The sequence below is a fragment of the Desulfuribacillus alkaliarsenatis genome, from assembly GCF_001730225.1.
Taxonomy (GTDB): domain Bacteria; phylum Bacillota; class Bacilli; order Desulfuribacillales; family Desulfuribacillaceae; genus Desulfuribacillus; species Desulfuribacillus alkaliarsenatis.
On sequence record NZ_MIJE01000002.1, the window covers coordinates 1 to 56,952 of the forward strand.

At 39.9% G+C, this 56,952-nt stretch carries 74 protein-coding genes, 1 rRNA gene and 2 other annotated features (1 of these 77 only partly in view); of the genes, 5 read left to right on the plus strand and 70 right to left on the minus strand.

Annotated features, from left to right (window positions below; all coding sequences use genetic code 11):
* The 3 genes from BHF68_RS03550 to BHF68_RS03560 form a co-directional block, all read right to left on the minus strand.
* A 16S ribosomal RNA gene (locus BHF68_RS03550) occupies positions 1-176 on the minus strand; the annotation flags it as partial.
* Between the two features lie 430 nt (positions 177-606).
* The gene (locus BHF68_RS03555; RefSeq protein WP_069642292.1) at positions 607-1,026 is read right to left on the minus strand and encodes an OsmC family protein; all 420 of its coding nucleotides are present in this window, start codon (positions 1,024-1,026) and stop codon (positions 607-609) included.
* 46 nt (positions 1,027-1,072) lie between these two features.
* Positions 1,073-1,681, minus strand: coding sequence for a stage II sporulation protein M (locus BHF68_RS03560; protein ID WP_069642293.1), 609 nt, complete (start codon positions 1,679-1,681; stop codon positions 1,073-1,075).
* 163 nt (positions 1,682-1,844) lie between these two features.
* On the opposite strand from BHF68_RS03560, the gene pdaB reads away from it, so the two are divergent.
* Positions 1,845-2,600 carry a polysaccharide deacetylase family sporulation protein PdaB gene (pdaB, locus tag BHF68_RS03565; protein ID WP_069642294.1) on the plus strand — a complete coding sequence of 252 codons (756 nt, stop codon included), beginning with the start codon at positions 1,845-1,847 and terminating at the stop codon, positions 2,598-2,600.
* Between the two features lie 4 nt (positions 2,601-2,604).
* Here the strand turns inward: pdaB and BHF68_RS03570 are convergent, their stop codons facing one another.
* A complete protein-coding gene (locus tag BHF68_RS03570) occupies positions 2,605-2,967 on the minus strand; it encodes a DUF1694 domain-containing protein (RefSeq protein ID WP_069642295.1) in 363 nt (120 codons plus the stop codon).
* A gap of 211 nt (positions 2,968-3,178) precedes the next feature.
* Between BHF68_RS03570 and gerD the strand changes: the two genes are divergently transcribed.
* The gene (gerD, locus tag BHF68_RS03575; protein WP_069642296.1) at positions 3,179-3,883 is read left to right on the plus strand and encodes a spore germination lipoprotein GerD; all 705 of its coding nucleotides are present in this window, start codon (positions 3,179-3,181) and stop codon (positions 3,881-3,883) included.
* An 86-nt stretch (positions 3,884-3,969) separates the two neighbouring features.
* Here the strand turns inward: gerD and BHF68_RS03580 are convergent, their stop codons facing one another.
* A complete protein-coding gene (locus tag BHF68_RS03580; RefSeq protein ID WP_069642297.1) occupies positions 3,970-4,404 on the minus strand; it encodes a DUF2889 domain-containing protein in 435 nt (144 codons plus the stop codon).
* Between the two features lie 86 nt (positions 4,405-4,490).
* Positions 4,491-5,210, minus strand: a complete 720-nt coding sequence (gene cwlD, locus BHF68_RS03585) for an N-acetylmuramoyl-L-alanine amidase CwlD (RefSeq protein WP_069642298.1) — start codon at positions 5,208-5,210, stop codon at positions 4,491-4,493.
* Between the two features lie 132 nt (positions 5,211-5,342).
* Here cwlD and BHF68_RS03590 point away from each other — a divergent pair, with 132 nt between their 5' ends.
* The 3 genes from BHF68_RS03590 (at position 5,343) to BHF68_RS03600 (ending at position 8,819) form a co-directional block, all read left to right on the plus strand.
* Complete coding sequence (locus tag BHF68_RS03590; protein ID WP_069642299.1) at positions 5,343-6,935, plus strand: ATP-binding protein; 1,593 nt, start codon at positions 5,343-5,345, stop codon at positions 6,933-6,935.
* A 35-nt stretch (positions 6,936-6,970) separates the two neighbouring features.
* Entirely contained in the window at positions 6,971-7,672 is a 702-nt protein-coding gene (locus BHF68_RS03595; RefSeq protein ID WP_245669627.1) for a response regulator, read from the plus strand.
* Positions 7,673-7,754: 82 nt separating this feature from the next.
* Positions 7,755-8,819, plus strand: a complete 1,065-nt coding sequence (locus BHF68_RS03600) for a DctP family TRAP transporter solute-binding subunit (RefSeq protein WP_245669628.1) — start codon at positions 7,755-7,757, stop codon at positions 8,817-8,819.
* Between the two features lie 117 nt (positions 8,820-8,936).
* Here BHF68_RS03600 and BHF68_RS03605 read toward each other — a convergent pair whose 3' ends face one another.
* The 64 genes from BHF68_RS03605 to ispF all read right to left on the minus strand — a co-directional run.
* A complete protein-coding gene (locus tag BHF68_RS03605; protein ID WP_069642300.1) occupies positions 8,937-9,968 on the minus strand; it encodes an ammonia-forming cytochrome c nitrite reductase subunit c552 in 1,032 nt (343 codons plus the stop codon).
* A gap of 239 nt (positions 9,969-10,207) precedes the next feature.
* Entirely contained in the window at positions 10,208-10,600 is a 393-nt protein-coding gene (rpsI, locus tag BHF68_RS03610) for a 30S ribosomal protein S9 (protein ID WP_069642301.1), read from the minus strand.
* Between the two features lie 15 nt (positions 10,601-10,615).
* Positions 10,616-11,053 (minus strand): 50S ribosomal protein L13, encoded by a 438-nt coding sequence (gene rplM / locus BHF68_RS03615; RefSeq protein ID WP_069642302.1) that lies wholly within the window; start codon positions 11,051-11,053, stop codon positions 10,616-10,618.
* A gap of 228 nt (positions 11,054-11,281) precedes the next feature.
* Positions 11,282-12,016, minus strand: coding sequence for a tRNA pseudouridine(38-40) synthase TruA (truA, locus tag BHF68_RS03620; protein WP_069642303.1), 735 nt, complete (start codon positions 12,014-12,016; stop codon positions 11,282-11,284).
* Between the two features lie 26 nt (positions 12,017-12,042).
* Positions 12,043-12,837 carry an energy-coupling factor transporter transmembrane component T family protein gene (locus BHF68_RS03625; protein ID WP_069642304.1) on the minus strand — a complete coding sequence of 265 codons (795 nt, stop codon included), beginning with the start codon at positions 12,835-12,837 and terminating at the stop codon, positions 12,043-12,045.
* The gene (locus tag BHF68_RS03630; RefSeq protein ID WP_069642305.1) at positions 12,831-13,766 is read right to left on the minus strand and encodes an ATP-binding cassette domain-containing protein; all 936 of its coding nucleotides are present in this window, start codon (positions 13,764-13,766) and stop codon (positions 12,831-12,833) included. Before BHF68_RS03630 ends, BHF68_RS03625 begins: the two co-directional genes overlap by 7 nt.
* Positions 13,742-14,599, minus strand: coding sequence for an energy-coupling factor transporter ATPase (locus BHF68_RS03635; RefSeq protein ID WP_069642306.1), 858 nt, complete (start codon positions 14,597-14,599; stop codon positions 13,742-13,744). The genes BHF68_RS03630 and BHF68_RS03635 overlap by 25 nt, the downstream gene beginning before the upstream one ends.
* Before the next feature lie 187 nt (positions 14,600-14,786).
* Positions 14,787-15,161: a 50S ribosomal protein L17 gene (gene rplQ, locus BHF68_RS03640; RefSeq protein ID WP_069642307.1), complete on the minus strand. Its 375-nt coding sequence runs from the start codon at positions 15,159-15,161 to the stop codon at positions 14,787-14,789.
* 35 nt (positions 15,162-15,196) lie between these two features.
* Positions 15,197-16,141 (minus strand): DNA-directed RNA polymerase subunit alpha, encoded by a 945-nt coding sequence (locus tag BHF68_RS03645; protein WP_069642308.1) that lies wholly within the window; start codon positions 16,139-16,141, stop codon positions 15,197-15,199.
* 63 nt (positions 16,142-16,204) lie between these two features.
* Positions 16,205-16,831, minus strand: coding sequence for a 30S ribosomal protein S4 (gene rpsD / locus BHF68_RS03650; RefSeq protein ID WP_069642309.1), 627 nt, complete (start codon positions 16,829-16,831; stop codon positions 16,205-16,207).
* Positions 16,832-16,912: 81 nt separating this feature from the next.
* Complete coding sequence (gene rpsK / locus BHF68_RS03655) at positions 16,913-17,311, minus strand: 30S ribosomal protein S11 (protein WP_069642310.1); 399 nt, start codon at positions 17,309-17,311, stop codon at positions 16,913-16,915.
* A gap of 19 nt (positions 17,312-17,330) precedes the next feature.
* Positions 17,331-17,696 (minus strand): 30S ribosomal protein S13, encoded by a 366-nt coding sequence (gene rpsM, locus BHF68_RS03660; RefSeq protein WP_069642311.1) that lies wholly within the window; start codon positions 17,694-17,696, stop codon positions 17,331-17,333.
* Positions 17,697-17,749: 53 nt separating this feature from the next.
* Positions 17,750-17,863 (minus strand): 50S ribosomal protein L36, encoded by a 114-nt coding sequence (rpmJ, locus tag BHF68_RS03665; RefSeq protein ID WP_069642312.1) that lies wholly within the window; start codon positions 17,861-17,863, stop codon positions 17,750-17,752.
* A 28-nt stretch (positions 17,864-17,891) separates the two neighbouring features.
* A complete protein-coding gene (infA, locus tag BHF68_RS03670) occupies positions 17,892-18,110 on the minus strand; it encodes a translation initiation factor IF-1 (protein WP_003322635.1) in 219 nt (72 codons plus the stop codon).
* A 5-nt stretch (positions 18,111-18,115) separates the two neighbouring features.
* Positions 18,116-18,445 (minus strand): KOW domain-containing RNA-binding protein, encoded by a 330-nt coding sequence (locus tag BHF68_RS03675; RefSeq protein ID WP_069642313.1) that lies wholly within the window; start codon positions 18,443-18,445, stop codon positions 18,116-18,118.
* A gap of 8 nt (positions 18,446-18,453) precedes the next feature.
* On the minus strand, positions 18,454-19,200 hold the full coding sequence (gene map / locus BHF68_RS03680; protein ID WP_069642314.1) for a type I methionyl aminopeptidase: 747 nt from the start codon (positions 19,198-19,200) through the stop codon (positions 18,454-18,456).
* The gene (locus BHF68_RS03685) at positions 19,197-19,850 is read right to left on the minus strand and encodes an adenylate kinase (protein WP_069642315.1); all 654 of its coding nucleotides are present in this window, start codon (positions 19,848-19,850) and stop codon (positions 19,197-19,199) included. Before BHF68_RS03685 ends, map begins: the two co-directional genes overlap by 4 nt.
* A 37-nt stretch (positions 19,851-19,887) precedes the next feature.
* Positions 19,888-21,180 (minus strand): preprotein translocase subunit SecY, encoded by a 1,293-nt coding sequence (gene secY / locus BHF68_RS03690; protein ID WP_069642316.1) that lies wholly within the window; start codon positions 21,178-21,180, stop codon positions 19,888-19,890.
* Positions 21,181-21,621: a 50S ribosomal protein L15 gene (gene rplO, locus BHF68_RS03695; RefSeq protein ID WP_069642317.1), complete on the minus strand. Its 441-nt coding sequence runs from the start codon at positions 21,619-21,621 to the stop codon at positions 21,181-21,183. It lies immediately after the preceding gene.
* A gap of 26 nt (positions 21,622-21,647) precedes the next feature.
* A complete protein-coding gene (rpmD, locus tag BHF68_RS03700; RefSeq protein WP_069642318.1) occupies positions 21,648-21,836 on the minus strand; it encodes a 50S ribosomal protein L30 in 189 nt (62 codons plus the stop codon).
* An 11-nt stretch (positions 21,837-21,847) separates the two neighbouring features.
* A complete protein-coding gene (rpsE, locus tag BHF68_RS03705) occupies positions 21,848-22,345 on the minus strand; it encodes a 30S ribosomal protein S5 (protein ID WP_069642319.1) in 498 nt (165 codons plus the stop codon).
* A gap of 33 nt (positions 22,346-22,378) precedes the next feature.
* Positions 22,379-22,741 carry a 50S ribosomal protein L18 gene (rplR, locus tag BHF68_RS03710; protein WP_069642320.1) on the minus strand — a complete coding sequence of 121 codons (363 nt, stop codon included), beginning with the start codon at positions 22,739-22,741 and terminating at the stop codon, positions 22,379-22,381.
* 60 nt (positions 22,742-22,801) lie between these two features.
* On the minus strand, positions 22,802-23,341 hold the full coding sequence (gene rplF, locus BHF68_RS03715) for a 50S ribosomal protein L6 (protein ID WP_069642321.1): 540 nt from the start codon (positions 23,339-23,341) through the stop codon (positions 22,802-22,804).
* Positions 23,342-23,365: 24 nt separating this feature from the next.
* A complete protein-coding gene (gene rpsH / locus BHF68_RS03720) occupies positions 23,366-23,764 on the minus strand; it encodes a 30S ribosomal protein S8 (RefSeq protein WP_069642322.1) in 399 nt (132 codons plus the stop codon).
* A 30-nt stretch (positions 23,765-23,794) separates the two neighbouring features.
* Complete coding sequence (locus BHF68_RS03725) at positions 23,795-23,980, minus strand: type Z 30S ribosomal protein S14 (RefSeq protein ID WP_069642323.1); 186 nt, start codon at positions 23,978-23,980, stop codon at positions 23,795-23,797.
* 41 nt (positions 23,981-24,021) lie between these two features.
* Positions 24,022-24,561 carry a 50S ribosomal protein L5 gene (gene rplE / locus BHF68_RS03730; protein ID WP_069642324.1) on the minus strand — a complete coding sequence of 180 codons (540 nt, stop codon included), beginning with the start codon at positions 24,559-24,561 and terminating at the stop codon, positions 24,022-24,024.
* A 33-nt stretch (positions 24,562-24,594) separates the two neighbouring features.
* Complete coding sequence (rplX, locus tag BHF68_RS03735; RefSeq protein ID WP_069642414.1) at positions 24,595-24,909, minus strand: 50S ribosomal protein L24; 315 nt, start codon at positions 24,907-24,909, stop codon at positions 24,595-24,597.
* A 43-nt stretch (positions 24,910-24,952) separates the two neighbouring features.
* Entirely contained in the window at positions 24,953-25,321 is a 369-nt protein-coding gene (rplN, locus tag BHF68_RS03740; protein WP_069642325.1) for a 50S ribosomal protein L14, read from the minus strand.
* 32 nt (positions 25,322-25,353) lie between these two features.
* Entirely contained in the window at positions 25,354-25,620 is a 267-nt protein-coding gene (rpsQ, locus tag BHF68_RS03745) for a 30S ribosomal protein S17 (protein ID WP_069642326.1), read from the minus strand.
* Between the two features lie 31 nt (positions 25,621-25,651).
* Positions 25,652-25,852 carry a 50S ribosomal protein L29 gene (gene rpmC / locus BHF68_RS03750; RefSeq protein WP_069642327.1) on the minus strand — a complete coding sequence of 67 codons (201 nt, stop codon included), beginning with the start codon at positions 25,850-25,852 and terminating at the stop codon, positions 25,652-25,654.
* On the minus strand, positions 25,842-26,276 hold the full coding sequence (rplP, locus tag BHF68_RS03755; protein WP_069642328.1) for a 50S ribosomal protein L16: 435 nt from the start codon (positions 26,274-26,276) through the stop codon (positions 25,842-25,844). The genes rpmC and rplP overlap by 11 nt, the downstream gene beginning before the upstream one ends.
* A 2-nt stretch (positions 26,277-26,278) precedes the next feature.
* Positions 26,279-26,938 carry a 30S ribosomal protein S3 gene (gene rpsC / locus BHF68_RS03760; RefSeq protein WP_069642329.1) on the minus strand — a complete coding sequence of 220 codons (660 nt, stop codon included), beginning with the start codon at positions 26,936-26,938 and terminating at the stop codon, positions 26,279-26,281.
* 3 nt (positions 26,939-26,941) lie between these two features.
* Positions 26,942-27,283, minus strand: coding sequence for a 50S ribosomal protein L22 (gene rplV / locus BHF68_RS03765; protein ID WP_069642330.1), 342 nt, complete (start codon positions 27,281-27,283; stop codon positions 26,942-26,944).
* Between the two features lie 24 nt (positions 27,284-27,307).
* Positions 27,308-27,586: a 30S ribosomal protein S19 gene (gene rpsS, locus BHF68_RS03770; protein ID WP_069642331.1), complete on the minus strand. Its 279-nt coding sequence runs from the start codon at positions 27,584-27,586 to the stop codon at positions 27,308-27,310.
* Between the two features lie 66 nt (positions 27,587-27,652).
* Complete coding sequence (gene rplB, locus BHF68_RS03775) at positions 27,653-28,483, minus strand: 50S ribosomal protein L2 (RefSeq protein ID WP_069642332.1); 831 nt, start codon at positions 28,481-28,483, stop codon at positions 27,653-27,655.
* A gap of 43 nt (positions 28,484-28,526) precedes the next feature.
* Positions 28,527-28,817 carry a 50S ribosomal protein L23 gene (gene rplW / locus BHF68_RS03780; RefSeq protein WP_069642333.1) on the minus strand — a complete coding sequence of 97 codons (291 nt, stop codon included), beginning with the start codon at positions 28,815-28,817 and terminating at the stop codon, positions 28,527-28,529.
* Complete coding sequence (gene rplD / locus BHF68_RS03785) at positions 28,817-29,440, minus strand: 50S ribosomal protein L4 (RefSeq protein ID WP_069642334.1); 624 nt, start codon at positions 29,438-29,440, stop codon at positions 28,817-28,819. The genes rplW and rplD overlap by 1 nt, the downstream gene beginning before the upstream one ends.
* Positions 29,441-29,472: 32 nt before the next feature.
* Positions 29,473-30,102 carry a 50S ribosomal protein L3 gene (rplC, locus tag BHF68_RS03790; protein ID WP_069642335.1) on the minus strand — a complete coding sequence of 210 codons (630 nt, stop codon included), beginning with the start codon at positions 30,100-30,102 and terminating at the stop codon, positions 29,473-29,475.
* Positions 30,103-30,187: 85 nt separating this feature from the next.
* On the minus strand, positions 30,188-30,496 hold the full coding sequence (rpsJ, locus tag BHF68_RS03795; RefSeq protein ID WP_069642336.1) for a 30S ribosomal protein S10: 309 nt from the start codon (positions 30,494-30,496) through the stop codon (positions 30,188-30,190).
* 410 nt (positions 30,497-30,906) lie between these two features.
* A complete protein-coding gene (locus BHF68_RS03800; protein WP_069642337.1) occupies positions 30,907-32,229 on the minus strand; it encodes a methyl-accepting chemotaxis protein in 1,323 nt (440 codons plus the stop codon).
* Between the two features lie 246 nt (positions 32,230-32,475).
* Positions 32,476-33,666, minus strand: coding sequence for an elongation factor Tu (gene tuf / locus BHF68_RS03805; protein ID WP_069642338.1), 1,191 nt, complete (start codon positions 33,664-33,666; stop codon positions 32,476-32,478).
* Positions 33,667-33,721: 55 nt separating this feature from the next.
* Positions 33,722-35,791: an elongation factor G gene (gene fusA / locus BHF68_RS03810; protein WP_069642339.1), complete on the minus strand. Its 2,070-nt coding sequence runs from the start codon at positions 35,789-35,791 to the stop codon at positions 33,722-33,724.
* 35 nt (positions 35,792-35,826) lie between these two features.
* Positions 35,827-36,297, minus strand: a complete 471-nt coding sequence (gene rpsG / locus BHF68_RS03815) for a 30S ribosomal protein S7 (RefSeq protein ID WP_069642340.1) — start codon at positions 36,295-36,297, stop codon at positions 35,827-35,829.
* A 74-nt stretch (positions 36,298-36,371) separates the two neighbouring features.
* Complete coding sequence (gene rpsL, locus BHF68_RS03820; RefSeq protein ID WP_069642341.1) at positions 36,372-36,788, minus strand: 30S ribosomal protein S12; 417 nt, start codon at positions 36,786-36,788, stop codon at positions 36,372-36,374.
* A gap of 152 nt (positions 36,789-36,940) precedes the next feature.
* On the minus strand, positions 36,941-37,189 hold the full coding sequence (locus BHF68_RS03825) for a ribosomal L7Ae/L30e/S12e/Gadd45 family protein (RefSeq protein ID WP_069642342.1): 249 nt from the start codon (positions 37,187-37,189) through the stop codon (positions 36,941-36,943).
* 100 nt (positions 37,190-37,289) lie between these two features.
* Positions 37,290-40,934, minus strand: a complete 3,645-nt coding sequence (rpoC, locus tag BHF68_RS03830; RefSeq protein ID WP_084019184.1) for a DNA-directed RNA polymerase subunit beta' — start codon at positions 40,932-40,934, stop codon at positions 37,290-37,292.
* Between the two features lie 17 nt (positions 40,935-40,951).
* A complete protein-coding gene (gene rpoB / locus BHF68_RS03835) occupies positions 40,952-44,494 on the minus strand; it encodes a DNA-directed RNA polymerase subunit beta (protein ID WP_069642343.1) in 3,543 nt (1,180 codons plus the stop codon).
* Positions 44,495-44,638: 144 nt separating this feature from the next.
* Positions 44,639-45,235 (minus strand): class I SAM-dependent methyltransferase, encoded by a 597-nt coding sequence (locus BHF68_RS03840; protein WP_069642344.1) that lies wholly within the window; start codon positions 45,233-45,235, stop codon positions 44,639-44,641.
* Between the two features lie 128 nt (positions 45,236-45,363).
* Positions 45,364-45,726 (minus strand): 50S ribosomal protein L7/L12, encoded by a 363-nt coding sequence (gene rplL / locus BHF68_RS03845; RefSeq protein WP_069642345.1) that lies wholly within the window; start codon positions 45,724-45,726, stop codon positions 45,364-45,366.
* A gap of 46 nt (positions 45,727-45,772) precedes the next feature.
* A complete protein-coding gene (rplJ, locus tag BHF68_RS03850; protein WP_069642346.1) occupies positions 45,773-46,276 on the minus strand; it encodes a 50S ribosomal protein L10 in 504 nt (167 codons plus the stop codon).
* A gap of 18 nt (positions 46,277-46,294) precedes the next feature.
* Positions 46,295-46,456 (minus strand) — a sequence feature (ribosomal protein L10 leader region).
* 70 nt (positions 46,457-46,526) lie between these two features.
* Positions 46,527-47,216, minus strand: a complete 690-nt coding sequence (gene rplA, locus BHF68_RS03855; protein ID WP_069642347.1) for a 50S ribosomal protein L1 — start codon at positions 47,214-47,216, stop codon at positions 46,527-46,529.
* A gap of 79 nt (positions 47,217-47,295) precedes the next feature.
* Complete coding sequence (gene rplK, locus BHF68_RS03860; protein WP_069642348.1) at positions 47,296-47,721, minus strand: 50S ribosomal protein L11; 426 nt, start codon at positions 47,719-47,721, stop codon at positions 47,296-47,298.
* 99 nt (positions 47,722-47,820) lie between these two features.
* A complete protein-coding gene (gene nusG, locus BHF68_RS03865) occupies positions 47,821-48,354 on the minus strand; it encodes a transcription termination/antitermination protein NusG (RefSeq protein ID WP_069642349.1) in 534 nt (177 codons plus the stop codon).
* 34 nt (positions 48,355-48,388) lie between these two features.
* Positions 48,389-48,598 carry a preprotein translocase subunit SecE gene (gene secE, locus BHF68_RS03870; protein ID WP_069642350.1) on the minus strand — a complete coding sequence of 70 codons (210 nt, stop codon included), beginning with the start codon at positions 48,596-48,598 and terminating at the stop codon, positions 48,389-48,391.
* Positions 48,599-48,638: 40 nt separating this feature from the next.
* Positions 48,639-48,788 (minus strand): 50S ribosomal protein L33, encoded by a 150-nt coding sequence (rpmG, locus tag BHF68_RS15045; protein ID WP_084019186.1) that lies wholly within the window; start codon positions 48,786-48,788, stop codon positions 48,639-48,641.
* Between the two features lie 311 nt (positions 48,789-49,099).
* A complete protein-coding gene (gene sigH / locus BHF68_RS03875) occupies positions 49,100-49,750 on the minus strand; it encodes an RNA polymerase sporulation sigma factor SigH (RefSeq protein WP_141706224.1) in 651 nt (216 codons plus the stop codon).
* Positions 49,751-49,867: 117 nt separating this feature from the next.
* Positions 49,868-50,371 (minus strand): NYN domain-containing protein, encoded by a 504-nt coding sequence (locus tag BHF68_RS03880; RefSeq protein ID WP_069642352.1) that lies wholly within the window; start codon positions 50,369-50,371, stop codon positions 49,868-49,870.
* A 49-nt stretch (positions 50,372-50,420) separates the two neighbouring features.
* Entirely contained in the window at positions 50,421-51,209 is a 789-nt protein-coding gene (gene rlmB / locus BHF68_RS03885; protein WP_084019188.1) for a 23S rRNA (guanosine(2251)-2'-O)-methyltransferase RlmB, read from the minus strand.
* A 27-nt stretch (positions 51,210-51,236) separates the two neighbouring features.
* Positions 51,237-52,574: an FAD-dependent thymidylate synthase gene (locus tag BHF68_RS03890; protein ID WP_069642354.1), complete on the minus strand. Its 1,338-nt coding sequence runs from the start codon at positions 52,572-52,574 to the stop codon at positions 51,237-51,239.
* Positions 52,555-52,986: a Mini-ribonuclease 3 gene (locus tag BHF68_RS03895; protein WP_069642355.1), complete on the minus strand. Its 432-nt coding sequence runs from the start codon at positions 52,984-52,986 to the stop codon at positions 52,555-52,557. Before BHF68_RS03895 ends, BHF68_RS03890 begins: the two co-directional genes overlap by 20 nt.
* A complete protein-coding gene (gene cysS / locus BHF68_RS03900; protein WP_069642356.1) occupies positions 52,968-54,368 on the minus strand; it encodes a cysteine--tRNA ligase in 1,401 nt (466 codons plus the stop codon). The genes BHF68_RS03895 and cysS overlap by 19 nt, the downstream gene beginning before the upstream one ends.
* Positions 54,358-55,011 carry a serine O-acetyltransferase gene (cysE, locus tag BHF68_RS03905; protein ID WP_069642357.1) on the minus strand — a complete coding sequence of 218 codons (654 nt, stop codon included), beginning with the start codon at positions 55,009-55,011 and terminating at the stop codon, positions 54,358-54,360. Before cysE ends, cysS begins: the two co-directional genes overlap by 11 nt.
* A 39-nt stretch (positions 55,012-55,050) precedes the next feature.
* Positions 55,051-55,268 (minus strand) — a binding site (T-box leader).
* 17 nt (positions 55,269-55,285) lie between these two features.
* Complete coding sequence (gene gltX / locus BHF68_RS03910) at positions 55,286-56,755, minus strand: glutamate--tRNA ligase (protein ID WP_069642358.1); 1,470 nt, start codon at positions 56,753-56,755, stop codon at positions 55,286-55,288.
* Between the two features lie 21 nt (positions 56,756-56,776).
* Positions 56,777-56,952, minus strand: partial view of a 2-C-methyl-D-erythritol 2,4-cyclodiphosphate synthase gene (gene ispF / locus BHF68_RS03915; RefSeq protein WP_069642359.1) — the final stretch only. It continues 301 nt past the right edge of the window; the window shows 176 of its 477 coding nt (coding positions 302-477); its start codon lies beyond the right edge, outside the window; the stop codon is at positions 56,777-56,779.

Sequence of the window (56,952 nt, forward strand, 5' to 3'; positions counted from 1 at the left end):
GTATTAGCTTCGGTTTCCCGAAGTTATCCCAGTCTTACAGGCAGGTTGCCCACGTGTTACTCACCCGTCCGCCGCTAACTTTGATAAGAGCAAGCTCTCATCTCTGTCCGCTCGACTTGCATGTATTAGGCACGCCGCCAGCGTTCGTCCTGAGCCAGGATCAAACTCTCCAATAAATGTTTGTTTATATCCTTAACGACTTATCGGCTAAGATAAAGTCGATTTTAAGCTCAAAAGTCACTGACTTTTTTTGTTGGATTCTTTCGAATCCGAATTGACGTTGTTTTGATTGCATTATACAGTTTTCAAGGAACTTTAGTGCTACGATTTACTCGATCGTAGCTCGTCAGCCGTTTTTATCGGCGACTTTTATATCATATCACAGGTTGTCACTCAATGTCAAGCTGTTATTTGTTTCCATTTTGTGTGGTGGCCGACGATATGACTTATTCTTTTATAATGACTAAAACGCCGCTTGTTTCAGCGGCAAAATATATCTTACCACATTCGCAACGGCGCTTCAATAATCGTTTTGAAACAAATTTATCGATTTAAAATCATTAAATCGGCTTGTCTCTTTAAAGCTCGAATTTTGTCGATTTTTTGTTATTTAATGATTTCTCCATTAATAGTATAATCGTACCTTATATCTGCATTAAGCGACTTAGAAACCGAGCAATACTTGTCCATGCTTAAGTCAATTGCGCGTTTTAGCTTTTTAGGATCTAGGCTCTCCCCTTCGAAGTTATAAACTATCGTTATATCAGTAAATCTTCTAGGATGCTCTTCTGCTCTAGTTCCCATTACTTTTATTTCAAATTTAGCAATATCCATACGCATTTTCTTGATAGTCTGTACAATATCTATACCCGTACAACCTGCCACTGCTTGAAGTATTAGCTCCATAGGAGATGGACCTTGCCCATCTCCGCCCGCATATACTCCTGCATCCATAAGTGTTGTATGGCCATTTGCGCTCGTACCTAAGAATTGCATGTTTTCTTTCCACACTACGTTAACTTCCATCTTATCAGCCCCAATATTAAATTATAGTTTAGAAAATATTATATAGTTAGATTCCGACGTCACCGATAAATAAATGAATTAAAAGTGGTGTAACAAATCCTTCTACAAATGCAGCAACTAGTAGAAGTACAAACAATAGCACTGCCAACTTACCCACTTCGCCCCATACATGCTTATAGCTTTCCCATCTAGTTAGATTCGGCAGTGGCTTAAGCCATACAAAACCCAGCTTGATTCCCATACCCCCTGCAATTAATATTGCTGGTATTTCTAATATTCCGTGTGGCAACAGACCTACGATTGATAGTAAAATTGGCGAGACACCAGCTTCTCCTACTAAACTAAGGACAACTCCAATTAACACTCCATTTATGGCTAAACCCATTATTGGTACGATACCAAATAGGCTACCTATTGCAATGAACATAATCGCCGCACGAAGGTTGTTCCAGAATATCACCCAGGAAGCGTATAGAGGGCTACCTTTTTCCGCGATTTGCTGCCCTAGGTCTTGTATTTTGCCCAACTCCTGCTCAATATGCGCAAACATCTGCTCTGCAAATATCACACCAACAGCCGTTCCTAAAAAAAACAAAATCCCCGCTAGGATTATATATGACTTATTTTCTTTAATTACCGCTAGTGAATTACCCATCTATTCCTCCTGTAATAAACTAATTTGATTTTATTGCTATTGTAACTTTATTCATCATAACAAAGGAAAATGTATATGACTAGTTATTAGACCTAGATAAATTGCATAAAAATTAAGTATGTCTATTATATTAGTTCTACCATATATGTAGGGAGGGATAGCTATGCGCTTTGTATGGGTTTTGAATGGGAAGGTGATTCTTAAATACATTTCCTTTGTAATGTTATTTTTATTTGCTGTAGGAGTCCTTTATGTCGAACGAAATTATATCTCTGTATTGTCTACTGAAAATCCAGCAGCAATTTATAAGGTGAATACAGACAAGAAGGTTGTTGCACTTACCTTCGATATCAGTTGGGGACGTCAAGCACCCGAACCAATTATAGACATCCTCGAAGAGAAGAATGTCCGTAATGTAACGTTTTTTATTTCTGGGCCATGGGCTCGGGATAATCCCGATATCGTTCGGCGTATCGACAAGCTAGGAATGGAGATTGGAAGTCATGGGTGGAAGCATGTAAACTATAGTGAACATAAGGATGAATTTGTAATTGAGCAAATCCTTACAGCCCACGAAACTTTGCTCGAAATCACAGGAAAAGAGCCTAACTTAATTAGAACTCCAAATGGAGACTTTAATAAGCGAACATTAAAGGTTGCAGCAGAACTAGGATACTCTGTAATTCAGTGGGATACCGATTCTAAGGATTGGATGCGCCCAGGACCAGATAAGATTGTTGATAATGTACTCTCAAAAGCATTCCCAGGAGATATTATCCTATTACACGCAAGCGACTCAGCACTACAAACCATAGATGCCCTTCCTAGAATTATTGATGGACTTCGTGAAATGGGGTATGAAATTGTATCCGTAACCCAGCTTATCGAAAACGCTAACATCAAAAAAAAGATAGAGTAATCTTCTATCCCTTAACAATTACTAAACCTGTATCGCCAGTAAATTGCTCATCTGCAACCACCTTGAAGGCGTGGCCAAATTTACTGGCGATTTTCATGTACTTAAAATTAGCGTTACTTTTGTTGTCTGCACTTATTATTATATTAAGTTTGTTCGATCTCCTTAACAGCGCCTCTACCTGTAGATATGTGTCTTGCGAATTTAAGCTTTGCTTGCTATAATATGCAATCACATCCTCTGCTTCGTATCCTAACATTTTTCGCCTCTCTGGGTTTAATTGCAGGTTATCTGCTGCCATTATTCTTTGGATAATATCTTTTTCCGAGCTATAGTTTGGTTTCTTTTCTCCCCGCTGTTGTTCATCCATTGTTCATTAACCCCTTCAGTACAATATTCATTGACTTAAATAATACAAAAATAGTCTAACTATACATTTACATATAAATCATAGATATATTCTTAGTTAATTGAATAAGCACTATGCATCACCCAAATAATTATCTACTAACTTTACCAGTATAATTGTTATTTCTGAACTTCATACTAATTATAGGATTATTTTCAGGAGGACAAAACACATGAATCATTACAAAGCATACGACAACTATATACGACTTTACATACGTCTGGGGATTTTGTTAGCTATATGCGCTCTTACTTTTCTAGCTTTAGCTGCTTGTGCTCCCGCTCAGCGGCCTGAAGGCGGAAATGTTGATTATCAAGAGATTAAGGAAATGATTGTTGATGCCATAAGTTCAAAAGAAGGTCGCGAAGCGATAATGGAATTAATGCGTGACCCAGAGGTGAAGAAAGAAATCATCGTAGAGGATACAGACGTTAAACGTGCCGTTGCCGAGTCTTTACTTGACCCGAAAAACCGCAAAATTCTAGAGGATGCTATGAAGGATCCAAAGTTTGCTGCCGAATTCGCTAAGACCGTCGAGGAAGAGCATAAAGATATTTTAACTTCCTTATTACTAGATCCTGATTATCGAGAAATGTTAATCGAAGTATTTGGAGAGCCTGATTTTGAAGACATATTATTAGATACCTTAAAGGGTTCAGAGATGCGAGTTCACATGCAGGAAATAGCTAAACAAGCCTTTCTGACTCCAGCTATGAGGTTAGAGTTATTAGAACTATTAAGAATCATTCAACAAGAGGAACTGGAAATGGATATTCAAGCTGACGAGGAAGAAAACGGCGAAGAGGATGAGGAAGACGACGATGAAGCTGAGCAAGAAGATGAAGAGGGAGTCTTACCATCAGCTTTAATACTATAGTACGTGTTTATTTAATTATATTAATTCTAAATGTGCTAAATTAAATATGACCTGCAAAATATGTAGTGCTTTGCAGGTCATTAGCTTTATGTTCTCTCTGCAAACAATACACAGTTATCCTTTAAATCTTGTTTAATTGCCTTTTTCCGCTCTTGATGTTCCAGATTTTGATATTTGAGTGTATATTGTGATTGGATTGCCGCTTTAGCTGATTCAACCACCATGTCCGTTAGATGGGTACAGCCGTGTTCATCTCCAATACGCTCCATAACACTCCTCGTAAGTCCAGTGCCAATCTCTAAACCAATTATTTTTTTAATATTTTCTTGGGCTGGGGCACACTCACCATCAGGCATCCGAAGCATCTGTGCCTCTATATCTTCTATTACAAGCCCAGGGTACGATATATACACATGCATAATCATCTCGTGCTTTGTATCATTTAAGGACGTAATCACTTTAAGTGTTTTTGCGTCAATTAACTCAACCATACTTGATTTGTGCCGCGAAAAAACAAACAATATAATAGCCTCCTACCATCAATGTCATTATATTGTTCAATTATATCGTGTTATTTTAGCAATTGTAAAGCTGGTACGCTGAGTAGTTAATCTATATTGTACCTCTTTTCAGCCATATATTCGGCTATCCCTAAGTATATAGCATGGGCTAACTTATTCTGATACTCTTCTGTTTGTAGCAACTTCGTTTCTTCAGGATTAGATAAAAATCCTGTTTCCACAATAACTGCAGGTGCATTCACTTCTTTCAATAAAAACACTCGCTTGTCAGGTAATGGTGTCCTATCCGTGTTACCCGTTATTACTATAAGCTGCTCTTGTATTTTTGTAGCTAGGAGCTTTCCTTCTTCACTTCCATAGGTATAAAAGCATTGTGATCCAGACCAACGACTGGATGCTATAGAGTTTAGATGGATACTGACTAGTATCTCGGCATTCGATTCATTAATCAGCTTAGCCCTATTTCTTAAGTCTTCAACCTTCCTCCGACTATATCCCCTAGTATCTTCACTCGCTAAATCATAGTCACCTTCCCTAGTCATAATTACGCTAGCCCCAGCTTGTTGTAAATAGTCACGCACCTTTATGGCAATCGGCAAGGTAATGTCTTTTTCAATCACACCATCCTCCGAAACTGCCCCTCCGTCCACTCCTCCATGTCCCGCATCGATTGCAATGATTGCCCCTGTTAATGGTAAGCCTATCGTCTCTTGAGTCTCTCTAAAATCTGGTAGCATCATATAAACAAATATAAATACTAGCGAATACAAGAGGACACCCTTTGCTTTTTTCCGTAATCTATCCATTACATCAACTCCATTTTCTTAAGCTTCCATATCCAAATAGTTTCTAAGAGGTTATAATAGGATTGTACTGTCGCATTTTTCTTACATTTTATGTGGCAATTACGATCAGTATGCTAGAAAGAACGTGAAAACATGGAATATTATAATAAGCCAATTACATTACGCACGAAGATAACAATATTGGTATTCGGTTTGGTATTTGTATCAAGCTTGCTTGGCGCGCTGTTGTTAGTTGAAAATGTACAGCGATCCGTAGAAGTGGAGCTTGGTGAACGCGTCATGGCAATAGCTAAGACCGTTGCACAAATGGATGAGCTAAAAGAAAATATCTCGGATCCCGAAGGATGGAAAAAAATACAACCAATTGCAGAGCGTGTCCGCCTTGCTACAAATATCGAATACATTGTAGTGCTTAACATGGATAGAATTCGCTATTCCAGTCCCTTAGAGGATCGGATTGGGACAAGATTTTCTGGTGGGGATGAAGGTCCAGCTTTTGCAGAACATGAATATATTTCACCTGCAAAAGGTGTGTTAGGTCCTTCCGTTAGAGCTTTCGTGCCAATTATGGATGAATCACAGCAGCTAGGGGTTGTGGTTGCGGGTGTATTAACCCCTACCTATACTTCATTAATCCAGAAATATCGGATAGATATTTATTTATCCCTAATAGGAGCCCTTGTGCTTGGATTCATTGGTTCTTGGCTACTAGCGAGCAACGTCAAACGCCAGCTATTTAATATGGAGCCCATTGAAATTGCGCGCCAGCTCAAAGAACGTAGCGCTGTTTTCCATACTATTAAAGAAGGTATAATCGCCGTTGATAGGGATGGTAAAGTATCTTTAGCAAACGAACAGGCAAAAAACATCTTTAATTTTTCGACTAATATTATCGGCGAGTGCTTTCAGCATCTACTTCCAGATAGTCCAGTATATAACGTTATGGACACAGGCTCCATTGAACTGAACAAAAATATGCTTATAAACAACAAGGTCTATATAACATCTTTTATGCCTATTAAGGTGAATGAACAAATCTTAGGTGCTGTAATTACGCTTCAGGAGCAATCAGAGGCCTACCTTATAGCTGAAGAACTAACGGGAGTAAAGAAATTCATTGAAGCGTTAAGGGTGCAAAACCATGAACATATGAACAAACTGCATACAATCGCCGGGTTACTACAGCTCCAACAATACGATAAAGCCCTTGATTATGTTTTCACTATTACAGAAGAGCACCAAGCATTAACAGGTTTCTTAACTAAAAACTTCACAGATTATAGCATTTCTGGACTTCTGCTTGGCAAATATAGCAGAGGCAAAGAGCTTGGTATCGAGATTATGATTGACCCTAAAAGCACGCTTAAAAGTCTGCCTGAGGGTATTGGTGCTAGCACGTTTGTAATCATTATTGGCAACTTACTTGAGAACGCCATGGATGCTGTAACGTGTAATCCAATAGGCCAACGGAGTATTTATATTCATATATATGAAACTAAAGAAGATATCAATATAGTTGTTAGAGATAACGGCTCAGGTATTAAGGACTCAATAAAATCTCGTATTTTCGAGCAGGGTTTTACAACTAAGACCACAAGCAATCATGGCATAGGTCTAGCATTAGTAAAAGAATATATTGAAGCAGCTAATGGAACAATCCATTTCGAAACTGAGATATCTGAAGGCTCAACTTTTTTTGTTGTCATACCTAAACATAGATTTTAAATTTATAAATTATTGAAAAGAAGGGATTGACTCAATTGAAACATAGGTTACTAATTGTAGAAGATGATCCGATGGTAATGGAGATACACAAACAATTTATACAAAAGTCCAATAATTTTGAGATTATTGCTACAGCAGGTAGTGGTACAGAAGCAGTAGAGCTTGCAAGCGCTACTCAGCCTGATGTAATGCTGTTAGATATATATTTGCCTGATATGGATGGTCTCTCTGTACTCAAAAAATTGCGTGCCCTAAATGTTCCCACTGATATCATTTTAATTACCGCCGCAAGGGACGCAGCATCTATTCAAGAAGCTTTTCGTTATGGAGCTGTAGATTATATAATTAAACCTTTTAAATACGATCGACTAAAAAAAGCCCTAGATACTTATTCCAAGATGATTGATTCATTAGGAGCTAACGACCAGTTCTCACAGGAGCAAATAGACTTATTAAGTACAGTCTACCCTCCTAAGGAAACAGCCGCTTCTTCAAGCTTTGATGACATAACAGATTTGCCAAAAGGGTTGAACAAGCTAACTCTACGACAAATTGTTGTCTATTTACTAAAACAAACGGATGCTAAGTCCGCTGAAGAAGTAGCTGAAGGAATAGGTTTGGCTCGAGTTACTGCAAGAAGGTACTTAGAGTTTTTAGAAAACATTGATAAGGTAAAGCTGGAAGTTCAGTACGGCAGTGTTGGCCGCCCAGTAAATCGCTACCGACCAATACAGTAAATACAATGAATACAATATATCAATGAATACAATGATGATAATAATATATCAATGCATACAATGATTTTAGGAAGTGACTTATATGTATAAAAAACATCGTGCAGGTATTTTGTTCGCAATAGCTTGTATATTCTTATTAGCAAGCTGCTCATTGCTCGATGCACCAGAAATTCCCGGGCTTATTTCAACGCCTATTGCTATTGATTTCGAGCAGGTTAGTCCTGAGGATAAAATCATTATTAAGTTTTCTCACGTGGTTGCAGAGAACACTCCTAAAGGTTTAGCTGCTCAGAAATTTAAACGTCTAGCAGAGGAGAGGACTAATGGGCGGGTAGAGGTTCAGGTGTTTGCAAATGCACAATTGTACGATGACGATGCTGCGGTTTCTGCCTTACAACAAAATCATGTACAATTGATTGCTCCAGCTACTTCGAAAATGACTGCATTATTTCCTGAATGGCAGGTATTTGATTTGCCTTTTGCCTTTGCAGATGAAGAAAGCGTACGTATTGCTATGGAAGGCGAGCTCGGAGAGCTGATGTTTTCATTACTAGAGTCAGAGTATATGTATGGGCTGGCAATGTGGGATAATGGCTTTAAACAACTTACCAACCGCTCTAGAGTTATTAGACAACCAACCGACGTTTCTGGTCTGAGATTTCGTGTTATGGATAGCCGTATTCTCGAAAAACAATACGCACAATTAGGTGCAATACCGTATATTTCCCGTTTTTCTGATGTATACAGCTTGTTAGAGCAACAGTTAGTTGACGGTCAAGAAAACACTTTGTCTAACATTTATACTAAGCGCTTTTATGAAGTGCAAAATTATATGACCATTAGCAATCATGGATACTTAGGTTATGCCGTTATAACTAATGCAGAGTTCTGGAGCTCATTACCTGACGACATTAGAGATGTATTAGACCAAGCAATAGCAGAGACTACACTGTGGATTCGACAAAATGCTAGAACAATAAATGACGAACAATTAGAAAACTTAATTCGTACACAGCGCTTACGAGTCCATTACCTAACTGAATCTGAATTAATTCAATGGCATAACGCCTTACAGCCTATTTACGATTTGCTTGAGCAGGAAATCGGCAAAGAATATATTGAAGCATTACAAACATCAAGAAAATAACTATTATACAAAAAGTAGATATAATAAAATAAAAAAGTGCTCCCTTTATAGTTAGACAGTTAAAAATACGATAACTGTTATCATAAAGGGATCACTTTTTTTATTATAAAGGATTATTTATTGTAATTCATCACCAGTAAGTGCTCTATAAGATTCTTGTAGCAAAGATCTTGTATATGCAGGATTATGCACTCCCCAACTTCCTTCTGTTCGAATTAAGTACACATTGTATGCTGCTATAAACGCTTCCAATGATACTTGGTCTGGAGTTAATGTTTCAGTGCGTGCCTCATCAGCATAAAATATTAATTGCCCACCACCTGAGGAAATATATACAGATCCAGTTTCTTCAAAAATAGCTTCTTCTAGCTGAGACACCCATTCTTGCACCTGATCTTGGAAACCATTTAAATTCCAGTCAGTAATACCAGAGTGGCATCCACCACACGTTTGTCCAGCATACTGTTCGTCCATTTGGAAAGTATGATCACGATATCCATCAGCAGTTTGTGGCATATGGCATGTTAAGCATGTGTTCTCAAGTTCACCATGGGCTGGCGTATGTCCATATTCCACGTCAGGATATTCAACTCCACCCATACCAGTCGTTAATGCAGCTGGACCATAGTGTGGATAGGAGAATCTTGTCGCTCCTCCTCCCTCATACTCTTCATAAATCGCTCTTGTATCACGGCGTCCATGGTGACATGTAATACACAGCGCACCAGTTCCTGCTTGAATTTCTTCATCAGCAAACGGTACACTCACTAGACCCGTATCCATTAACTCTTGACCTGTACCTGAGTGGCAAGATTGACAATCGATTCCTACGAAATGCATGCCTTCTTCATCAAATTGCTCTGGATCAGTAAATTCACCCGTAGAAAACGCGTATCCGTCATGACAAGCTACCGCACACGCCTCTCTGGCAGCGACACTCGGAACAGCAAACATTTTACCAGATTGCTTCCACTCTTCACTAATTCGATTAGTCATTGCTAAGCCAGCTATTCCATCTGCAGGCTGTTGTGCATTATTATCCCCTGGAGCTGGTTCTTGTGGAGCTGGCTCGTCAGCAGGAGCACATGCTACCAATACAAATGAAAGAATAATTAACACTCCAATTAACTTATACATACTGTTTCTCATTTCTAATCACCTTTCTTCTTTTGTGTATTTTTTATAATAGAAATAACTAATATATAGAGTTTCCAATTTATCATTAAATTACTTATAAAAAGGCAATTTTTTTACATCATCATTGAAAGTGAATAAAAATCAGCATAACAAAGTCCAAATAACGTTGCCTAGTAGGCAACAAAAAAACCCCCAACCACTGAGGGTTGAGAGTCTTGCACTTGATAGTATGCAGTAAATACCTTTCGATATTAACGCTTTGAGAATTGTGGTGCACGACGAGCTTTTTTAAGACCGTATTTCTTACGCTCAGTCATACGAGGGTCACGCGTTAAGAATCCTGCACGCTTTAATGGCGAACGGAATTCTGTATCTGCTTGTAAAAGAGCTCTTGCAATACCATGACGGATTGCACCCGCTTGACCTGAGAATCCACCACCATGAACGTTTACTAACACGTTATAGCTTCCTAAAGTCTCAGTAAGGACTAACGGTTGTTTTACAATCAGTTTTAAAGTTTCTAAGTCGAAGTACTCGTTGATATCACGCTTGTTAATGATAATTTGTCCATCACCAGGCACTAAGCGTACACGAGCAACAGAGTTTTTACGTCTTCCAGTTCCATAATATTGTACTGTAGCCAAGAGAGCTAGCCTCCTTTACGATTTAAGTTCCCAATTTTTTGGTTGTTGTGCTTGATGCTCATGCTCTGGTCCAGCATAAACACGTAATTTCTTGATTTGTGCATCGCCAAGCTTTGTGTGTGGCACCATGCCTTTAATTGCTTTGAATACCATTTCCTCTGGCTTGTTCTTAATCATGTCAGATGCTTTTGTAACTTTTAAGCCACCTGTGTAACCTGAGTGACGGTAGTATTTTTTCTGCTCTAATTTCTTACCTGTTAATACCACTTTACTGCAGTTGATAACTATTACGAAGTCTCCAGTATCTACATGAGGGGTAAATTCAGGCTTATGTTTTCCTCTTAATAAAGTAGCAGCTTCAGTTGCAAGACGACCTAGTGTCTTACCTTCCGCATCAATTACATACCAATCGCGTTGAACTTCGTTGGTCTTTGCCATATAGGTAGTACGCATCGGAAAGATTCCCTCCTAACGAAAATGTTTATCTAATCCAGATTGTATCTGGTGTTTGGTGTTTTTTTCATAAGACATATTGCAACATTGTGACGTGGCATTGTCCAAAAATCCGGGGCTCTGGAATTTAGAATACCGTTGAATATTATACATCTGTAGTAACTGTGTGTCAAGTCTTTGCAACGCTTCCTAGCGTTTTTTTTTTGATAATTTTACAATGTTCTACAGTTAGTATTTCACATTCCATAGAGTTAGCCCGTGTGCTGGCGCCGTGATGGGGCATCTTGTGCGATCCTTGGCTGATAGCATATCCTTTAGATCATCAGGTGCTAAGCGTCCCTTGCCAACTTCTATTAGCGCTCCTGCTATTATACGCACCATATTGTACAGAAAGCCGTTACCTGTTACAAAGATTTTAATAAGACCCTTAGTGCTTCGAATATCTATTGTGTAAATTGTGCGTACTTTATCTTCAACGTCTGACTTATGGGAGCAAAAAGATGTGAAATCATGGGTGCCTACTAAATACTCTGCTGCCTCACGCATGCGTCTAGTGTTTAATTTTTTTTCGACATGGTTACTAAAGCGTTTATTAAAAATATTTGCTGTTTGGTGGTTATCAATCATATAACAGTAGGTCTTTTCTTTGACGTTATAGCGGGCGTGAAAATCGCTTGCTACAGTCTCAACCAGATGTGCTACGATATCATTAGGTAGTTTTGAATTGATAACCTTCACCATTTTTTCGAGGGGGACTGTGGTTTGTACGTCAAAGTGCGCCACCTGATGAATCGCATGGACTCCACGGTCTGTCCTTCCAGATGCCGTTGTGCGAACTTCTGTGTTGAATACTGCCGTCAATGCTTTATCTAATTCTGCTTGTACTGTACGTCCGTTTGGTTGTATTTGATATCCATAGAAATCAGTTCCTTCATAGCTGAAAATGAGCCTAATGCGTTGCACTTTTATCCCCCTTCTAATCTGATAGTCTAAAACCTGCCCCATAAGACAATAGTTATTACGATAAATAGAATAATTGCTACAATGGTGTCCCGCCAGCTGTATTTAAGTTTCTTAAATTTTGTTCTGCCGATACTTCCTCGATAACACCTTGCTTCCATTGCTGTTGCCAGTTCGTCTGCCCGCTTAAAGCTCATGATTAAGAGCGGCACAACCAAGGGAATTATATGCTTCATTTTCTCTGACAGCTTGCCCCTAACTATTGATCCACCCCTGGCCATTTGCGCTTTAATAAGCTTGTCTGTTTCACGGACAATAGTCGGTATAAAGCGAATAGAAATTGTCAGCATTAAGGCAATCTCGTGAACTGGGATTAGTTTTTTAAAGGGACTAAGGATTGTTTCAATGCCTTCTGTCATGGAAATCGGCGGAGTCGTGATTGTAAGAATCGTAGAAAAATATATTAGTGTAAATAACCGAAAGCTTATTAATGCACCCTGATAAAGGCCTTCTGTATAAATGCTTAGAAAACCAATATTCCATAATAATTGTCCGTCTTTATTGATAAATATATGTAATAGGAAGGTCAAGTAAACAAACCATAGAATCGGTCGCATTCCCCTATATAAATGGCTCGCTTTAATGTTTGCTAGCCCATAAATAGTTACTACTAAAGCTGCCAAAATAAATAATTGATATAACTCACGAATACTAAACACAACAAAAACGAGAGCGAACATCCCTAGCAGCTTTGTTCGAGGGTCTAATCTATGAATAAAGGAGTCCACAGCTATATATTGCCCAATTAGTACTTGGTTTAACATATGATCCCCCTTAAATATGCTGCAAAGCTATCCTCTGTTTTCAGTTCTTCTTCTAGCTCGATAAGAGACTTTTGAATAATCCCTTTGGCTTGAAGGGACAGTGCTAGCTTTACCAATGATGGCGGTTCGACTTCAATTGAGCGTTCCTGCCATCTATCGAGTAGTTGGCTACTAGTGCCTGCAAAATTGACTTTTTTGTCTGCAAATACAAGATAGTAGTCAGTATACTTCCAAAGCTCGTCAATATGATGAGATACACAGAGCGTTGTCCATCGGAGCTCTTTATGAAGATTATATATCATGTTCGTTAGTCGCACCTTACTGACAGAATCAAGGCCTGCCATCGGCTCGTCAAGAATCATCATTTTCGGTTCCATTGCTAGTATTCCCGCTAGAGCTACCCTACGCATCTGGCCACCACTCAATTGAAAAGGAGCACGTTTAGCAAATTCTGAGTATTCTAATCCCGTTAGCTCCATTGCACTAGCAACTAGTTTGTGTACTTTATCATCTGTGTACTTTAAATTTTTCGGTCCGTAAGCAATGTCTGCCTCGACGGTTTCCTCAAATAATTGGTGCTCTGGATATTGGAATAGGTAACCTATAGAGTTCCAGAGGGCTTCAAGCCTGTTTCGTTCATTTCTTGGTTGTTTGGTTGCTGAGAATACGTACAACTTATTATCTGAGTGATTAGTAGAATTATCTGCAGGATTCTCGTGATTTTCACCTTGATATATGATTTCACCTGTTGATGGTTTTATCAGCCCTTTTATTAGCTGTAATGCCGTCGTTTTGCCAGAGCCTGTTCTGCCTAAGACCGAAACAAAGCTACGACTTGGAATCGTAAAGCTGATATCGTCTATGGCTAGTTCCTCAAACGGTGTACCCTGTTGGTATATATAGCTTAAGTTTTTACATTGTATCTGCATAATTGATTCACCAATTCTTCCATACACATAGGGATATGTTCAGTTTCTATTATTTCTGATTGAAGAGTCGCAAACTTTTGATAAAAACGCATGCTAAAAGGCAGTTGTAGGCCTAAGCTTGGCAGGCCATTGTCGTAGGTAAATATGGTCTTTGGCACGCCTTTCATGACGATTTGACCTTCTGCAAGGACGTACACTTCATCTGCTAAGATAGCTTCTTCAATATCATGGGTAATCTGAATAATCGTTTTCGTAGAATCCTCTAATATTGTCTTAAGGGCTGTTAAGACCTCTTGACGACCATCTGGGTCAAGCATAGACGTAGCTTCGTCAAGGACTATTACGTCAGGCTCCATAGCAAGTACTCCAGCTATGGCCACGCGTTGCTTTTGACCTCCTGATAGTTGGTGCGGCTCTTTATACCGTATTGCTCCGAGCTGTAGTTTATTAACTACTCTTTCTAGCCTTATGGCTATATCTTCTGATTCTAGACCGAGATTTTCCAGACCAAAGACGATATCATCCTCCACGGTAGCCCCGACAATTTGATTTTCTGAATTTTGAAATACCATACCGACGGTATTTCTTATTTTCCATATCTGCTCCTGATCTTGTGTATCCATGCCTTTAACTTTAACCGTACCTTCTACCGGTACCAGTATTGCATTAAAATGCCTTGCTAATGTAGATTTGCCTGAGCCATTAGCACCAAGTACTGCTATATGTTTACCTTGGGGAATTAAAATTGATATAGTTTGTAGTGCTCGTATATGTCCATAGGAATAAGTTATATTATGCCCTTGGATAATCCCATAGCTTCTTTGATCTGTCATATTCTCATCTCTCTCAGCGCAACTTTATTATTATAAACTGTTAATTACATAATAGTGCTATATGTATGTTACTACATGATGATAGCTCATTCAACATTGAAAAGCGGTTGGTATATAAAAAAAGGCTGTTCAGAATCTAATACTGATTCTAAACGCCTTTTTTATCTTTGCACTATATCTTGCTTTATTATTCTTGTTCTTCTACAAGCTCTAAAAAAGCCATAGGAGCCGCATCACCGCGACGAGGTCCTATTTTAAGTATGCGAGTATATCCGCCTTGTCGATTCTCAAAGCGCGGAGCTATATCAGAGAAAAGCTTCTGAATTGCGTCTTGACCTGACTCTGCATCCGCTTCTCTAGGACGCACGAATTGAGCTACTTGACGTCTAGCATGAAGGTCTCCACGCTTTGCTAATGTGATCATCTTCTCAGCAATGGAGCGAACTTCCTTTGCCTTAGCTTCTGTCGTTTCAATTCGTTCATGTATAATTAAGTTAGTAACAAGGTCTCTAAATAATGCTTTACGCTGGGAACTTGTTCTACCTAATTTAGCATAAGCCATTCCTTTCCCCTCCTTTGTACGCAAGTTGCTCGGGGTTATTCTTCTCTACGAAGCCCTAACGTTAATTCCTGTAGTTTTTCTTGTACTTCTTCAAGAGACTTACGACCTAAGTTGCGTACTTTCATCATATCTTCTTCAGTTTTATTGATTAATTCCTGTACCGTATTAATGCCGGCGCGCTTAAGACAATTATAGGAACGCACGGATAGGTCTAGCTCTTCAATTGTCATCTCTAGAACCTTCTCTTTTTTGTCTTCTTCTTTCTCGACCATGATTTCAGCGTCCTTCGCTTCATCAGTTAGCCCAACAAATAGAGATACGTGTTCGTTAAGAATCTTGGCACCGATACTAACTGCTTCATCAGGGCGAATGCTACCATCAGTCCAAACTTCAAGAATCAGCTTGTCATAGTTCGTCATCTGTCCAACCCTGGTGTTATCTACAGTGTAGTTCACACGTTGGATTGGTGAGTATAACGAGTCAACTGGAATTACACCAATTGATTGATCATCGTTCTTGTTTAGTTCTGCTGGTACATACCCTCTGCCGCGGTTAGCGGTAATTTCCATAAAGAAACTATGTCCTTCAGATAGAGTTGCAATGTGTAAATCTGGATTTAAGATTTCTACATCACTATCAACACGGATATCGCTTGCCTTAATTTCTTTACCTTCCGTTACGTCTATTACTAGAGTTTTTTCTTCATCTGAGTGAATTTTAATTGCTAGCTTTTTTAGGTTTAGGATAATCTCAGTTGTGTCTTCCAAAACACCTGGAATCGTAGAAAACTCATGTAATACATTGTTGATTTTGATAGCTGTTACAGCTGCACCAGGCAATGATGACAATAGTATTCTACGAAGTGAGTTCCCTAGGGTTGTGCCATAACCGCGTTCTAATGGTTCGACGACGAATGCGCCGTACTTACCATCTTCACTACTTTCTTTAATCTCTATCTTTGGCTTTTCAATTTCTATCATTCACTCAAACCCTCCCTAATCTTTAACAATTTCGGGCGTCCAGTTAATCGAGGGCTGTTACAATTAGCGTGAATACAACTCAACGATCATTTGCTCTGCAACTGGAATATCGATTTCTTCACGAGATGGTACTCGAACTACGCGACCAGACAAATTGTCAGAATCTACTTCAATCCATTCCTTACTACCCTTAGTTGCTGCAGCTTCTTTAATCTCTTTGAACTTCTCAGAGCCTTTAGATTTCTCTGCAACTTCTATTGTGCTACCAGGTACTACTTGGTATGATGGAATATCAACTTTCTTTCCATTTACTAAGAAATGTCCGTGTCTCACAAGTTGTCTTGCTTCTCTACGAGAACCTGCAAATCCTAAACGATAAATTATGTTATCTAGACGAGTCTCTAAAAGTTGTAATAGGATTTCACCTGTTACTCCCTTACGACGAGTTGCCTCTTTGTAGTATTTGCGGAATTGTCCTTCTAGTACACCGTAGATACGACGAGCTTTCTGCTTCTCACGAAGCTGAAGTCCATACTCGGATACCTTTTTACGTCCTTGCCCATGTTGACCCGGCGCATAAGTACGACGATCAATCGCACATTTATCTGTATAGCATCTATCGCTTTTAAGGAATAATTTTACTCCTTCACGACGACACTGACGACATGATGGACCAGTATATTTTGCCATTCTAGTATTGACACCTCCCAATAGATTTATACACTATTGTTATTTTTTCCTAATTTATATTGTTCAGCTTAATTTTAAAAATTATACACGACGACGCTTAGGTGGGCGACATCCGTTGTGTGGAATTGGAGTAGAGTCTTTAATTAGACTTACTTCAAGTCCTGCTGCTTGTAGTGAGCGAATTGCTGCCTCACGACCAGCTCCTGGTCCTTTAACATACACTTCAACATTTTTCATTCCATGCTCCATAGAAGCCTTCGCTGCTGTATCGGCAGCCATTTGCGCAGCAAATGGAGTGCTTTTACGAGATCCTTTGAACCCTAGTCCTCCAGCGCTTGCCCATGAAATAACATTCCCTTGAAGGTCAGAAATGGTAACGATCGTGTTGTTAAAAGTAGAGCGGATGTGTGCTTGGCCACTTTCTACATTCTTGCGGTCACGACGTTTTGTACGTGTCGTTTTACGCTTTACCTTTGCCATTTACGCTTTCCCTCCTTTATTATTTCTTCTTACCTGCTACTGTTTTACGAGGACCTTTACGTGTTCTTGCGTTTGTCTTACTCTTTTGTCCACGTACTGGTAAGCCTCTACGGTGACGAAGACCACGATAGCAACCAATTTCCATTAAACGCTTAATGTTACGAGAAATCTCACTGCGAAGATCCCCTTCTACTTTCATAGCTGAAATAACTTCACGAAGTCTATTAACTTCATCATCTGTTAAATCACGTACACGTGTATCAGGATTGATATTTGTGTCTGCTAAAATCTTGTTAGATACTGCTCTACCAATACCAAAGATATAAGTTAAAGCTACTTCTACCCTTTTGTCACGTGGTAAGTCTACTCCGGCGATACGAGCCATTCGATTCAACACCTCCTAGTGTTTCACTGTTTCTTGCTTAATACTTTTATTGTCTAGCCTTGTTTTTGTTTATGCTTTGGATTTTCACAAATTACCATAACCGTCCCTTTGCGACGAATAATCTTACACTTCTCACAAATTGGCTTGACAGATGGTCTTACCTTCATGTGTATAGCCTCCTTATTTGTAAGCCCGTTATTTATAGCGGTACGTTATACGCCCACGGGTTAAATCATATGGCGAAAGTTCGACTGTCACTTTATCTCCAGGTAAGATTCGAATGAAATGCATACGAATCTTTCCGGATACGTGAGCTAATACTTTATGACCATTTTCCAGTTCTACTCTAAACATGGCATTTGGTAAAGGTTCAATAACTGTTCCTTCTACCTCGATCACATCTTCCTTGGCCATAAGCATCACACTCCCTTCTCTGGGGCTTCTATTATACTTTCAACGGTAGCTTGTTCTTCTATATACCTATTTAATACGTAGCGAAGCTTTGAATTACTTACTCGACCTGTATCATTGATAGATTCAATGACTTCTTTACATACTTTGTCATCTGCAAGTTCGATGTGACGGATGTTCTTCTTCTTAGGTGAGTCAAATTTACGTTTGTCTCCATCTACTAATTGTACAAAGTTCTTATCAAGCACGTCAATAATCACAGCAAATTGTCCTATTTCTCTTCCTTGGGTAATCTTAACGATTTGCCCGACTTTATAATCCGTGTCTAGGTTTCTCATATTATCACCTATAGCTTCGTTAAAATTTCTGGGCCGTTATCTGTTATGACGACAGTGTGCTCAAAATGGGCACAAAGCTTACCATCAACCGTTACCACGGTCCAATTATCTAACAAGGTTTTCACATGATATGTCCCTATGTTCACCATCGGTTCAATCGCAAGTACCATACCTTTTTTTAGCCTTGGACCTCTGTTAGGGGGGCCAAAATTAGGTATCTGTGGGTCCTCATGCATATTCTTACCAATACCATGACCTACGTATTCACGTACTATCGAGTAGCCATATTGCTCTGCATAGGTCTGTACAGCATGTGAGATATCTGAGAGCCTGTTATTTATAGTTGCTTTACTAATTCCTTCATACAGTGACTTTTCTGTTACTTCGAGTAGCTTTTTTGCTTCGTCACTTATCTGACCAACAGGCAGTGTTACCGCTGCGTCTCCGTGAAATCCGTGGATATAAGCTCCAACGTCGATACTAATAATATCTCCATCTTTTAGAGCTCGCTTACTAGGTATCCCATGAACTAGTTCTTCATTGACAGAAGCGCAGATACTTGCAGGAAAGCCACTATATCCTTTAAAGGAAGGCTCTGCTCCATGCTTTCGTATTGTTGCCTCTGCAATTCGATCAAGTTCAAGTGTTGTGACTCCCGGTTGAACAGCTTTTCGAAGTTCTTCATGTGTGATGGCTACAATTCTACCTGCTTCACGCATTAGTTGTATCTCACTATCCGACTTGCAAATGATCATATTTGCGTACTCCGTAATATATTTGAAATGTCCTTAAAGACGATACTGATATCACGATCACCATCGATATTACGAAGGAGACCACGTTGCTCATAGAACTCAAGTAAAGGTGCAGTTTGTGCAATATTCACTTCAAGTCTTGTGCCAACTGTTGCTTCATTATCATCAGCACGCTGGTAAAGCTCACCTGCACATGCAGCGCACTCGCCTTCTTTTGGCGGTGGGTTGAAAACAACATGATAGGTAGCACCACATTGCTTGCAAATTCTTCTACCAGTAAGTCGTGCAAGTAATTTCTCTTTGGCGACATCGATATGGATGACATGATCGATATCTTTATCTAGTTCTGTAAGAGTTACCTCAAGTGCCTCAGCTTGTGGAACCGTCCTTGGAAATCCATCCAATAGAAAACCGTTCGTACAATCTGGCTTACTGAGTCTTTCTTTTACAATCCCTATTGTTACTTCATCAGGTACTAAGTTACCTGCATCCATGTACTTTTTGGCTTCTACTCCAAGTGGAGTTTGGTCCTTTACTGCTGCACGAAACATATCTCCCGTAGAGATGTGAGGGATGTTAAATTCCTTCACTATATATTCCGCTTGTGTTCCTTTTCCTGCTCCTGGTAAGCCCATCAGTACAATATTCATAATTAATCCCCTCCATCAAGACAGAATGTCTTTTTGGTTATTTTTTAATAAAGCCCTGATAGTGGCGCATTAGGAGTTGGTTCTCAATTTGTTTCATTGTATCAAGGGCTACACCGATAACAATGAGTAGCGCCGTACCACCGAAGTAAATATTCAATCCTGTTAGAGATCCGAATATTACCGGCATTACAGCAACAGCTGCTAAGAAAATAGCTCCCGCTAATGTAATACGGTTCATTACACGCGTGATATACATAGCTGTTGTTTTACCAGGACGGATACCTGGAATAAAACCACTATTCTTCTTCATCTGTTCAGCCATATTTACTGGATTGATTTGTACAAACGTATAGAAGTACGTAAATCCAATAATTAGGATTACAAATAAAAATGTATATAATCCAGCCTGTGGATCAAAGTTTCTTAAGAACCAGTCGGCAATCGGGTTACCTGCTCTAAAGCTAGCAAGTGTTGATGGGAATAACATAAGTGATGATGCAAAGATTACTGGAATTACCCCAGCTGCATTAACTTTGACTGGAATATGAGTTTTCTGTCCACCATACATACGGTTTCCTACAACACGCTTTGCATATTGCACAGGTATCTTACGAATACCTTGTTGGATATAGATAATCCCCATAATAATTACGATAACACCAAGTAAGATGACTAATCCTTGAAGCATGCTGATAAATAGCTCTGCCTGTGTTTTCTCGTAGAACATTTGTGCATAGATGGTCGTAATTCCGCCTGGAATCATTGCAACTATACCGGCAAAGATAATAATTGAAATACCGTTACCTATTCCACTTTCCGTAATCTGTTCACCTAACCACATTAAGAAGGCTGTACCCGCTGTAAGGGTTATAGCTATGACTGCGTAGGTTGTAAAGCTTGGGTCTTGAATAAGACCTGGGAACATTCTATTAAATCCAACGGATAATCCAATTGCTTGAATAAAACCAAGGATGATTGTTCCGTATCTTGTAACCTGCGCTAGCTTTCTTCTTCCACTTTCACCTTCACGTGCCCACTCTGCAAACTTAGGAACAACATCCATTGTTAAAAGCTGTACGATGATCGATGCAGTGATGTATGGAGCGATACTCATTGCGAAAACTGAGAAGTTCTCAAGTGCTCCACCTGAGAATGTGTTTAGCACACCCAGGATGTTGTTAGCTTCTCCTGCTGCTTTTAATGCACTAGCATCAACACCAGGTACAGGGATATGACTACCCACTCTAAATACTAGTAATAGTAATAGTGTGAATATAATCTTACGACGCAGGTCTTCAATCTTCCAGATATTTCTGAATGCTCCTTGCATCTATATCACCTCTGCTGTCCCGCCGGCAGAAGCAATTTTTTCAGCAGCCGACTTTGAGAATGCGTTTGCTTTTACTACTAGTTTCACATCTATATTTCCGTTGCCTAAAAATTTAATTCCGTCTTTCATGTTCTTTACAACACCTTGCTGCTTTAGGAATTCAGGCGTAATCTCTGTTCCTTCAGCAAAGCGATTAAGAACGGATACGTCTAATGCGATAATTTCTTTTCTGTTTGGATTCGTGAATCCACGCTTAGGTAGACGACGTGCTAAAGGTGTTTGACCACCCTCAAATCCAGGTCTTACTCCACCACCAGAACGAGAGTTTTGCCCGTTGTGTCCACGTGATGATGTTTTACCCATGCCTGATGCCATACCGCGTCCTACGCGCTTACGCTTTTGACGTGATCCTGCTGATGGTTGTAATTCATGCAATTTCATGCTCGCACCTCCTTATATGAAGGATATTATCCTTTAATTTCTTTAACTTCTACTAGATGGGATACTTTTTTAATCATCCCACGGATTGCTGCATTATCTTCTTGTTCTACAGTTTGGTGTAATTTGCGAAGCCCTAGCGTTTTCACGGTAACCTTTTGATCTTCTGGTCTACCAATTGTACTACGCTTCAGGGTGATTTGCAGTTTGTTAGCCATTCTGCTGCCTCCTATCCTAATAACTCCTCAACGGATTTTCCGCGTAGTCTTGCAACGTCTTCTGCTTTTTTCAGGCGTGATAAACCTTCAACTGTCGCATGAACGATATTAAGAGCATTACTAGAACCTAGGGACTTCGTTAAGATATCCTTGATTCCTGCAAGCTCAATAACAGCACGAACAGGTCCACCAGCAATAACTCCTGTACCTTCTGATGCTGGTTTCATGAATACAGTTCCTGCACCAAATTCTCCAGTAATTTGATGTGGAATTGTAGTTCCAACAGTATTCACTCTGATTAGATTTTTCTTAGCATCTTCAATCGCTTTACGAATAGATTCAGGTACTTCCTTGGCTTTTCCTAATCCTACGCCTACAACACCGTTCCCGTCTCCAACTACTACAAGAGCGCTGAAACTGAAACGACGACCACCTTTAACTACTTTCGCTACACGGTTTATTTTAACTACCTTTTCTTGTAGATCTAATTTATTCGGGTCAATACGCAAAGATTTTCCCTCCTTACTGTTTTATAGTTAGAATTAAAATTCTAGGCCTGCTTCTCTAGCTGCATCTGCTAAAGCTTTAACGCGGCCGTGATATAAGAAACCTCCACGGTCAAATACTACTTTAGTAATTCCTTTGTCAATCGCTCTTTTTGCTACTAACTCACCAACTTTTTGAGCTGCTTCAACGTTTCCACCGTTTGCTACATCTGATAATTCCTTATCTACTGTAGAAGCGGATACGATTGTTGCGCCATCAGCATCATTGATTAATTGTGCATAAATGTGCTTTCCTGAACGGAATACGTTCAAGCGCGGACGAAGAGCTGTGCCTTGAAGCGTCTTACGGATACGTAATTGTCTTTTTTGGCGAGATGTTTTGGCTGCTTGTTTTGCCATAGCGATTCACACTCCCTTCTTGGTCAGCTGTGTTCTACTTTATTCGATCACGCAATGTGATTATTTCTTACTTGTCTTACCTTCCTTGCGAAGGACTTTTTCGCCTTCGTAACGAATCCCTTTACCTTTATATGGCTCAGGCTCTCGAACACTACGAATGTTGGCAGCTAAAGCTCCAACCTTCTCTTTATCGATTCCTTTAACGGTAATCTTTGTGTTACTTGGTACATCGATCTCTAAGCCTTCTTCAGCTACGATTTCTACTGGATGGGAGTAACCTACTGTTAATACAAGCTTGTTTCCTTGTTTAGCAGCACGGTAACCTACACCAACTAGCTCTAGATTTCTTTCGTATCCTTTTGTAACACCTTCTACCATGTTAGCGATAACGCTACGAGTAGTACCGTGCAATGATTTGTGGTCCTTACGGTCACTTGGACGGTCTACAAGGATTTGATTCTCTTCTTGATTTATAATCATATCAGGGTGTAAAGGCTTTGTTAAAGTACCTTTAGGTCCTTTTACTGTAATTGTGCCTTCACCTTTAGTTAATTCTACTCCACTTGGAAGATCAATTGGTTTCTTACCTGTACGAGACATTCCTGCACCTCCATTCCAGCTGTATTACCATACGTAGCAGAGAACTTCTCCGCCAACGTTGTTTTTTCTTGCTTCTTTATCAGTTACTAACCCATTAGATGTAGAAATGATCGCTATACCTAGTCCACCTAGAACCTTTGGCATTTCATCTTTTCCAGCATATACTCTAAGTCCTGGCTTACTGATTCTCTTAAGACCAGTGATAACCTTTTCATCATTCGGTCCGTATTTCAGGAACGCACGAATGATACCTTGTTTTCCGTCTTCTATAAATTCATAATCCCTGATGAATCCTTCGTTCTTAAGAATCTCTGCGATGCTCTTTTTAATGTTTGAGCCAGGGATTTCTACTGTTTTATGTCCAACTGTGTTCGCATTACGAATGCGAGTCAGCATATCTGCAATCGGATCTGTCATTGTCATGTGTTTTACCTCCTTCCTTAGCCCCCAAAATTACCAACTAGCCTTTTTGACTCCTGGGATTTGCCCTTTGTAAGCAAATTCACGGAAACAAATACGGCAAAGTTTAAATTTGCGCAAAACTGAATGTGGTCTACCGCAATTTTCGCAACGTGTATATTCACGAACCTTAAACTTCTGTGGACGTTTTGCTTTCACAATCATTGACTTTTTTGCCACTACGTAATCCCTCCTTATTGGTTTGGTGGGGAGCGCCTAGATTACTTAACAAATGGCATTCCCATAAGGCTAAGTAATTCTCTGCCCTCTTCGTCAGTATTTGCAGTTGTAACGATTACAATGTCCATTCCTCGAACTTTATCAACTTTATCATACTCAATTTCTGGGAAGATCAGTTGTTCTTTAATTCCTAGTGTGTAGTTACCACGACCATCAAAGCCTTTTTTAGGTACTCCACGGAAATCCCTTACACGAGGTAATGCTACATTAAATAATTTATCTAAGAATTCAAACATACGTTGACCTCTTAATGTTACTTTGCAACCGATTGGCATGCCCTCACGGATTTTAAAACCAGCGATTGATTTCTTAGCTTTAGTTACAACTGGTTTTTGTCCTGCGATAAGGGACATCTCTTGAACGGCTGTGTCTAATACTTTAGGATTTTGCACTGCTTCGCCAAGGCCGATGTTTAATACAACCTTCTCTAAACGTGGCGCCTGCATAACGCTGCTATATCCAAACTTCTCCATGATTGCTGGTACTACTTCATTTTTATATTTATCTCTTAATCTTGCCACGGATGTTTACCTCCTTTCGTACAAAAGAGTCCTTTACTTGTCAATAGCTTCTCCAGACTTTTTCGCGACTCTTACTTTTTTCCCGTCACTTAATATTTTCTTTCCTACTCTCGTTGCTTCTCCTGACTTAGGATCAATCAACATTACGTTCGATACGTGAATAGGAGCTTCTTGATTTAAAATTCCGCCCTGTGGATTTTGTTGTGAAGCACGAGCATGCTTCTTAACCATGTTAACGCCTTCCACAAGTACTTTTGCGTCAGTTGGGAAGGAAGTTAATACTTTTCCTTTTTTCCCTTTATCTTTACCAGCGATTACTACTACTTCGTCGCCCTTTTTAACGTGCATTTTGTTTTTTGTAGCCATTCGTTGCACCTCCTACCTTGCTCAATTATAGAACCTCAGGAGCTAGTGATACGATTTTCATAAAGTTACCGTCTCTTAACTCACGAGCAACAGGTCCAAATATACGAGTACCTCTTGGGTTTTTTGCATCATTTATTATTACTGCAGCGTTCTCATCAAAGCGAATGTGTGAACCATCGTTACGACGGACACCACGGCGTGTACGAACAACTACCGCCTTTACTACTTCACCTTTTTTGACAACTCCTCCTGGTGTTGCTTGTTTGACTGAACATACAATTATGTCGCCAACGTTAGCGTATTTACGCTTCGAACCACCAAGAACTTTTATTGTCATTAGCTCTTTTGCACCAGAGTTATCTGCTACACGTAATCTTGTCTGTGTTTGAATCACGGGTGTTCCCTCCCTTCGGAATCAGGAAAATATTAGATAATTACTGCCTTTTCTACGACTTCTACAAGTCTCCAGCGCTTATCTTTGGAAAGTGGACGTGTTTCCATTATCTTAACACGGTCTCCCATTTTCGCTATATTATTCTCATCATGTGCTTTGAATTTTTTCGTTCTTTTAATACGTTTTTTGTAAAGAGGGTGATTAATATAAGTCTCAACAGCAACAACGATGGTTTTATCCATTTTGTCACTTACGACTTTACCGATTCGCACTTTACGTTGGTTGCGCTCTTCTGTCATCTTAGTGTTGCCTCCTTTCGCTTACCGAGATTTAGGCGTTAATTCCTAATTCTCTTTCCTTTAAAATCGTTTTTGCACGGGCGATATTCTTGCGAACCTCACGAATACGCATAGGGTTATCTAATTGCCCCGTTGCGATTTGAAAACGAAGGTTGAACAACTCCTCTTTAAAAGAAGTTACTTTTTGCTCTATTTCAGCAGTGGTCATATTGCGAAAGTCATTAGCTTTCATTTACGTCACCACCCATTTCTTCACGTTTTACAAATTTACATTTGATTGGTAATTTATGTGCTGCAAGGCGAAGTGCTTCCTTAGCTGTTTCTTCAGGTACTCCAGCTAGTTCAAACATAATTCTCCCTGGTTTTACAACTGCTACCCAATGCTCAGGTGCACCCTTACCACTACCCATACGGGTTTCAGCAGGCTTTTGCGTTACTGGCTTTGATGGGAATATTTTAATCCAAACCTTACCACCACGTTTGATGTAACGAGTCATCGCAATACGTGCTGCTTCAATTTGTCTGTTAGTAATCCATGCTGGTTCTAACGCTTGTAGGCCATATTCGCCAAATGCAACTTCTTTGCCGCCTTTAGCTTCACCTTTCATACGACCACGGTGTTCTCTACGATATTTCACACGCTTTGGTAACAACATGTTTATTTTCCTCCTTCCGAACTCTTGCGGTTCTTAGTAGGAAGTACTTCACCGCGATAGATCCAAACTTTCACACCAAGTTTTCCGAAGGTTGTATCTGCTTCTGCATGTGCATAGTCAATGTCTGCACGTAGTGTGTGCAAAGGTACTGTGCCTTCACTGTAGCTCTCACTACGAGCGATGTCTGCTCCACCCAAACGACCAGATACCATTGCACGTATTCCTTTAGCACCAGCGCGCATTGAGCGTTGCATTGCTTGCTTCATAGCACGACGGAAGGATACACGGCGCTCTAATTGTTGAGCTATTGACTCAGCAACTAATAAGGCATCTAATTCCGGTTTTTTAATTTCGTTTATGTTGATGTGTACTTTTTTGTTTGTCATTTTCGCTAATGCTTGGCGAAGATTCTCTACTTCAGCACCGCCTTTACCAATTACCATTCCAGGCTTAGCTGTATAAACTGTTACGTTCACACGATTTGCAGCGCGTTCGATTTCAATCTTTGATGTAGCTGCATCTTTAAGCTTTTCACTTACATAGTTACGAATTGCTATATCTTCATGCAGTAAATCAGCATAGTCTTTACCTGCATACCATTTTGATTCCCAGTCTTTAATAATTCCTACGCGTAATCCGATTGGACTTACTTTTTGACCCACTCATTATCCCTCCTTTTTCTCAGATACTTTTACTAGTATGTGGCTAGTACGTTTATTGATTCTGCTCGCTCTACCTTGAGCACGTGGACGAAAACGTTTTAATGTTGGTCCTTCATCTATACGGATTTCACTGATGTATAGTTCATCAACGTTCATTTTATCGTTATGCTCGGCGTTTGCTACTGCTGAGTTCACAACTTTCTCCACTGCTACTGTTGCAGCTTTCGGTGTATGGCGAAGGATCGAAATTGCTTCTCCTATGCTTTTCCCACGAATTAAGTCTGCTACAAGGCGAACTTTACGAGGAGCGATTCGAACATATTTGGCAATTGCTTTAGTTTCCACTGGGAAACCTCCTCTCTAAGTCGATTAGCGTTTAGACTTTTTCTCATCGCTTGCGTGACCTCTGTACGTACGAGTCGGCGCAAATTCTCCTAGCTTATGGCCTACCATATCTTCACTAACGTATACTGGAACATGTTTACGTCCGTCATATACTGCGATTGTATGACCGATAAAATCAGGGAATATTGTTGAACGACGAGACCATGTCTTAATTACTTTCTTTTCGTTCTTCTCATTTAGTTCGACTACCTTTTTCATTAAGTGGTCGTCTGCAAATGGGCCCTTTTTCAAGCTACGTCCCATATAATACCCTCCCTTCGTGATAAGCGGACGGCCCGGTATTCCGGCACGAACCGCTCTCTTATCGCGTTATTTTTTGCGTCTACGAACAATGTATTTATCAGAGGACTTGCCTTTTTTCCTTGTTTTGTAACCAAGTGCTGGTTTACCCCAAGGTGTTACAGGTCCTGTACGTCCGATTGGAGCTTTACCCTCACCACCACCGTGTGGGTGATCTACAGGGTTCATTACGCTACCACGAACTGTAGGTCTCTTACCTAACCAACGTGAACGACCTGCTTTACCAATGTTGATAAGCTCATGGTCAACATTACCTACTTGGCCGATTGTTGCTCTACATTCTGCGTGTATCATGCGCATCTCGCCAGAGTTAAGACGAATTGTTACATAGTCTCCCTCTTTCGCTAGAAGCTGTGCAGATGTACCTGCGGAACGGATAAGCTGTCCACCTTTTCCAGGTTTCATTTCGATGTTGTGAATTACTGTACCCACAGGAATGTTTCTTAATGCTAAAGCATTACCTATCTTGATGTCGGAACCTGGTCCTGACATTACAGCATCTCCAACTTTGATACCCTTAGGGGCTAAGATATATCTTTTTTCTCCATCGGCATAGTTAATTAATGCAATGTTAGCCGTACGGTTTGGATCATACTCGATTGTAGCAACTTTGCCTGGTATGCCATCTTTCGTACGCTTGAAGTCGATAATACGGTATTTACGCTTATGTCCTCCACCCTGATGGCGAACTGTCAGCTTTCCTTGGTTGTTACGTCCACCTTTGCTTTTTAAAGGAGCAAGAAGCGACTTTTCTGGCTGATCTGTAGTGATTTCTGAGAAATCAGATACGGACATGCCTCTACGTCCAGGTGAGGTCGGTTTGTATTTTTTGATACCCATGGATTTTCCCTCCTTTTTAAATCATTTGTTAGTTATAGTTCGATTAAACGCCTTCGAAGAACTCAATTGCTTTAGAATCTTCTGACAGGGTAATCGTCGCTTTTTTCCAATCGCTAGTGTAACCAGAATATCTTCCGAAGCGCTTTGGCTTGCCTTTTACGTTTTGTGTGTTAACATTAACAACTTTAACGTCAAAGATAGTCTCAATTGCTTGCTTAATTTCTGTTTTGTTAGCCCTGTTGTCAACAACAAATGTGTATTTGTTAGCTTCCATCAATTGGCTAGACTGTTCAGTAATGATTGGTTTTTTAATAATATCACGAGGATTTTTCATTACGCAAACACCTCCTCAACTTTGGATACAGCGTCTTTGGTAATGATTAGTTTATCATGACCTACTAAATCTAATACGTTAATGCCAGTAGCCTTAACAAACTTTACTCCAGGAATGTTACGAGCTGATAGGTAGATGTTTAGGTCCTCATCGTTACCTACTACTAGTGTCTTCTGGTTGATGTTTAGGTTGTTAAGAATTTTAATCATTTCCTTAGTTTTTGGTGCATCAAATTGTAGTTGATCTACTACAACGATTTCATCGTTAATTACCTTTAATGAAAGTGCAGATTTAAGTGCTAGTCTTCTAACTTTCTTAGGCAATTTATAAGCATAGCTTCGTGGAGTTGGTCCAAATACCACGCCGCCGCCCTTCCATTGAGGCGCACGAATCGTTCCTTGACGAGCACGTCCTGTACCCTTTTGTTTCCAAGGCTTACGACCGCCACCACGTACTGCTGAACGGTTTTTCACCGCATGCGTTCCACGACGTAATGATGCTCTTTGCATCAATACCGCATCATAAAGTACGCTTTGATTAGGTTCGATACCAAATACTTGCTCACTTAACTCGATATCGCCAACTTGGTCTCCGTTTATGTTATATACTGCAACTTTAGGCATTTACGAGTCCTCCTTTCTTGACAAAAATAACGTTATTTTACGCTTTTTATCGCTTGTTTTATTATGATTTGACCTTTTTTCGGTCCTGGAATTGCGCCTTTAATAAGAAGTAAGTTGCGCTCAGGGTCAACCTTAACGATCTCTAGGTTTTGAACTGTTACTTTTTCAGCACCCATATGACCTGGTAATGGTTTTCCTTTGAATACGCGCATTGCGTCAATAGCTCCTAGTGATCCTGGTCCACGGTGATAGTGAGATCCGTGAGACATTGGTCCGCGTGAGTAGTTGTGGCGTTTAATTGACCCTTGGAAGCCTTTACCCTTTGATGTACCAGTTACATCAACGAACTCTCCAGCTTCAAAAATACTTGCAGTCACTTCCTTGCCTACCTCGTACTCATCTAGATTAACTCCTCTTACTTCTCGAATGAAGCGCTTAGGAGTGGATCCTGCTTTTTTAACGTGGCCTAGGCTTGGCTTGTTAGCACGGTGTTCTTTTTGATCACCAAAGCCTATTTGAATTGCTTCATACCCGTCAGTTTCCATTGTCTTCTTTTGTAAAACTACGCAAGGTCCAACTTCGACTACAGTCACAGGAAATACTTGACCGTTTTCGCCGAATACTTGAGTCATACCAAGTTTTTTACCTAAGATTCCTTTCATGCTTGTGCACCTCCCAGTTTGCATGGTTTTTATAGTGAAACATACTCGTTAGTATAGTAGTTTCTAAGAATAAAACCTGTTTTAATTAAAGCTTGATTTCAATATCTACACCTGATGGAAGATCTAATCTCATTAGAGAATCAACCGTCTGTGGTGTTGGATTAACAATGTCGATTAAACGTTTGTGTGTTCTCATTTCGAATTGCTCACGAGAATCTTTGTACTTATGCACCGCTCTTAAAATCGTGTAAATTGCCTTCTCTGTTGGAAGTGGGATTGGACCAGATACAGAAGCACCTGATTCCTTTGCAGTTCTTACGATTTTCTCTGCTGATTGATCAAGAATTTGGTGATCATAAGCCTTTAAACGAATACGAATCTTTTGTTTTGCCATTGTATTACCTCCTTTGTTCGCCTATTTTGATAATAGACTTCTCCGCGGAAATTATCCCTACACCCCGCCATGGCAAACCTGCCAGGTGTGTCGGCAACCTTCCACATCATTGCAGTCAACAATATTGAATTATATACTAGTTCGAGGGTGTTTGCAAGTTTTTTTTGAGGTTTTTGTGCTTTTTTCAAAAACTTTTTTTAGAATGTGGGATGAATATCTGGTGCGGCATCAATTCGCTCACTAAAGCCTCCAGCATTAAGTATTGCTAGACTTGGTCTGGCAAAGCTCCAAACTCGTCCTCTAGGCTTCAAACAGGTGGAGCTTTCTTGCCTTCCCTTCACCAAGCACTATTAAATGCTTCCGCCAAAGTTCGCTACATTTTAAATTTGATAATATATTATCGTTTGTCATCAATACTTAAACTTAGATATACTTTCATCCATTTGCTCCGCTACTCCAGACAAGTCAAGACTGGCCTTCAATAGACTTTCCATAACTGCTTTTTGTTCCTCGACAGAGGCGGCAGCTTGTTCTGTACCCGCTGCATTTTCCTCAGAAACAGCTGATAAATTGTTCATTATATTGATGACTTCAGAATTTTTCTGATTCATCCCTTCTTTAGTTTGGTTCATCGTCTCGATTACCTTTTTTATATCCTCAATGGCATTTGCTATTCCTTTAAATCGCTCATTCGTATCTTCTACACTCTTCGTCTGCGAGTCGACAATAGCATCCATTTCCTTAATTGCATCCATAGCTTGTCTTGTTCTATCAGTTAATTCCAATATTATTTTAGCAATTTCATCGGTGAATTGGTTTGACTGCTCTGCTAGCTTTCTTATCTCTTCTGCTACAACAGCAAAACCTTTACCAGCCTCTCCTGCTCTTGCTGCTTCTATAGAAGCGTTGAGGGCAAGTAGGTTGGTTTGATCTGCTATACCTTTAATTTTTTGACTAGCATTTACTATTCTTTCGGTACTTTCATTTGTATTTTTTATTATACTACTTACGCTCTCGGTTATTTGATTACTTGCTTTTGTTTTCTCATTGAGTTCATTGATAATTTTTAACCCAGCATCTTTTGATTGTGTGACATCACTAACTGAGGAATTTAACCTTGTCATCATCAGTTGATCATTGTCAACTAATTCTCCTAATTCATTTATATGAAATGCACCTTCCTCAGTATCTTTTGCCTGGTTGTTTGCTCCTCCTGCAATCTCACTGATTGTTTTTGCTATTTCTTCAGAAGCCATCGCAGATTTTTCACTAACAATTTTTAAATCTCCCGAGAAAGCTTCCACTTTTTTAGAATGCTCAGAAACTTCTTTAACAATCTGAACAAAATTATTTTTCATAGTCATTAGCGAACTTATCAGTACTCCAATTTCATCGTTTCTGTTTGCATACTTTTGATTATCTGATATATCCGTATCCGATAAATTGTATTCAGATAATTCCTCAACAAGCTTCAGAACATTATTGATAGGTTTTAGCACTATAAAATGCAAAAGTATAAAAACTAGTCCTGTAACTGTAGCAAGATTAATTAAAGTAGCTATGTACACAGAAAAGTCACCTGTGATACTATCAAATTGTTGAATGAAACGATTAATATACAAAGCAATGGTCGGACTTATAATAAGAGCTATAACAACTCCAATAAGAATCTTAAATTTAATACCTATCTTCACTTTATGTAGCACTCCTAAGTTACCGACTCGACTCTCCACACTGACCACTCCCTGATATTATTGTTTAAATTACCAATTTTAGAACTATAACCATCATAGTCTAATAGTACTCAGTTTCAATAGGTAGCACGAATTAATTAATTATAAGTTCATGAGTCATATCTCCCATTTATGTCTACATTTAGAAAACTTGAAATGAACCAAGCTGCTCGCAAATAAATCCCTTAGTTAACATAAAAAAGGCCGCGCATATGCACGGCCTTCTTCTTATTAAATAGAGTAGAATTACTCTACAACTTTAGTTACAACACCTGCTCCAACAGTACGTCCACCTTCACGGATAGCGAAGCGAGTACCTTCTTCAAGAGCGATTGGTGCAATTAGATCAACGTGTAAGTTAACGTTGTCACCAGGCATTACCATTTCAGTACCTTCTGGTAAGTTGATGATACCAGTTACGTCAGTTGTACGGAAGTAGAACTGCGGACGGTAGTTAGCGAAGAATGGAGTATGACGTCCACCCTCTTCTTTACTTAATACGTAGATTTCTCCTACGAATTTAGTATGTGGAGTGATTGATCCTGGCTTACATAATACTTGACCGCGCTCGATGTCTTTACGCTCAACACCACGAAGAAGTGCACCAATGTTGTCACCAGCTTCAGCATAGTCAAGAATTTTGCGGAACATCTCGATTCCAGTACATACATATTTCTTAGTCTCTTCTTTAAGACCAACGATAGCAACCTCGTCACCTGTTCTTAACTCACCACGCTCAACACGACCAGTAGCAACTGTACCACGACCAGTGATTGAGAATACGTCCTCTACAGGCATTAGGAAAGGCTTATCTTTTTGACGCTCTGGTTGTGGAATGTAGCTATCTACAGCATCCATTAGCTCGTCAATTGATTTTGACCATTCACCTTCTGGATCTTCTAAAGCTTTTAATGCAGAACCTTTAACAACTGGAATATCATCACCAGGGAATTCATACTCAGTTAAAAGGTCACGAACTTCCATTTCTACTAACTCAAGTAACTCTTCGTCATCAACCATGTCACATTTGTTTAAGAAAACTACAATGTGAGGTACGCCAACCTGACGAGAAAGTAGGATATGCTCACGAGTTTGTGGCATTGGTCCATCAGCAGCAGATACAACTAGGATTGCTCCGTCCATCTGTGCCGCACCAGTAATCATGTTTTTAACGTAGTCAGCGTGACCTGGGCAGTCAACGTGTGCATAGTGACGGTTATCAGTTTCGTACTCAACGTGTGCAGTTGAGATTGTGATACCACGCTCGCGCTCTTCTGGTGCATTGTCAATTGAACCGTAGTCCATTGCTTGCGCGTAACCGCGTTTTGCTAATACTGTAGTAATCGCAGCTGTTAAAGTAGTTTTACCGTGGTCAACGTGTCCGATTGTACCAATGTTAACGTGTGGTTTGTTTCTTTCAAATTTAGCCTTTGCCATGTTAATCATTCACTCCTTAATTTTTTATAAGATTATATTATTTTTAATTAATTGATTAGCTTTGTTTACTGATGATTTCTTCTGCAATATTCTTAGGTACTTGCTCGTAGTGTGCAAATTCCATTGAATAGTTACCACGTCCTTGAGTTCTTGAACGTAGAGTTGTAGCATAACCAAACATCTCAGAAAGTGGTACATATGCACGAATTACTTGCGCACCAGCACGTGTATCCATACCGTCTACACGACCACGGCGAGAATTCACATCACCCATGATATCTCCCATATATTCTTCTGGGACAATAACTTCTACTTTCATGATTGGCTCTAGTAATGCTGGGTCACACTTAGTCTTTGCAGCTTTAAGTGATAATGAACCAGCAATTTTAAATGCCATCTCTGAAGAGTCAACATCATGGTATGAACCGTCTACAAGAGTTGCTTTTACATCTACTAATGGATATCCTGCAAGAACACCATTTTTCATGGATTCTTGTATACCATTGTCAACAGCAGGAATGTATTCCTTAGGAATCGCTCCACCTACAACTTTGTTAACGAACTCGTAGCCTTTACCAGCTTCTAATGGTTCGAATTCAACCCAAACGTGACCAAATTGTCCACGTCCACCAGACTGGCGTACGAACTTCCCTTCAACCTTAGCAGCAGAACGGAATGTTTCTCTGTAAGCAACCTGTGGTTTACCTACATCAGCTTGAACCTTAAACTCTCTCATTAAGCGGTCAACAATGATTTCAAGGTGTAGTTCACCCATACCTGAGATGATTGTTTGACCAGTTTCTTCGTCAGTATGTGCTCTAAATGTTGGGTCTTCTTCAGCTAATTTAGATAATGCAATTGACATCTTATCATGGTCAGCTTTTGATTTAGGCTCAATAGCAACGTCGATAACTGGCTCTGGGAATACCATAGATTCAAGAACGATTGGGCTCTTTTCATCACATAGTGTATCACCAGTTGTCGTATCTTTCAATCCTACTGCAGCAGCAATATCACCAGAATAAACAGTTTTTATTTCTTCACGGTGGTTAGCATGCATTTGCAGGATACGTCCAATACGTTCACGCTTATTTTTAGTTGAGTTCAAAACGTAAGTACCGCTATCAACCGTTCCTGAATAAACACGGAAGAAAGCAAGCTTTCCTACGAATGGGTCAGTCATAATCTTGAAAGCTAGGGCCGCAAACGGCTCTTCGTCGCTAGAGTTACGAACTGCTTCTTCTTCCTCATTGATGATACCTTTAATAGCTGGTACATCTAACGGAGAAGGCATATATTCGATAACACCATCCAGTAAGATTGGAACTCCTTTGTTCTTATATGATGAACCACAGAATACTGGGATAATCTCAACATTACATGTGCCTTTGCGTAATGCAGCTTTAATCTCTTCAACTGTTAGTTCTTCACCTTCTAAGTATTTCATCATGATGTCTTCATCAAGTTCAGCTACCGCATCAAGCAAACCTGAACGGTATTCTTCAACTTTATCCTGCATATCAGCTGGAATATCGCGGACTTCAGTCTCTTTTCCAAGATCATCCATGTAGTAATACGCTTTCAATTCTACTAGGTCGATAATACCTTTGAATTCGTCTTCTGCGCCTATTGGCAACTGTACAGGTACAGCATTAGCTTTTAGACGGTCGCGCATCATATCTACTACATTATAGAAGTCTGCTCCCATAATATCCATTTTGTTAACATATCCCATACGTGGAACGCGGTATTTGTCCGCTTGTCTCCATACGGTCTCTGATTGTGGCTCTACGCCACCTTTAGCACAAAATACTCCAACTGCGCCATCTAGTACACGTAACGAACGTTCAACTTCTACTGTAAAGTCTACGTGACCTGGTGTATCGATGATGTTAATTCTGTGCTCTTTCCATTGAGCTGTAGTCGCAGCAGATGTGATTGTAATACCACGCTCTTGCTCTTGCTCCATCCAGTCCATTGTAGCAGCACCGTCGTGAACTTCACCAATCTTGTGTAGACGACCAGTATAGAACAGGATTCTCTCAGTTGTTGTCGTCTTACCTGCATCAATGTGCGCCATGATACCAATGTTACGAGTTTTTGCTAGTGAGAACTCTCTGGCCACTGATTTTCCTCCTTAATATTATAAACAGTTTCATCTTACCAACGGTAGTGAGCGAATGCTTTATTCGCTTCTGCCATTTTGTGCGTCTCTTCACGTTTCTTCACGCTTGCACCTGTATTATTAGCTGCATCGATAATTTCATTCGCTAGACGCTCTTCCATTGTCTTCTCGTTACGTAGGCGAGAATAGTTCACTAACCAACGAAGTCCTAGAGTGATTTTTCTTTCTGGTTTAACTTCGATTGGTACTTGGTAGTTAGCACCACCAACACGACGAGCTTTTACTTCAAGCACAGGCATTATGTTCTTAAGTGCTTGATCAAAAACCTCTGTAGGCTCTTGTCCTGTTTTTTCTTTAATAGTTACAAAAGCATTATATAGGATACGCTGAGATACTCCGCGCTTTCCATCTATCATTAACTTGTTAATTAAACGAGTAACTAGCTTGCTATTATAAACTGGATCAGGTAATACATCTCTACGAGGTACTGGTCCTTTTCTTGGCATTCTGTTACCTCCTTTACTAAAAAATTTGCTTGCATTGCTAAAATGTAGCATCTATCAATTACAAAATTTTATACTTACTTCTTCTTAGGTCTCTTAGCTCCGTACTTCGATCTAGCTTGTAGTCTGTTTTGTACACCACCAGTGTCTAATGCACCACGAACAATATGGTAACGTACACCCGGTAAGTCTTTAACACGACCACCACGAACTAGAACAACTGAGTGTTCTTGTAGGTTATGACCTATACCAGGGATATATGCTGTAACCTCAATTCCATTAGTTAAGCGCACACGAGCATATTTACGAAGAGCTGAGTTAGGCTTCTTCGGCGTCATAGTTCCAACACGCGTACACACACCACGCTTTTGAGGAGAGCTTTGATTAGTTTGTGCTTTCTTAAAACTATTGTACCCCTTCTGTAGTGCAGGAGCTGTTGATTTAACTACTTTCTCTTGTCTACCTTTACGTACTAATTGGTTAATTGTTGGCACTTTCGTCCACCTCCTTTCAAAATAAGCCCACAGTTCCAGGCGATTCATTTTTTTCTCAAATGAAAAGTCTTTGATAGCAGGTCGGATGACATCCAACCTGCATCAAAAACATATTTGTGATTCATTTTATTTACTTATTGTTTTTAACTTAGTTACTTAAGGATTGCTACTGTTGCAGCTCCTACATCAATTCCACAGGCAATGCCTAACTGCTTCATGGAGTCAACATAGCTGCATTTTACTGCCTTTTGCTTGCATTTCTCAATGACTTTATTAGTCACTTTAGCATCGGCATCTGTAGCTACTACTACTTCAATAGCTTCCCCATTTTCTATGGCTTTAATGGTTTGCTTTAAGCCTACCATTCGCCTGCTTGCTTCTTGAACAATTTGGTATGACAATGAACGAACCTCCTCAATCTCTACATTCATCCATTTACACACTAGAGTATAGTAGCATTATCACACAGTGTTGTCAACATTTTTCTTTTGTATTTATTTATTATAGGATTGGTTCATTTGCTTCAGATACCTCTGTAGCACCATCTGTAGCAGCTGTTCCTGCAACTGAATCTTTAGATGCAGCTACCTCGATATTGGTATTGCGATAGCGTGCCATCCCTGTTCCAGCAGGAATTAGTTTACCTATAATTACATTCTCCTTCAGACCAATTAAGCGATCAACCTTACCTTTAATTGCCGCATCTGTTAAGACTCTTGTTGTCTCTTGGAATGAAGCTGCTGAAAGGAATGAATCTGTTTCTAGAGAAGCTTTGGTTATACCGAATAACACTGGCCTTGCCACAGCTGGGTCCTTACCTTCTATAAATGATTTCTTATTAGCATCCTCAAAATCATTCACATCAACATATGTCCCAGGGAGTAGGTTAGTATCGCCTTGCTCAATAATTCTAACTTTTCTCAGCATCTGTCTAACCATTACTTCGATGTGCTTGTCAGCAATATCAACACCCTGTAAACGGTAAACTCTTTGCACCTCGCGAATTAAGTAGTTCTGAACCCCACGAATACCACGAACCATTAGTAGTTCCTTTGGATCTATAGAACCTTCTGTAAGCTCCTGACCAGGGACAACTTCAGCGTCCTTATGGACTTTGATTCTTGAGTTATATGGAATTTGATAGATTTTGTTTTCGCGATCGTTTTTAATCTCAACTTCACGCTTACCTTTAGCATCCCTAACGTCTATGACAATACCGTCTACTTCAGAGATGACGGCCTGACCCTTTGGATTACGCGCTTCAAACAATTCTTGAATTCTCGGTAGACCCTGTGTGATATCATCTCCAGCAACACCACCCGTATGGAAGGTACGCATCGTTAACTGTGTACCTGGTTCACCGATTGATTGAGCCGCTATAATACCAACAGCTTCACCGATTTCAACGTTGTTGCCTGTAGCAAGGTTTCTGCCGTAGCACTTAATGCATACCCCATGACTAGTCTTACACGTAATGATTGAGCGTATGCGAACTTTCTTAATGCCAGCCCTTATAATTTCATCTGCTAAATAATCATCGATTAATTCATCAGCAGCTACGATAACTCCCTTAGTTTCAGGATGACGTACATCTTCAAAACTAACACGACCTACTATGCGCTCAAATAAATCTTGGATGACTTCGCTACCATCACGCATATCTTCTACTTCTAAGAATCTATCTGTGCCACAGTTATCTTCACGCACTATAACGTCCTGTGCAACGTCTACTAAACGACGGGTTAAGTAACCTGAGTCTGCTGTTCTAAGGGCCGTATCTGCCAAACCTTTACGAGCTCCGTGTGTCGAAATAAAGTACTCAAGAACTGTTAATCCTTCACGGAAATTAGATTTAATTGGTAGCTCAATAATTCTACCACTCGGATTTGCCATTAGACCGCGCATACCAGCTAGCTGTGTAATCTGTGATACGTTACCACGTGCTCCAGAGTTAGCCATCATGTAGATAGAATTATGACGATCCAGGGTGCCCATAAGCTCTTTAGTAATATCGTCTTTAGCTGCACTCCAGATAGATATAATTCGGTCGTAACGTTCCCCATCAGTAATAAGTCCACGCTTGAATTGCTTAATTACTGTTTCAACTTTATCTTCAGCGTCTTTCAAGATAGAGAACTTAGCATCTGGAACTATGATGTCAGATACAGCTATTGTAATACCAGCTTTTGTTGCATACTTGAATGCTAAGGATTTTAGATTATCAAGTATTTGTGCCGAACGTGTTGTCTTATATCTGTGGAAGCACTCACCAATAATTTTTCCTAAATTACCCTTTGTCAAGGCTTGTATATCATCAATTTGCTCAATAAATTCTTTTACATTAGCACCTTTTTCAAAGATGAAGTATTTATCACTTACAGCCTCTGTCATGTTTTTATTGGTTGGCTCAATGATAAATGGATAATCATCAGGGAATATCTCATTAAATATTAATTTACCCACTGTTGTTACTAATAAAGCTTGGTTTTGCTTTTCAGTAAAATTGGTTTTTCCAATTGTCTTTGCTGGTACAGCTATAAGAGTGTGCAACGAGACCATATCGTTTTGGTAAGCTAGTATAGCTTCATTAGCGTTATGGAATACCTTGCCTTCTCCTTTCTGCCCCTTCTTAGTTATTGTTAGGTAATAGCAACCTAATACCATATCCTGAGTTGGTGTAACAACAGGTTTTCCATCCTTAGGATTTAGTATGTTATGGGCAGCTAACATTAATAGACGTGCTTCTGCTTGTGCTTCAGACGATAATGGTACGTGTACAGCCATTTGGTCACCATCAAAGTCAGCATTATATGCCGTACATACAAGCGGATGCAGGCGGATTGCCTTACCTTCCACTAGCACAGGTTCAAATGCCTGAATACCTAGTCTATGCAGGGTCGGTGCACGGTTTAAGAGCACTGGGTGTTCCTTAATTACATCCTCTAAAACGTCCCATACCTCTGGGTGAACACGCTCTACTTTACGCTTCGCACTCTTGATATTATGAGCAATTTTACGTGCTACTAATTCCTTCATTACAAACGGCTTAAATAACTCTAATGCCATTTTCTTAGGTAGACCACACTGATAAATGTGTAGATTTGGACCTACAACAATAACAGAACGTCCCGAGTAGTCAACACGTTTTCCTAATAGGTTTTGACGGAAACGTCCTTGCTTCCCTTTAAGCATGTGGCTTAATGATTTCAGAGGACGGTTGCCTGGACCTGTTACTGGTCGCCCCCTACGTCCGTTATCAATTAATGCATCTACTGCTTCTTGGAGCATGCGTTTTTCATTCTGAACGATTATCTCTGGTGCTCCCAAATCAAGCAGGCGCTTTAATCTATTGTTTCTGTTAATTACCCTACGGTATAAATCATTTAAATCAGATGTTGCAAACCTTCCACCATCAAGCTGTACCATCGGACGCAGCTCTGGTGGTATAACTGGAAGAACGTCTAAAATCATCCAGTCAGGGTCGTTTCCTGATGCTTTAAAAGCTTCTAATACCTCTAGGCGTTTAGTCACTTTATTCTTACGTTGCCCCTGGGCTGTCTTTAATTCTTCCTTTAGCTGTTCGCTCTCTTTTTCTATATCGATATCCTGCAACAGCTTTTTGATTGCTTCAGCACCCATAGCTGCTTTGAAGCTATCTCCAAACTTGTCACGATAATTGCGAAACTCTTTCTCTGTTAAAAGCTGCTTTCTGTCTAAGGTCGTTTCGCCAGCATCTGTTACCACATAAGCCGCAAAGTAGATAATCTCTTCTAGAGCCCTAGGGGACATGTCTAGAACAAGACCCATTCGACTTGGAATACCCTTAAAATACCATATATGTGATACTGGCGCAGCTAATTCAATATGCCCCATGCGTTCTCTACGAACTTTTGCTTTAGTTACTTCAACACCACAGCGATCACAAACTACTCCTTTATAACGAACGCGCTTGTACTTACCACAGTGGCACTCCCAATCTCTTGTTGGTCCGAAGATCTTCTCACAGAACAAACCCTCTTTTTCAGGCTTTAAAGTTCGGTAGTTAATTGTTTCTGGTTTTTTAACTTCGCCAAAAGACCATGAACGAATCTTGTTCGGTGATGCTAGACCAATTTTCATTGCTTCAAAATTATTGACATCCAACAAGGGTCATTCCCCCTATGTTAATCTATTTTTTCATCCTTCTCTGGGACTTCAATGTTCAAGTTTAACTTTTCTGAAGATTCCTCTTCTTCGTCATCGGCTTCACGCATAACGATTTCTTCTTCGTTTTCGGATAATATTTTGACGTCCATACCTAAGCTTTGAAGCTCTTTAATTAATACCTTAAAGGACTCTGGTACGCCTGGTTCTGGAACATTCTCACCTTTTACAATGGCTTCATAGGTCTTAACACGTCCGATTACATCATCCGATTTAACTGTCAATATCTCTTGTAGTGTATATGATGCACCATAGGCTTCTAAGGCCCATACCTCCATCTCTCCAAAACGCTGTCCACCAAATTGAGCTTTACCACCAAGTGGTTGCTGCGTTACTAATGAGTATGGTCCTGTAGAACGAGCGTGGATTTTGTCGTCAACCATGTGAGCAAGCTTCAACATATACATTACACCAACTGTGACGCGACTCTCAAACATCTCGCCTGTACGTCCATCAAATAGCTCAGTCTTACCATCTCTGGATAATCCAGCCTCTTCTAAGGCATCAAACACGTCATTCTCTGTAGCACCATCAAATACTGGTGTTGCCGTATATAATCCCATTGCTCTAGCTGCCATTCCAAGATGTGTCTCTAAAACCTGCCCGATGTTCATACGCGATGGTACCCCTAATGGGTTAAGAACTATTTCTACTGGTGTACCGTCTGGTAAAAACGGCATATCCTCTTCTGGCATAACCCTAGCAATTACACCTTTGTTACCGTGACGACCAGCCATTTTGTCACCAACTGAGATTTTACGCTTTTGTGCTATATAAACACGTACAAGCTGGTTAACTCCTGGTGGTAACTCATCACCGTTCTCACGAGTAAAGACCTTAACATCTACCACTATACCCTCTTCACCATGTGGTACTCGTAGTGATGTATCCCTGACTTCCCTTGCTTTCTCTCCGAAGATAGCGTGTAATAAGCGTTCCTCTGCCGTTAATTCTGTTACCCCCTTAGGTGTAACTTTACCGACAAGAATGTCTCCCGGCTTAATCTCAGCACCAATTCGAATAATTCCCTCTTCGTCAAGGTTCTTCAGTGCATCTTCACTTACGTTTGGAATGTCTCTAGTGATTTCCTCAGGACCTAGCTTCGTGTCCCTTGCCTCAGATTCATATTCTTCTATGTGTATAGAGGTATAGACATCTTCTTTCACTAGTCTCTCAGATAGTAGTATTGCGTCCTCGTAGTTATAACCTTCCCATGTCATAAAGGCAACTACTACGTTTCGACCAAGGGCTAATTCTCCTTGATCTGTAGCAGGACCATCAGCAATAATATCTCCAGGCTCGACACGCTCTCCTATCTTGCAAATCGGGCGCTGGTTAATGCAGGTTCCTTGATTAGAACGAACAAACTTCTGAAGCTTATAGACCTCTAAGTCTCCTTTTACTTCTTTGCCGTCTACATCAAGCAGCTTTCGTATACGGATTTCTTCTGCTGAAACATATTCAATAATTCCTTTATTTCTAATAGTTGTTACAACCCCAGAATCCTTGGCTGCTTTATGCTCCATACCTGTTCCTACTCGTGGCGCATCCGTAACTAATAACGGAACGGCCTGACGTTGCATGTTTGATCCCATTAAGGCACGGTTGGCATCGTCATTCTCTAAGAACGGAATTAACGCCGTTGCTACAGATACAACCTGTTTTGGAGAAACATCCATATAGTCAATTTTATCCCTAGCAACTGGTTGGATTTCTTCACGATAGCGGCAGATAACCTGATCATTTACAAAGGCACCATCGTCCGCTAGCTCAGCATTTGCCTGAGCAACAACAAAGTTATCTTCTTCATCCGCTGTCAGGTAGTCGATTTTCGCGCTAACCCGATTTGTTTCTTGATCTACCTTACGGTAAGGTGTTTCAATAAACCCGTATTCGTTAATACGTGCATAGGACGATAGTGAATTAATTAGTCCGATATTTGGACCCTCAGGTGTTTCAATTGGACACATTCTACCATAATGGGAATGATGAACGTCACGTACTTCAAAGCCCGCGCGTTCCCTTGTAAGTCCACCTGGCCCCAAGGCAGATAAACGACGCTTATGGGTTAATTCTGCTAATGGATTTGTTTGATCCATAAATTGTGATAGCTGACTGCTTCCAAAGAATTCTTTGATTGACGCTATCACTGGTCGTATGTTGATTAAAGCCTGTGGTGTAATAGCGTTAACGTCCTGAATAGACATACGCTCCCTAACAACACGCTCCATACGTGACAGACCAATTCTAAATTGATTCTGTAGTAATTCACCAACAGTACGAAGTCTTCTATTACCTAAGTGGTCAATATCATCTACATGACCGACACCCTGTAATAGATTTATAAAGTAGTTAATAGATGCAATAATGTCCGCGCCAGTTATGTTTTTGACTTTTTTGTCAACGTCACCATTACTAAGTACTTGAATCATACCGCCATCTTCTAGAGGTGAGAATACCTTCAGAGCATGCATTTGTACTTCTTCATCCTCTAGCACCCCACCGTTAGCAACGGCTACAGTGTTTAGTACGCCCTCTTCAATATGCTTAATAAGTCTATTAAGTAATCTTCTATCAATCATATCGCCAGCTTCTGCAATAATTTCACCAGTCTCTTTGTTAACTATTGTCTCTGCTAGTTTTTGATTGAGTATACGATTTTTAATATGAAGCTTTTTATTAATTTTGTATCTTCCTACGTTAGCTAAATCATAACGCTTAGGGTCTAAGAAACGTGAATATAAAAGACTCTTTGCATTATCAACAGTAGGAGGCTCTCCTGGACGCAAGCGTTCATAAATTTCAATTAATGCTTTCTCCGTATTCTCCGTGCTATCTTTCTCAAGGGTATTTCTTATAAACTGGTTGTCTCCAAACAATTCGACAATAGCATCGTCATGCCCAAAACCTAAAGCACGTAAAAGAACCGTAACTGGTAGCTTTCTCGTGCGATCGATACGAACATAAATAATGTCTTTTGCATCGATTTCTAGTTCAAGCCACGCCCCACGATTTGGGATTACGGTTGCAGTATATGTTTCTTTTCCTGTCTTGTCGTTCTTCAAGCTAAAGTACACACTCGGGGATCGAACGAGCTGACTGACTATTACACGCTCAGCTCCATTAATAACAAAAGTTCCAGTATCAGTCATCAATGGAAAATCACCCATAAAGACTTCTTGCTCCTTAACTTCTCCTGTTTCCTTGTTAATGAGTCGAACTTTCACTCGTAGCGGAGCCGCATATGTAGCGTCACGTTCCTTCGATTCATCTACTGAGTATTTAGGCTCTCCAAGTTGATAGTCAATAAATTCTAAGACTAGATTTCCTGTGAAATCCTGTATCGGAGAAATATCTTCAAACATTTCCCGCAGTCCAGATTCTAAAAACCATCGATAGGATGCCTGTTGAATTTCAATGAGGTTTGGTAATTCTAAGACCTCTTTAATGCTTGCATAGCTTCTTCGTTGACGTTTTCCGTAAGTAACTAAGTTGCCCGCCAATGACTTTCACCCCTCATGCCCGTTTTCGTGCAAACAAAATATAAAAAAAATGGATAAAACCATTTTTCACAAAAAAACTGATTATTATACATTAAAACATAATAACACAAGCACTTTTTTGTGTCAACGCATAACTTCAATTTGTCAACTGTTATCAGCCTTGATAATGTGGTATCCGCTCTTCTTATTAACGATTTTTACACTCTTATACAAGTTTTCTAACTTTTTTATCGCAGATTCAGCGCCATGTTTTTTGTGCATAACTACCCACAGTGAGCCACTGTGCCCAAGATATTTAGTTGTTTCATCAAACAATTGATATATCTTTGCCTTTCCTGCTCTGATAGGCGGATTTGTTATGATATGTTTAAACTCTTGATGTGGTATGTTTTCAAATCCATCGCTAGCTATGACTGTGGCATTTGTAATTTGATACTTTTTGCAATTCTTTTTCGCCAGTTCTACAGCGCGTTCATTTATGTCAGACATAGTTATCAATCCTGCTGGAGTTTCTGCTCCTAGAACAATACCGACAACTCCATAACCACAGCCTAAGTCGAGCAGTGTGTCTCCGTCTGTGATTTCGACAGTTTCTATCAATAACCTCGTTCCGAAGTCGACTCCACCCTTAGAAAAGACACCAGCATCCGTTAAGAATTCCCATTCCCTATCCTTTAACTTTGCTTTAATTGTAGTTTCGCGGGAGCTAACCGTTGGATTTTTCGAATAATAATGACTCATTCCAATCAACCCCATTCTTTTCTATAATTCGATGGAATTCGGAATAATATACCTATTTTTTACAAAAATAGAGAAATTGATAATAAAAACCCCTGCCCATAGACAAGGGTTATTATCACTAAACTCAACTACTTAACTTCAACAGAAGCTCCTGCTTCTTCAAGCTTAGCTTTAATTTCTTCTGCTTCTTCTTTTCCAACTTTTTCTTTAATTGGAGCTGGTGCACCGTCAACCATAGCTTTTGCTTCTTTAAGTCCAAGACCAGTGATTTCACGAACAGCCTTGATAACGTTGATTTTAGATGCTCCTGCATTGTTTAAGATTACGTCAAATTCGCTTTGCTCTTCAGCAGCGTCAGCAGCAGCTCCACCAACAACAGCAACTGGAGCAGCAGCAGTTACGCCGAACTCTTCTTCGATTGCTTTTACTAATTCATTAAGTTCTAAAACATTCATACCTTTGATAGCTTCAATAATTTGCTCTTTATTCACTTAAAAAACCTCCTGTATTTTCACCTTTTGTGATTTTAATAGTATTTTATGCTTGTTGACCTTCTTCTTCATTTTTCTCAGCAACTGCTTTAACTGCCAACGCAAAATTGCGCATTGGTGCTTGAAGCACGCTAAGGAACATTGAAATAAGACCTTCACGAGAAGGTAAGCTTGCAAGTGCTTTAATCTCTTCGATTGAAACAACTTGACCCTCTACGATTCCACCCTTGATTTCTAATTTGTCGTTCTTCTTTGCGAAATCTACTAATACTTTAGCAGCAGTAACTGCGTCTTCTTCACCAAAAGCGATTGCTGTAGGACCTACTAATACATCATCAAGGCCAGTATAATCAGTCTTTTGTGTAGCAAGACGAGTTAATGTATTCTTAAGAACTTTAAATTCAACGTTATTGTCACGAAGCTGCTTACGTAACTCAGTTACCTGTGCAACATTAAGACCTCGGTAATCAGTTACAATCGTGCTTTTACTGTTTTGCAGTTTTTCAGCTATTTGTTGTACCAACTGTTCTTTTTCTTCACGAACGCCCATCTTTACACCTCCTGTGGTTAATACATATAAAAAGCCTTCGTAGACAACGAAGGCTTGTAATCCGATTCCATAGCTATGACATAGTCATAGTTAATTTATCGTATATACGAACACCTCGGTAGGAGTTTTACAACAAATGGCTTGTCAACCTACTGTCTACGGTTTATCTTTTTTATGAACATTTGCTAATATACCATATCAATAATCCAGTGTCAAATATTTTGTACTACATGGATTATGATTATCTATATTAAAGTTTTTGCAGGTTTACACGTACGCCAGGTCCCATAGTTGTTGCAAGGGTTACGTTACGAATATATACACCTTTTGCTGAAGCCGGTTTTACACGCTTCAATGTCTCGATTACTGCGAAGAAGTTCTCAAGTAATTTTTCATCTTCAAATGAAACCTTACCAATTGGCGCGTGAATGTTACCCGCTTTATCTACGCGGTATTCAATCTTACCTGCTTTAATTTCATTTACTGCTTTCGCAACGTCAAATGTAACAGTTCCTGTCTTAGGGTTTGGCATTAAGCCCTTAGGTCCTAAAACACGTCCTAATTTACCAACGTTAGCCATCATGTCAGGCGTAGCTACGATTACATCAAAGTCAAACCATCCACCTTGAATTTTAGCAATTAGATCATCATCACCTACATAATCAGCGCCAGCAGCTTCTGCTTCTTTCGCTTTTTCGCCTTTAGCGAATACTAATACTCTTTGTGTTTTACCAGTACCGTGTGGTAATACTAAAGCACCACGTAGTTGTTGATCCGCTTTCTTTGGATCTACTCCTAAACGCACAGCAACTTCTACAGTTGCATCAAATTTAGTTACAGTTGTCTTTTTAGCTAGTTCGATCGCTTCATTAGGATCGTACATAGCTTCTTTATTTATAAGCTTTGCAGCATCTAAATACTTCTTACCATTTTTAGCCATTATAATCCTCCTCTGTGGTGTAACGGTATAGACCTCCCACTTATTAAGAGCTGACCACAGTCAACTCTACATACAACAATTAGCCTTCTACGACAATACCCATACTACGAGCAGTACCTTCAACCATACGCATTGCTGCTTCAACGTCAGCTGCATTTAAGTCTTCCATTTTAAGTTCAGCGATTTCACGAACTTTATCACGCTTGATAGTTGCTACTTTTTTCTTATTTGGTTCACCAGAACCAGACTCGATACCAGCCGCTTTCTTAAGCAGTACAGCAGCAGGTGGAGTTTTTGTAATAAATGTAAAAGAGCGGTCTTCAAACACCGTGATTACAACAGGAATAATAAGACCTGCTTGATCCGCTGTTTTTGCGTTAAATTCTTTACAGAAACCCATAATATTAACACCTGCTTGACCTAAGGCTGGTCCAACTGGTGGAGCTGGATTCGCTTTACCTGCAGGAATCTGAAGTTTCACTAATTTAATTACCTTTTTAGCCAATGCAATACACCTCCTTGTCACAATATGTGGTAAACGGGATATACCCTCCCACTACAAATCTAGTGTTCATCAATTAAGCCATGAACACCAATCAGAAACCTATATTTTTTCCACTTGAGTATAATCTAGCTCAACTGGGGTCTCTCTACCAAACATTGATACTAATACTTTAAGCTTAGCTTTCTCATGGTGAATTTCCTCAACGCTTCCTATGAAATCAGCAAACGGTCCTTCAGTAACCCTAACACTTTCTTTAACTTTAAAGTCAATGTTAATCTTGGCTACCTCTACGCCCATTTTCTTGAGGAGTCTTTTCACTTCATCTGGTTGGAGGGGGGTAGGTTTAGAACCTGATCCAGAAGATCCTACGAAACCAGTAACACCTGGTGTGTTACGGACGACATACCAAGAATCATCAGTCATAACCATTTCCACAAGCACATAGCCTGGAAATACTTTTTTCATGACGACTTTCTTTTTACCGTTTTTTGTTTCTGTCTCTTCTTCCATAGGCACTAGGACACGGTAGATTTTGTCCGACATATTCATCGACTCTACACGCTTCTCAAGATTTGCCTTAACTTTATTCTCATACCCAGAATAGGTATGAACTACATACCAGTTTTTATCCATGATATTGGTATTTTACCCTCCTAACAAATGTGCTCTAAAAGAATAATGCTAGTACTCTTCCAAGCATCCAATCAAAAGCATAGAAATAAAGTGTAATTGCAATAACTACACTAAGTACAACTATTGTATATCCCTTAAGCTCTTTACGGTTTGGCCAACGAACTTTCTTCAGCTCGTGCCAACCTTCAACTATAAAATTTTTGGTGTTTGCTAGTCCACCTTTAAGCTTTTCTACAAATGACATAATTTAACACCTTCCTTCCACGTGCGACTAAATAAAGGCATTAGCGAGTCTCTTTATGTGATGTGTGTGCATTGCAATACGGACAAAACTTCTTAAACTCTACGCGATCCGGATTGTTTTTCTTGTTTTTCTTCGTTGTGTAATTACGTCTTTTACATTCTGTACAAGCCATAGTAACGATTACGCGCACGGGATACACCTCCTATAAAACCTAAAAATATCTATGTCGTAAGAATCCTATTTTCTCACGGTTACCTAAAGTAATTTATCACAACTCACAACTGATGTCAATAAAGAAAACTTGACATCAGTTAAGAGTCTTTAGTTTTTAATAAATATTGCCATAACTACAGTATTAAATACATTCACTTCAAATCTATATCACTCTATGGCACTTAGGTCTATCGAGATTACTCGACTAAAAAAGAAATATAATCCCACCATGCGTTACTAATAGCATGAATGAAATATATTTCTTATATAAATTCTGAGCTTAATTTGTTATAGTTGCTGTGGCATGTCACGCAATTCTAAATATTTCTCTATTTTTCGTTTAACTCGTTGTAATGCGTTATCGATTGATTTCACGTGACGATTTAAGTCTATGGCAATTTCGTGATAGGAGCGTCCATCTAAGTAAAGCATTAGTACTTTACGTTCAAGGTCACTCAGCAGCTCACCCATTTTAAATTCTATATCATTAAATTCTTCTTGGTTAATTATTAGTTCCTCAGGGTCAGTTACCTTAGTTCCACATATCACATCTAAAAGTGTACGATCAGAATCCTCGTCATATATCGGCTTGTCGAGGGATATGTATGAATTTAATGGTATATGCTTTTGGCGGGTGGCAGTTTTAATCGCTGTGATTATTTGTCGGGTTATGCATAATTCTGCAAACGCTTTAAACGAAGCTAGCTTGTCCCCTTTAAAATCACGGATAGATTTATATAAACCAATCATACCTTCCTGAATTATATCTTCTCTATCTGCACCTATCAAAAAGTAAGACCTTGCCTTAGCCCTTACAAAGTTCTTATATTTATTAATTAAGAACTCTAGAGCTTTATCATCTCCGTTTTGAATTAGCTCTAAAACGTCCTCATCAGACATTACATGTAGTGCTATAATTTTTATTTCCTCTTCCTTCATACTCACGCGAACTTCCCCCAGACGCACTTGCCATTACGAACCTTGTCCCACAAGCTTTGCTAAAGCAATTATACATTATGTTATCAAATTACGTCAACCAAGGTTAGCCTTCTTTTTTCATTTTCTGCGCCATTTCTCAAAAATTCGAGCTATTTCTGGATTGATGCTACCGGTAAGCTTTGCTCGCTTCTTAGGCTGCTCACTAAGTTGTTCGGAGACTCTTCTTTTCATAACCTCTATCTCGTGCCATAATTCTCTGGAGGATATCCTCAAGGCACCTTTGCCAAAAACAACTCGCTGCTCTAAAAAATCTGAGGTAGCTACATAAACCTTGTGCCCGCTTCGTATATAATCCGTCACGAGTTTTTCAATATATTCGTCAGCCGTTACACCTTCTTTAGTAAAATCGATGCGAAGATTGTTAAGGCTACTTTTCTTTAAGTTACCCTTAGATAAATGAGCATCATAGACGATGATAACCTGCCGCTCAGCAAAGGCACTGTATTCAGATAAAGCTTCCTGAAGTAAGTATCTTGCTTCTTCTAGGCTCTGTTCTTTAATTTTTGCTAGCTCTTTTGATGCCCCAATAACGTTATAGCCATCAACAATCAAATACTCCATCCACGCTACTCCTATTCCCAGACAGCACGAGCCGCTTACCATCATCAAGTTATTTTGATAGTCTTTGCTTTACAATCTCATATGTCATAATCCCAGTTGCTACAGATGCATTCAGGGAGGTAACTTTTCCTAGCATAGGAATTTTAATTAAGTAGTCACACTTTTTCTCAAGCAACGGACCGATGCCTTTGCCTTCACTACCAATCACTAAAATCGTCGGCATATCATAGCTAATCTCATAATAATTCTTGTCCGCTCTAGCATCCGTCCCTACAACCCAGAACCCTTGCTTCTTCATGTCTTCTATGGTGTTTGCAAGATTCGTAACACGGATGATTGGCATATGGGCTATAGCTCCAGCAGAAGCTTTAGCAACTGTTGCCGTTAAGCCAACAGCACGGTGCTTAGCAATAATTACACCTGCGACACCAGCGGACTCTGCCGTTCTGATAATCGAACCAACATTTTGAGGGTCCTGTAATTCCGCCAACACTAGTACAACTGGATTTTTGCTTATATCAATGCTGCTAATCCAGCTATCAAAATCAGTATATGTAACTGATGCTAAAAAGGCTATTAGACCCTGATGGGCTTTTGTTGTTGCTATTTGATCTAGCTTCTGCCGAGTTACAAACTGATATTTGACACCATTCTCCGAAGCAAGCTGCTTAATCTCATCAACCTGACGTGCCCCTTCAGCAATTAATATACGATCCACCTGCTGGCCAGCACGCAGGGCTTCAACAATTGGATTCTTACCCTCTAGTTGTAGTTCGTTGTTTTCTTCCAGACTAGGCTCTGCAGGAGCTTTTTTTTTCTTCACGTTAACCTTCTTCATACTATCCCTCTTCATTTGTTAATTTTACTAGCTTTCATTTCGTATTGCGAAATACTCTTTCACTTGTGCTTGCTGACCACAGCTTAGCTTGCCTTCCTTGCATTTCCCTAACACACAGGATGGAAGCGCTTTCTCATATAAAACATCCGATAGCTCACGTAAAATATTTAACTTCTCTATCGCAAGCTGCCTAATCTCCCATTGGGCATTCATACATGTGCGTTCAGCTAGCATAATTGCGTCCATTCTAGCATTTGTAGAAGTGACCATTTTTATTTGGTCAGCATTTAATAAAAACGGGTATGCTTTATCTTGTCCATAGGTCTCATAGACATATATACGAAAAGCTTTAATTTTTTCGATTAGTTGAAGAAACGGCTCATAGAATGCTGAATCTTTAATTGTAGTTGGCACTAGCACTGGTCTTTCGATATCTAGCAATATACTAAGTAAATCTTCTCGAAAGGTTTCAGGTAAACGATGGCGAACCTGCTGATGATAGGTTACTAAGCTACACATCATACCAAAGGTAGTTCTCGCTTGTTCCGCAATGCTATAATGACCATAACCAAGGACTCTATCAGCTATTTTACGGGCTTTATCTGTTGCATCATCACCCCATGCCGCTAAAATTTCCGATGATGTTTTGCTTTGTGTACTTGTTAACGCCCCTAATCCCACCTGTAAGTCTAGGTTTGCAAACCTATCTAGTAGCACCATAGGTTTTGCAGGTGTAATCTGCTTAATTAGCGGTTCGTATAAATCTTCGAGGGCATCTTTATATTTGTCTCGATCTGATTCCTTAGGTAAGCAAGCAACGATAGTCTTGGGTAGGTTCTTGATTAACTGTTGTTTGAAGTTTAGAAAAACATCCTTATACTTATACTCATGTAGCATTCTAAATAAATCAAACAGTTTATCCCCAGTCATAGACACGCAAATATTAGTCTTCGTAGACAACGGTAATATGTATCTGGCATCTTCGATTGGAATGCCATGTAGATAATTCTCGTTTTTTGGCCTTCCCTTAAACTCACCTGGCTTAAGCTCGGACATTTTTTTATACAATTCAAAGCTTTCATTAGTTAATTGGCGCGCCTTCTCCATATCCGCAGGGCTTAAATCTGGAAGTACAAAACCATCCTCCGTCATAGATACATAGCGTTGGCTTTGCTGAATATAAGAAGCTTTTAGCTCACATAAAAGTGTGCTGGCTATACGGTTAATACCTTCAGCCACAAAAAATATATTAGTCGTTCGGAGAGCATCCTTGTATGCTTGTTCGTCTAATTGGCCTATTTCGTAGCTGTCTAGCCACATAGCTACTCGCTCTAACCCCGTTTGCTCAAAGTTTGTTATCTTCATACTCACTGCTCCTCCCCAACAATACGATTTGTTCAAATACCCATTCTAAGCGCTCCTGTTGGTTTGTTAAATATAGGTAACCAATTAAGCATTCGAATGCCGTACTATATCTATACTCGTTCACAGAAGCATTCTTTGCCGTAGTATGGGATTTCGTGTTCCTACCTCTTCTTACAATGTCTTTTTCTTCTTCTGTTAACTCATCCATCAGCGCATGAATAAAGCGGGACTGGCTTTTAGCACTTACAAATTTCGTTGATTCCTTGTGCAAGAATTGCACCTTGGCAATGCCTGTATTAAGCAAATGTTGTCGTACCATTACTTCGTAAACGGCATCACCAATATATGCTAACGCCAGACTTGATAGTTCACGGTAATTTGGTTTTTTCAACGTTAGTTCACCTTTTTCCATCTGACACCCTGTGGAGTATCTTCTAGAACTATACCCTGTTCTAATAATTGATCGCGAATTTCATCTGCGCGTTGGAAGTTTTTGTTCTTTCGTGCCTGTTGTCGTTCTTGAATTAAAGCTTCAATATCAGCTTCCATAGCAGTTGCCTGCTGCAATTCGATTCTTAATACTGCCATTAATGTCTCTAGAGTTTCTTTGTAACGCTTTAAAATTCTTGCGTCTGTAACTTCTGCACGCATGTATACATTTGCGTCCCTGACAATTTCAAATACTGCCGCAAGTGCTTCTGCCGTATTAAAATCATCATCCATAGATTGTTCAAAATCTTTAATATGCTTAGCTAGCTGTACTTCAAATTCTTCTATATCATTATCTAAATCAACTGATGTTGTTAATCTGTGTTCTATATTACTATAGGTTGTCTTGATTCTCTCTAAACCGTTAGCCGCATATTGTACAAGCTCTTCACTAAAGTTAATTGGACTGCGATAGTGCGCCGATATTAAGAAAAACCGTAATGCCTCAGGTTGGTATAGCTTGCGAAGCTCATTAACAATCATTACATTTCCTAGAGATTTCGACATTTTCTTGTTTTCTATGTTGATGTAGCCATTATGTAGCCAGTAATTTGCAAATGGTTTTCCGTTCAGAGCTTCACTCTGGGCCACTTCGTTCTCATGATGTGGAAAAACTAAATCTTGACCTCCTGCATGAATGTCAATCGTCTCCCCTAAGTACTTCTTTGCCATTGCTGAACATTCTATATGCCAGCCTGGTCTACCCTTACCCCATGGGCTATCCCAGGCTATTTCAGTATCTTTCGTCGACTTCCAAAGCGCAAAATCCAGGGGATTTTTCTTACGTGGATCTATTTCAATCCTTGCACCTGATTGCAAATCCTCTAATTCCTGCTTTGATAGCTTGCCGTAGTCCTCATAGCTTACAGTGTCGAAGTAGACATCTCCATCCCTTTCATAGGCGTAGCCTTTTTCTATCAGTTGCTCTACAAAAGATATGATTTCTGAAATATGCTCCATCACTCGTGGATGTACATTTGCCCGCTTAATACCCAAAGCATCAGCATCCGCAAAGTAGGCATCAATATATTTTTCTGCAAGCTGCTCAACTGTGGTGTTTTCTTCCTTGGCTTTATTAATTAGCTTATCATCGACATCGGTAAAGTTCTGCACATAGATAACTTCATAGCCTCGATATTCTAAATAGCTTCTAACAACATCAAACATTGTAAAAGCTCTAGCGTTGCCTATATGAATATAGTTGTATACTGTAGGGCCACACACGTACATTTTAACCTTACCTGGTTCCATGGTTTTTAAAGGTTCTTTCTTTTTTGTTAATGTATTATAAACGTTAATTGTCACTTTTTACACGCTCCCTCAATTCATCAATTTCGAGCCTTAGCTCAGCCATCTGCCTTTGCATATCGCATAGGATGTTTGCTACTGGGTCAGGAAGCTGGTCATGGTCAAGCTTTGTCCCAACACGTTTGCCGTTTCGCATTACGATTCTCCCTGGTATGCCGACAACTGTTGAGTCCTCAGGAACATCTCTCAGCACTACTGACCCCGCTCCAATTTTAGCGTTTTCACCAATTGTAATTGACCCTAACACTTTAGCGCCTGTCGCTATGAGGGCCCCATTTTTTATTGTAGGATGTCGTTTTCCTTTTTCCTTGCCAGTACCCCCAAGTGTAACGCCCTGATACAAGGTTACATCATCACCAATTTCCGTCGTCTCGCCAATAACGACACCCATCCCATGATCTATAAATAAGCGCTTACCTATTGTTGCTCCTGGATGAATTTCAATACCAGTCAACCAACGACTAACCTGCGATATAAAACGCGCTAAAACAAACCATTTCCGTTTATATAGTCTATGTGCAATTCTATGCGCCCATAGGGCATGTAGCCCTGCGTAGCACGTTAAAACCTCTAACACGTTTCTAGCTGCTGGGTCGCGCTCGAAAACAGCTTCTATGTCAGATTTTATATTTTTAAACACAGCTCTCACTCCTATTAATAAAAAAAGAAACCCCCTCTAAACAGAGACGATTTCTTCGTGGTTCCACTCTGATTATATAGCAGCTATTAATAGCTACTATATCACTCATAACTCAGTTAACGGTGTCCCGCTACAGGCTACTAGTTTCACCTGTAAAGCTCAAAGGTGCATTCCAAACCCTCCATGTAAGCATCTCAGCAATTGCTTACTCTCTGTAAAATGGGGCGAATTTGTACTTTCCTTTTCAACGCTCAATTATATGCAACTACACTTTTTATAACATAGCAGTATGTTTTTTGCAAGTCTGCAGTCGCCCAATTACACGCTCTTTACCTAATAACCAGAGAGATTTATTTAGGTCAGGGCCATGAAGCACTCCCGTCGCTGCCACACGAACTGGCATAAATAGCTGCTTGCCTTTAACACCTGTTTCCTTTTGTACAGTTTTAAATGCAGCTTGTATTGCACCTGGTTCATACTGTTCAATTTGTTCTACTTGTTGAATAAAGCTATCTAGCACCACCTGCACTTGTTCGCCTGCCAAAACTTCTTTAGCTTCATCATCATAGGCTATTGCCTGTTCAAAAAAGCGGGCTACGAGTTCTGGAAATTGCGCTGCATAATCTGTTCTCTCAACGTACAATTCTATTAGTCCATGAAGCCATTCAGTTGTATCATCATCAATGGCCTCTCCAATATAGCCTGCTTTTTGCAGATGTGGAATCGCTAGGTTAGTTACATATTCTATGTCAGCCTGCTTAAGATAATGATTATTCATCCAATTTAATTTCTCAGCATCAAAAACTGCAGGGTTTTTCGCTACTCTATCCAAGCTAAATTCTTGAATTAGCTCATCCATGCTAAATATCTCTTGTTCGCCTTCTGGCGACCAGCCTAATAATGCTAGGAAATTCACTATCGCCCCTGGGACAAAACCTAGGTCACGATATTGCTCTACAAACTGGATTACGGATTCATCACGCTTACTCATTTTTTGTCTATCTTTACCCAAGATTAACGACACATGAGCAAAGGTAGGAATTTCAAACCCTAGTGCTTTATATATCAAGACTTGTCGTGGTGTATTGGATAGATGCTCCTCACCACGGATTACATCGGTAATCTCCATCAGATGATCATCGATAGTAACTGCCATATTGTATGTTGGCATTCCATCTGATTTAATAATAACAAAATCGCCGATACCATCGCTCTCAAAACTTACCCTACCACGCACTTGATCTCTAATCACGATATTTTCATTTTGTGGTACACGGAAACGCACAACTGGTTTGCGCCCTTGTTCAGCTAGAGCTTTTTCCTCTGCATCATTAAGGCTTCTACATTTCCCTAGATAACGTGGCGTTTCACCCTTAGCCATAAGCGCTTCGCGTTCCGCCTCAAGCTCCTCAGGGGCGCAATAGCAGCGATAGGCATGGCCTGTTTCTAGTAGCTTGTCTACATATGGCCTATAAAGATCTAGTCGTTCTGACGATCGGTACGGCCCGTGAGGCCCACCAACCTCTGGCCCTTCATCCCAATCAATACCAAGCCAGCGCATACTTTCTAGCATTTTCGCCTCTGCACTAGCAACATTTCGGTTTTGGTCCGTATCTTCAAATCGCAAAATAAATTTCCCATTGTTTTTTTTGGCATATAAATAATTAAATAGTGCTGACCTTGCTCCTCCAATATGTAGATGTCCTGTAGGACTTGGTGCAAACCTAACTCTTGTTTCTTTCATTGTATGTATTCCCTCCGATACTTAGCAGTTTTTTTCTAGCATAACTACAGCCTGCGCTGCAATCCCCTCTTCTCTACCAGTAAAACCGAGACGTTCAGTAGTAGTAGCCTTCACACCGACTTGCCCTATCTCGCAACGACAGGCCTTGGCGATAATCTCCCTCATAGCTTCGATGTGTGGGGCCATTTTAGGCTTCT

Coding starts and splice junctions, on each gene's coding strand:
- BHF68_RS03555 (WP_069642292.1), bottom strand. CDS start 1,026: ATGGAAGTTAACGTAGTGTGGAAAGAAAACATGCAATTCTTAGGTACG.
- BHF68_RS03560 (WP_069642293.1), bottom strand. CDS start 1,681: ATGGGTAATTCACTAGCGGTAATTAAAGAAAATAAGTCATATATAATC.
- pdaB (WP_069642294.1), top strand. CDS start 1,845: ATGCGCTTTGTATGGGTTTTGAATGGGAAGGTGATTCTTAAATACATT.
- BHF68_RS03570 (WP_069642295.1), bottom strand. CDS start 2,967: ATGGATGAACAACAGCGGGGAGAAAAGAAACCAAACTATAGCTCGGAA.
- gerD (WP_069642296.1), top strand. CDS start 3,179: ATGAATCATTACAAAGCATACGACAACTATATACGACTTTACATACGT.
- cwlD (WP_069642298.1), bottom strand. CDS start 5,210: ATGGATAGATTACGGAAAAAAGCAAAGGGTGTCCTCTTGTATTCGCTA.
- BHF68_RS03590 (WP_069642299.1), top strand. CDS start 5,343: ATGGAATATTATAATAAGCCAATTACATTACGCACGAAGATAACAATA.
- BHF68_RS03600 (WP_245669628.1), top strand. CDS start 7,755: ATGTATAAAAAACATCGTGCAGGTATTTTGTTCGCAATAGCTTGTATA.
- BHF68_RS03605 (WP_069642300.1), bottom strand. CDS start 9,968: ATGAGAAACAGTATGTATAAGTTAATTGGAGTGTTAATTATTCTTTCA.
- rplM (WP_069642302.1), bottom strand. CDS start 11,053: ATGCGTACTACCTATATGGCAAAGACCAACGAAGTTCAACGCGATTGG.
- BHF68_RS03625 (WP_069642304.1), bottom strand. CDS start 12,837: ATGTTAAACCAAGTACTAATTGGGCAATATATAGCTGTGGACTCCTTT.
- BHF68_RS03630 (WP_069642305.1), bottom strand. CDS start 13,766: ATGCAGATACAATGTAAAAACTTAAGCTATATATACCAACAGGGTACA.
- BHF68_RS03635 (WP_069642306.1), bottom strand. CDS start 14,599: ATGACAGATCAAAGAAGCTATGGGATTATCCAAGGGCATAATATAACT.
- rplQ (WP_069642307.1), bottom strand. CDS start 15,161: ATGGCTTATGCTAAATTAGGTAGAACAAGTTCCCAGCGTAAAGCATTA.
- BHF68_RS03645 (WP_069642308.1), bottom strand. CDS start 16,141: ATGATAGAAATTGAAAAGCCAAAGATAGAGATTAAAGAAAGTAGTGAA.
- rpsD (WP_069642309.1), bottom strand. CDS start 16,831: ATGGCAAAATATACTGGTCCATCATGTCGTCAGTGTCGTCGTGAAGGA.
- rpsK (WP_069642310.1), bottom strand. CDS start 17,311: ATGGCAAAGGTAAAGCGTAAAACGACACGTACAAAACGTCGTGACCGC.
- rpsM (WP_069642311.1), bottom strand. CDS start 17,696: ATGGCTCGTATCGCCGGAGTAGACTTACCACGTGACAAAAGGGTAGAA.
- rpmJ (WP_069642312.1), bottom strand. CDS start 17,863: ATGAAGGTAAGACCATCTGTCAAGCCAATTTGTGAGAAGTGTAAGATT.
- infA (WP_003322635.1), bottom strand. CDS start 18,110: ATGGCCAAGGAAGATGTGATCGAGGTAGAAGGAACAGTTATTGAACCT.
- BHF68_RS03675 (WP_069642313.1), bottom strand. CDS start 18,445: ATGAGAAACCTAGACACGGATTATAAAGTCGGGCAAATCGTTAAGATT.
- map (WP_069642314.1), bottom strand. CDS start 19,200: ATGATCATTTGCAAGTCGGATAGTGAGATACAACTAATGCGTGAAGCA.
- BHF68_RS03685 (WP_069642315.1), bottom strand. CDS start 19,850: ATGAATATTGTACTGATGGGCTTACCAGGAGCAGGAAAAGGAACACAA.
- secY (WP_069642316.1), bottom strand. CDS start 21,180: ATGCAAGGAGCATTCAGAAATATCTGGAAGATTGAAGACCTGCGTCGT.
- rplO (WP_069642317.1), bottom strand. CDS start 21,621: ATGAAATTGCATGAATTACAACCATCAGCAGGATCACGTCAAAAGCGT.
- rpmD (WP_069642318.1), bottom strand. CDS start 21,836: ATGGCTAACAAACTGCAAATCACCCTGAAGCGTAGTACAATTGGTAGA.
- rplR (WP_069642320.1), bottom strand. CDS start 22,741: ATGGCAAAACAAGCAGCCAAAACATCTCGCCAAAAAAGACAATTACGT.
- rplF (WP_069642321.1), bottom strand. CDS start 23,341: ATGTCTCGTACAGGTAAGAAACCAATTGATCTTCCAAGTGGAGTAGAA.
- rpsH (WP_069642322.1), bottom strand. CDS start 23,764: ATGACAATGACAGATCCGATTGCAGATATGCTGACTCGCATTCGTAAT.
- rplX (WP_069642414.1), bottom strand. CDS start 24,909: ATGCACGTTAAAAAGGGCGACGAAGTAGTAGTAATCGCTGGTAAAGAT.
- rpsQ (WP_069642326.1), bottom strand. CDS start 25,620: ATGACAGAAGAGCGCAACCAACGTAAAGTGCGAATCGGTAAAGTCGTA.
- rpmC (WP_069642327.1), bottom strand. CDS start 25,852: ATGAAAGCTAATGACTTTCGCAATATGACCACTGCTGAAATAGAGCAA.
- rplP (WP_069642328.1), bottom strand. CDS start 26,276: ATGTTGTTACCAAAGCGTGTGAAATATCGTAGAGAACACCGTGGTCGT.
- rpsS (WP_069642331.1), bottom strand. CDS start 27,586: ATGGGACGTAGCTTGAAAAAGGGCCCATTTGCAGACGACCACTTAATG.
- rplB (WP_069642332.1), bottom strand. CDS start 28,483: ATGGGTATCAAAAAATACAAACCGACCTCACCTGGACGTAGAGGCATG.
- rplW (WP_069642333.1), bottom strand. CDS start 28,817: ATGAAAAATCCTCGTGATATTATTAAAAAACCAATCATTACTGAACAG.
- rplD (WP_069642334.1), bottom strand. CDS start 29,440: ATGCCTAAAGTTGCAGTATATAACATAAACGGAGACCAAGTTGGCGAT.
- rplC (WP_069642335.1), bottom strand. CDS start 30,102: ATGAAAGGAATCTTAGGTAAAAAACTTGGTATGACTCAAGTATTCGGC.
- rpsJ (WP_069642336.1), bottom strand. CDS start 30,496: ATGGCAAAACAAAAGATTCGTATTCGTTTAAAGGCTTATGATCACCAA.
- tuf (WP_069642338.1), bottom strand. CDS start 33,666: ATGGCAAAGGCTAAATTTGAAAGAAACAAACCACACGTTAACATTGGT.
- rpsG (WP_069642340.1), bottom strand. CDS start 36,297: ATGCCAAGAAAAGGACCAGTACCTCGTAGAGATGTATTACCTGATCCA.
- BHF68_RS03840 (WP_069642344.1), bottom strand. CDS start 45,235: ATGAGTCATTATTATTCGAAAAATCCAACGGTTAGCTCCCGCGAAACT.
- rplJ (WP_069642346.1), bottom strand. CDS start 46,276: ATGGGCGTTCGTGAAGAAAAAGAACAGTTGGTACAACAAATAGCTGAA.
- rplA (WP_069642347.1), bottom strand. CDS start 47,216: ATGGCTAAAAATGGTAAGAAGTATTTAGATGCTGCAAAGCTTATAAAT.
- nusG (WP_069642349.1), bottom strand. CDS start 48,354: ATGGATAAAAACTGGTATGTAGTTCATACCTATTCTGGGTATGAGAAT.
- secE (WP_069642350.1), bottom strand. CDS start 48,598: ATGTCATTTGTAGAAAAGCTTAAAGGTGGACTAGCAAACACCAAAAAT.
- sigH (WP_141706224.1), bottom strand. CDS start 49,750: ATGAAGGAAGAGGAAATAAAAATTATAGCACTACATGTAATGTCTGAT.
- BHF68_RS03880 (WP_069642352.1), bottom strand. CDS start 50,371: ATGGAGTATTTGATTGTTGATGGCTATAACGTTATTGGGGCATCAAAA.
- rlmB (WP_084019188.1), bottom strand. CDS start 51,209: ATGAAGAAGGTTAACGTGAAGAAAAAAAAAGCTCCTGCAGAGCCTAGT.
- BHF68_RS03890 (WP_069642354.1), bottom strand. CDS start 52,574: ATGAAGATAACAAACTTTGAGCAAACGGGGTTAGAGCGAGTAGCTATG.
- BHF68_RS03895 (WP_069642355.1), bottom strand. CDS start 52,986: ATGGAAAAAGGTGAACTAACGTTGAAAAAACCAAATTACCGTGAACTA.
- gltX (WP_069642358.1), bottom strand. CDS start 56,755: ATGAAAGAAACAAGAGTTAGGTTTGCACCAAGTCCTACAGGACATCTA.